We start from the raw sequence: 55,345 nt of genomic DNA on the forward strand, positions 1-55,345 counted from the left end.
GGGGCGGGGGCGGGTTTTGCGTTCTTTGCCGGACGACCTGCACGCTGGGTATCGGCCAGGGCAGGTTTCGCGGGTTCGTTCTTTTTGTATCTTGAGAACATCGGATGTGCCTCTACTCGTTATGTCACGCGGCCTTGGGGTCGGCCTGGTCCAGTTCGTAAAGCCCCTGGGCCAGCTTCTGGATTTCCTTGCGCAGGGGGTTCTTGCCGGCTGCTTCGGCAAGGGTCTGGCCGTGATCCCCCGTCTGGGCGATCTGCTTGCCGCCGTCGGGCAATTGCACGTCGATCGAGATATCCAGCGACTCGGCCAGCCGCTTGACCCGCGACTTGCCCGAAAGATCGGTGAACTTCGGTGCCCGGTTCAGCACGTAGCGCAGTTTCTCAAAGGGCAGGTCTTCGGCCTGAAGCGCACGTTTCAGACGCAGCGCGTTCTGGGCCGAGCGCATGTCAATCTCGAGCGTGGCGAAATAGACATGTGCCGCGTGCAGCACGGTTTCCGACCATTGAACAAGCGTCGAAGGCATATCGACGATCACGAAGTCGAAATGCCTGCGTGCGGTTTCCAGCACCTTCTCGATGTCCTCGGGCGAGATCATGTCGAGCGGGATGATGTCGGGCGGCGCGGTCAGGACGTTGAGCTTGTCCTCATAGGATTGCAGCGCCTGGCCAAAGCTTTCGCTGTCCATGCTGTCGGTGTCCGACAAGAGTTCGAACGCGGCCTCGCGGCGCTGCAAATCGAGATAGGTCGAGACGCTGCCGAACTGCAGGTCGAGATCAAGGATGCAGACAGATGGCGCATCGTCCTTCGAGATATTGGCCAGTTCCCAGGCCAGGTTTACCGCCAGCGTGGTCGCGCCGGTGCCCCCCGCCAGTCCGTGGACTGCGATCAGCACGCCCTCGCGGGATTGCTCGCCGCTTTTGAGCGCCACCGTCTGGACTTCTTCTGCAGGCGGGGCCGTTCTGCGGTCGCGGATGCGTTGAATCACCGCCTGCAGTTCGCCCGGCGGCAAGGGGTAGGGGATAAACTCGTCCGCACCGTGGCGCAGCAGCTTGTGCAGCGAAGCCGGGGTCACGTCCTCGGCCACCAGAACTGTCGAAATCTCGCGGGATTTGGCCGCCGTGATGATCTCCATCAGGCTGTCCAGGTTTTCCTCGTCCAGATCGTCGATTGCCAGCGCAATGAATTCCAACCCGCTTGCGTCGGGCTGGTCAATGAACTGCATAATGTCGGAAAATCCGAGGTCGCCCCACTTCTCGTCAAGCGCCTCTTCCATATCGACGATCAAAAGCTCGAAATTCTCGATGTCACGGCACACCGTGCAAGCGAGAATCGGGCTCAGGTCCCCATCAGTCGTCGCGTCACTCGTCATCAGCCTCAAGTCCTTCTTTACCGGGCTGCGGGTCACGTCCGACGGGATGCGGCACATACTCGCCGCGTCGGTTCGAGACCCGCAGTGCATCCGAAATCACACCGGACGCACTTTGCCCTTTGGAAAGACTATTCAGGTCAACTTAGGCAACATTGGGGCTAAATAATCGAAATTGTGCGGAATCTGGAAGCGACGCGTCAGCTGTCGGTCCCGAAGTCGGTGCCGCTGATCCCAGAGGTTCCCTGTGCCGGAATCGCACTGTTGATGTATTCGCGATAGATCACCTCGGCATATTTGCCGTCCATGATGGTCGGGTGACGTTTCACGAAGCCCGAGACCTCGGTCACGGTGCGCCGGTTGCGGCGTTCGCGGTCCGGGGTGGCGACAACCGGTTGGGTTTCGCCGAAGGAGACCATTGCCTCTAGCCGCGAGCGGCTGATGCCGCGTGCCGCGAAGTAAGAGACCACGGCCTGCGCACGGCGCAGACCAAGGCCTTTGTTATAGGCTGCGGTCCCGACTGCGTCGGTGTGGCCGTAGACACGGAAGCGCACTTCCGGGAATTGGCGGATGAAATCGGCCTGCTGGTCGAGAATCGCCCGCGCCTCGGCGTCGATCACGGTCGAGTTGAAGGCGAAGTTGATCGTGTCGTTGACTTCGGCGTTGAAGCGTTCAGCCAGGACGATGGCGTATTCCTTTTCGCCCGTCTGAAGGGCGAGGTTGTTCATCGTCGAGGGCCCAAGCTGGGATGCGACATTGTCGGTGCCCGCTTCGACGAAGTAGGACTGGTGGCCGGCTTCATAGCCGCAGCCGCCCAAGAGCGTGGCAGCCGCCAGCGATGTCAAAAGGATTTGTTTCATGGTCATCGCCTTTCCTTAATCCATCACGTAGCCGTAAGAGCCGCTGAAGTCCTGCTTGGCCACTTCGGCTGCCGCCCCTTTGGGGGCATCCTTGGCCGAGCTTGCGACGCGACCGTAAAGGAACAGTTCGCTTTCGCTGGGCGGCCGAATCCGGTCGGTGGGCAGGGCCAGAGCCTCGCCACGGGTCGGGGTCACCAGATGCGCGGTGACGATGATGACCAGTTCCGACTGGTTGCGCTGGAAGTCGGCGCTGCGGAACAGGGCCCCGAGGACGGGGATGTCGCCGAGCCACGGCACCTGCGCGTTGTTGTCAAGGAAGTCGTCTTGCAAAAGTCCTGCAATTGCAAAGCTTTCGCCATCTCGAAGCTCAACCGTGGTCGAGGTCTCGCGGCGACGGAAGGCGTTGATGGTGAACGTCCCGTCGGAGTAGGAGTTGGCGCTGTCGATCGCCGAAACTGCTGCTTCCAGTTCCAGGTTGATCAGGTCGCCATCCACCACGCGGGGGATGAAGTTCAGTTCGACACCAAACGGTTTGAATTCGATTGTCACGCTGCCCAGTTCGCCCGAAACCGGGACCGGGTATTCGCCACCGGCGAGGAATTTCGCTTCCTGGCCGGACAGTGCGGTCAGGTTCGGCTCGGCCAGGGTGCGGACGATGCCTTTTTCTTCCAGCGCCTCAAGGATGATGCCCAGTTCAAGCGACCCCAGGCCGAATTCCAGAACCGCGGCACCGGCGGCGCCCGACGAGATGGCAACCGGGTTGCCAAGGCCGTTCGACCCTTCGAGCCAGGTGCCGGTTTCGATGGCGACACCGCCGCCCGACGCGGCAAACGAGGTGCCAAGCTGCTTCGAAACCGCACGCTGCATTTCCGAGAAGCGAACTTTCAGCATGACCTGCTGAACCCCGCCCACCGACATCAGGTTCGACACGCGTTCCGGTGCGTAGCGTTCGGCAAGATCCAGAGCGCGTTGCAGTTTTTGAGGGCTCGAGACGGTGCCCGACAGGACGATGCCGTCATTGGCGGTGCGCACCTCGATCCGCTCTTTGGGCAGGATCTGGCGCAGGCGCTCTTTGAACTCGGCGATATCCGGTGCGACGCGGACTTCGACATTCGTGATCAGTTTGCCGGCGGCATCCAGAAGGGTCAGCGTCGTTGTCCCCGGCGATTTCCCCAGCACGTAAATAGTGCGGTCCGACAGCGACGAGATGTCTGCAATCAGCGGGTTGGCGATACTGAGCTCGGCGAAGGGCTCTTCGCTTTCCACGACCACGGCGCGGTTCATCGCGACGCCCAGAGTGGAAGAAGTGCCCGATTGCACGACCTTCAGGTTTTCGGCCGAAACCGATCCGCCAATACCGGAAAAGGTGAGTGCGACCCCAACCAGTGCCGCACGGATTACATTCGAATATGTCATTGTGACCTGCCTTTCGATCACGCCTCGTTCTCGGGTCTATTGCCCGCACTTGAGCGCACTGTGCGCGAAAACCGGCTTTATTGCAACAATCAGTGGTTTTACGCTTGCTTTTTATGTGGATATCGGGCCACAGCGGGCTATTTGGCCGCAGAAAGCCAAAAAGGGCGCCGACACGCGGCGCCCCTTTTTTTCATGGGTTTCGATCAGTTCGTGCACGGGATCGGGATTTCGACCACCGTTCCCGCGCGGCGGGTGCGGATCGTGCATTCCCGCTTTTGCGGACCCTCTTGCGCGACCTCGATTTCCTCATCCGTGATCCCCAGAAGGCTTTTCTGGTCCACTTCGATCGCCTCGGCAATCGTGTCATCTTCGGCGCCGACAAGCGACAGCGACAGACGCCCGGTTGTCTGGGCCTGGGCCAGCGCCGCGACCTGTTGCGGCTTGACCGACACGGTCACGGTGCGCGCGATCGAGCCGTGTTCGACCTCGTCGCTGGCGGTCTGGTCGATCGCGATAAGGCTGACGCCCGCCTCGATCAGCTTGGTCACCTCGTCGGTGCCCAGTTCGCCGGACGAGCCGCGAACCTTGCCGGTCCAATAGACGTCGACACGGTCGCCGGGGCGCAGGAAGCCGGACACGCCGCTGGCCACGTCAACCTTGATGGCAAAGGCGCGCATACCGCGTTCCAGCCGCGACGTGATGCCCGCATCCTCACCGGGTTTGGTCACCTTGATGGCCAGGATCGGTTCGTTCTTTTCCATCGCGCGCAGAACGACGCGATGTTCACCCTCTTTCCCAGAGAACAATGCTTCTTTCTTGGTAAACAGGCCCTCGGGCATGGTGTTCTTGGGCCATTTGACCATTCGAACATCCTCGGGTTTCAGATCCTCGCCGTATTTGATGGCGCGGTTCATGACAAAAGCGTCGACGGTTTCGATCGCCGGGGCGCGCTGGGCGCGTTCCTGCTCTAGGGCGGCCTGATAGCCCTGGATATAGTTCTGTGCCATGTATACGGCAAAACCTGCCAGTCCGAGGCCGACCATGAGCACAACTGCAAAAATACTACGCATGGCAGTTCCTTTCTTGTTGGCGGCTGTCTACCGGACCTCCCGGCGCATCCGCACTTTTCCAAGGAACAGGATTGCTGAAGAAAGTGGCAAAATCAGGGAGTGCGCCGGAAGCTTCTGTGGCATTTCCCTGAAGATTGGTGTCGGCCCCGGTATTTGCTGGGCCGATGAAGGGTAAGTCAGTTCGCCGAATTGACGATGACGTTGCCGGTCGTGGTCGCAAGCGACACCGCTTCATCCTCGAACAGGCCGAAGGCAGCAACCGAAAGAACAACAACCCCGGCAACGATGACGACCCAATCCACCGTGACGGCGCCGTCTTCATCCTTGCGGAAAATATGCAGGAATAAATGCATGTCTCAATCTCCCAAGCGCCCCGGCCGGTCCTTGTGGCCTAATCGACCCGGACCGGAATTTGGCCCGGTGATCGACGTCGTCGTCCCATCCTGGCCGAAAAAAACCCAACAATTCGTTACCAACTCAGCAATCCCACCCGGGATTTTCTGAAAAAAGGGCCGCGCCAAGGATTGGCGCGGCCCCTTCTTGCGTCAGGCTAGGCCAGATTACTGGCTGGCTGCGCTTGCGTCTTGGGTAGCGATCACGCCGGCTGCGGTTGCGGCCAGAGCTTCGGTGTTGTTTTCGATTGCAGTGTAAGCTGCAACGGCCAGGCCAACGACGGCTGCGGTCAGAACAACCCAGTCAACAGTCACGGCGCCGTTTTCGTCTTTGCGGAAGTTTTTGATGAACTTGATCATTGTTAGTCCCTCCAGAGGATCAGTAGGTTTCAGTCTCAACCGCCTCGGGTCCTTGGTGGCCGCTCTCTCTCATTGGCCTGTTCCCGACTTGGTATGAGCTTATATAGCCCCTCGATTGGGGCATGATTTGGGCGCGAATGGCACGATTTTCGAGACTCGGAGTTTTTTCTGCTGAAAAGTGTTAATGTGTTGATTAATAACGAAATTACTTGGTGAGAATTTTTCTGGCCACGGATTTTTGCCGATTTCGCGTGGTGATTTTGTCGAAATCGTCAGATTTCAGCGCCACAAAACTGGTGCCAGCGGCATTTTTCTGAGACAGTTGCAGCCGAACAAAAGCGGGAAATGGGGTCAGGGCAGTGATCCGGCGCTTCATGATCGGTTTTTGCGTGGTCAGCGCGCTGATTTCGACCCCGCTGGGGGCCGAGGGGCCGAAGCCCTTTCCCGATTTCAAGGCGAAACGGGTGAAACCGCCAAAACCCGGCACCGCCAAACGCATCACCGTCCAGATCGAGCCCGCGCCTGTGGTCGCGCCCAAGCCCAAGGCAACGGCCGATGCCGGCACCACAAAGGCCAAGGACGCGCCACCGGGATCGCGCTATGCCTGGTTCTGGGAGACGATCTCGCCCGAGATGGCACAATCCGCGCCCGGACGCCTGCAAAAAGCGCTGGACCTGTTGTCGGCGCCGCCGGGGGGCGAACCCGTCGCCGCGCCGCGTCTGCAGTTCCTGGCCGAGATCGCGCGGCGCCACGGGGTCGATATCCTGAAGTCCACCGTCGGGACCGAGGTGTCGCCGGCGCTTGTCCTGGCAATGATATCGGTCGAAAGCTCGGGGCGGGTGGATGCGGTCAGCAGCGCCGGCGCGCAGGGGTTGATGCAGCTCATGCCGGCCACTGCCGCGCGTTTCGGTGTCCCGGAAGATCCCGATGCCGCGGATAATATCCGTGGCGGCGTGGCTTTCCTGAACTTCCTGATGAGCGAATTTGACCGAGACCCGATCCTTGTCCTTGCCGGCTATAATGCCGGTGAGAACGCGGTAAAGGGACATTCCGGCGTGCCGCCCTTTGCCGAAACACGCGATTACGTGCCCAAGGTGCTGGCCGCCTATGCGGTCGCGCGCGGCCTGTGCCGCACCCCGCCGGAACTGATCACGGACGGCTGTGTCTTTGCCACCAACTGACCCGGTCGCGCGGCGACAGGTTGGCGCATGGGTATTTATGACCAGAAAAAAGCGGAACGACCGGGCTTTTTACTGGTGCAAAATACCCCCGCCGGAGGCGTCCGTCCCCGAGGCGCGCGTCGCGGTCAGCAGTTGGGCACGTTGACAGCCAGCCCCCCCAGCGAGGTTTCCTTGTATTTCTCATGCATGTCGTGCCCGGTCTGGCGCATGGTCTCGATCACCGCATCCAGCGGCACGAAATGGGTGCCGTCGCCGCGCAGGGACAGGCTGGCGGCGCTGACGGCCTTGATCGCGCCAAGGCCGTTTCTTTCGATGCAGGGCACCTGAACCAGGCCCTTGACCGGGTCGCAGGTCATGCCGAGGTGGTGTTCCAGCGCGATCTCGGCGGCGTTTTCCACCTGTTCGGGCGTGCCGCCCATCACCGCGCACAGGCCCGCCGCCGCCATCGCCGAGGCGCTGCCGACCTCGGCCTGGCACCCGGCTTCGGCGCCCGAGATCGAGGCATTGTATTTCACCAGCCCGCCGATGGCGGCGGCGGTCAGCAGAAACTCGTCGATCCGCGACGCGGTTGCGCCGGGGACGTGGTCGAGCCAGTAGCGGATCACAGCGGGCACCACTCCGGCCGCGCCGTTTGTGGGGGCGGTGACGACTTGCCCTCCTGCGGCGTTTTCCTCGTTCACGGCCATGGCATAGGCGCTGATCCAGTCGTTGATCGTATGCGGCGCCGAGAGGTTCATGCCGCGTTCCGCCAGAAGCGCGTCGTGGATCGCCTTGGCGCGTCGTTTCACGTTCAGCCCGCCGGGAAGGGTGCCGTCGGTGGAAAGCCCGCGGTCGATACAGTCGTTCATCACTTCCCAGACGCGGGCGACGCCGGTGCGAAACCCCTCGACCCCATTGCGCGAGACCTCGTTGGCGCGTTTCATCTCGGCAATCGACTTGCCCGATGTCCGGGCCATGTCGAGCATTTCCTGGGCGGTCTTGAACGGGAAGGGCACAGGGGCGCCTTCGTCCGTGTCCTTGCCGGCGGCAAGTTCGGCGGCGCTCATCACGAAGCCGCCGCCGATGGAATAGAAGGTCTCCTGCAGGATGACGTCGCCCTGTGCATCGGTCGCCATCAGGATCATGCCGTTGGCATGGCCGGGCAGGGCGGGGCCGTAGTCGAACAGAAGGTCGGTATCGGGATCGAAGGTCATCGGGGGCAGGTCCTCGGGGGTGACCTGACGGGTTTCGCGGATGTGGGCCAACGTTTCTTCTGCGCGGGCGGCGTCGTAGCTGTCAGGCAGGAACCCGGCGAGGCCGAGGATGGTGGCGCGGTCGGTGGCATGGCCGACGCCGGTGAAGGCCAGCGAACCATGCAGAGACGCGCGCAGGCCATGCACGGCGAAGGGTGCCTTGCGGATCATGTCGAGGAAACGCGCGGCCGCCACCATCGGCCCCATCGTGTGGGAGGAGGACGGACCGACGCCGATCTTGAACATGTCGAACACGGAGAGAAACATCAGGTGGGGCTTCCTTCGGGGGGATTGGGAAAAGTGGGGGCGCTGAACGGGGTTGGGCCCAGCCCCTCGGCCTTGGCCACGCGGATCGCGGCGGGGCGGGTGTCAAGGCGGCGGGCAAGGGCGTGCAGGCCGGGATAGGTGTCTAGGTTGAACCAATCTGTATCGCCGCGCGGATAAAGCGCCATCCAGCGCAACGTGGCGGCCATATAGCAGTCGAGGATCGAGGGTGTGGCGGCGTTGAACCAGTTTTGGCCAGACCCGGCCAGGGTCTCGAACAGGGCAAGGCCGCGTTGCAGGATGCGGCGGGTCTGCGTGATCAGTGCCAATTGCGCGGCCGGGTCTGCGCCGACATATTGGTCTGGATAAAAGGTCTGGCGTAGGGCGCTGTGGTGGGTGTTTGACATATAAGTCAGCCACGACAGGAACGCTCCGCGTTCGGGGCTGGAGGGTGGAGGTGCCATCAACCCGGTCCGTTCGGTCAGCCACAACAGGATCGCGGCGGTCTCAAACAGGGTGCCGCCCGGGGTCTCAAGCGCCGGGATCAGTCCGGCGGGATTGATACGGCGATAGTCTTCCGTCTTTTGTTCCTGCCGGGCGCGATCGACCAGTCGGGTGTCATAGGGCAGACCCATCTCTTCCAGCGCCAGCCGGATGATCACCGAGGCGTTGTCGGGGGCATAGTAGAGACAGAGGCGCGATTCCATGGTCGCGAGATTAGGCGCCCCGCATTTCCGCGTCAGTCCCAAAGCGACATTTCTTTTGTCATTGGCGCAAACCCGACGTCGCCGTTTGGATTTCAATTGGCGCCCGGCGTGGAGCCAGGCGGCGTCAGGAGTTCCCCGCACGGCCCGGCCCCGACAACATTATTCCGCCCTCAGGCCGGGAAATCCCCCCTCGCGCCTTGGCGCGGCATTCCTTATAAGGTTTTCAACGCAATACGGAGACTCGCCCATGACCGGAGAACTGTCGCCCATTGACAAGGCCAAATTCGTCGCCGCGAAACGTGCAACCGACTTTGTCGAGGACGGGATGCGGGTCGGGCTGGGAACCGGATCGACCGCCGCCTGGCTGGTGCGCTGTCTTGGGGAAATGGTGCGCGAGCAGGGGTTGCGGATAAAAGGGGTGCCGACCTCGACCCGCACGGCGGAACTGGCGCGGGAAGTGGGGATCGAAGTGGTCAGCCTGGATGCCGCGAAGTGGCTGGATGTCACGATTGACGGTGCAGATGAATTCGACGGCCAGCTGAACCTTATCAAGGGCGGCGGCGGGGCGCTGTTGCAGGAAAAGATCGTCGCCACCGCATCGGACCAGATGGTGGTGATCGCCGATGCCGGAAAAGAGGTCGAGACGCTGGGCGCCTTCCCGCTTCCGGTCGAGGTGATCCCGTTCGGCTGGCAGACCACGCAGGCGCTGATCGAGGAAACGCTGGTGGGGATGAATGTACTGGGACGCACGTCGACCCTGCGGATGAACGGCGAGGCGCCCTTTATGACGGATGAGGGCAACCACATCCTTGACCTGCATGTGAAGCGGATCGGCGACCCCCGCCAACTGGCGCTTGTCCTGAACCAGATGCCGGGCGTGGTTGAAAACGGGCTTTTCATAGATATCTGTGATGCCGTGGTGGTCGGTCATGGCGACGGCCGGGTCGAGGTGCGCGACATCAACGCGGGCACCATCGAAGAGGCCATGCTGGACTTCGCGGAAGAGGACAACCTCTTCTCGGACATCGCGGACTAGAACAGGCCGGGGCACGAAACCGGCGCGATACGGGAAATAACCATGTCATTTGACTATGATCTTTTTGTCATCGGGGGCGGCTCCGGTGGCGTCAGGGCCGCGCGGGTCGCGGCGCAGGAAGGGGCGCATGTGGCGCTGGCGGAAGAGGACCGCTATGGCGGCACCTGCGTGATCCGGGGCTGCGTGCCCAAGAAGCTGATGGTGTTTGCTTCGGAATATTCCGGCATGGTCGAGGACGCCGCCAGCTATGGCTGGCAGATCGAACCGGGTGTGTTTGACTGGGTGGCCTTCAAGACCAAGCTGCATGCCGAGCTGGACCGGCTGGAAAATGTCTATCGCGGCATTTTGAAGAACAACAACGTGGTGACCTATGACCAGCGCGCGCGGCTGGTGGATGCGCATACGGTCGAATTGGCCGATGGTCAGCAGTTCCGCGCCAAGCATATCCTGCTGGCAACCGGCGGGCGTCCGGTCACGCCTGATTTGCCGGGGGCGGAGTTGGGGATCACCTCGAACGACATCTTCCAACTTGATGCCTTGCCGAAATCCATGCTGATCGTCGGCGGCGGCTATATCGCCTGCGAGTTTGCCGGGATCATGAACGGGCTGGGCGTCGAGACCACGCAATATTACCGCGGGGCGCAAATCCTGCGAGGCTTCGACGAAGAAGCGCGCGGACTGATTTGCGAGGAAATGTGCCAGCGCGGGGTCGATGTGCATCTGGGGACCAATGTCCTTGAGATGCGCAAAGAGGGCAACGGCATCCGGGTCAAGGCCACCAACGGGACCGAGCGGGTCTTTGACGCGGTGATGTTCGCGACGGGCCGCAAGCCCAACACCGATGGCCTTGGTCTGGAAGAGATCGGTGTCGAACTGGGGCGCAGCGGGCAGGTGGTCGTCGATGACTATAGCCAGACCGCCGTGCCGTCGGTCTATGCCGTGGGTGACGTGACCGACCGGGTGAACCTGACGCCGGTGGCGATCCGCGAGGGCATGGCCTTTGTGGAAACCGTGTTCAAGGGTAACCCGACCAAGCCCGATCACGAGCTGATCCCGACCGCGATCTTTACCCAGCCCGAGTTTGGCACCGTGGGTCTGAGCGAGGAAGAGGCGCGCGATCAAGAACCGATCGAGGTCTATGCCACCAGCTTCAAACCGATGCAGCAAAGTTTCGCGGGCCGGTCCGAACGGGTCCTGATGAAGCTGATCGTATCGAAGGCCACCCGCAAGGTTCTTGGCTGTCATATCGTTGCGCCGGGCGCGGGCGAGATGATCCAGCTGGCGGGCATTGCCGTGAAGATGGGCGCAACCAAGGAAGATTTCGACCGCACGGTTGCGGTGCATCCGACCATGTCGGAAGAAATCGTGACGATGAAGACTCCGGTGCGTTCGGGTTGAATTTTGCCGCGTAAGGCTCAATTTTGGGTCAGACGCTTATGCGACAGATGAAAGAGGGGATGATCCTTAATGGCAGGTAACAGTGGCGGCCCCTGGGGGGGCGGCGGAAACCAGGGAGGCGGCGGCAATCGCGGCGGCCGTGGCGATCAGGGGGGCGGCAACAACGGTGGCCGCAGACCTCCGGGCGACGATGGCCCGCAGATCCCGGATATCGACGAGTTGATGAAGAAGGGCCAGGATCAGCTGCGCGTCCTCATGGGCGGGCGCGGCGGTCAGGGTGGTGGCCGCAATGGTGGCACCCCCGGCGGTGGCGGCGGCGCGCCGAAGTTCACCCGCACGACTGTCGGGCTGGGCATCCTGGGTGCCGGTGTCCTGTGGGCGCTGGCCAGCTTCTATACGGTGAAGCCCGAGGAACGATCGGTCGAACTGTTCCTTGGCAAGTATTACGCGACCGGCAACCCCGGTCTGAACTTCGCCCCCTGGCCTGTGGTCAGTGCCGAGGTGATCCCGGTGACGCGCGAACAGACCGAGGATATCCCGTCCTCGGGACGAGCCGGTGACGGGCTGATGCTGACGGGTGACGAGAACATCGTCGATATCGACTTCCAGGTGGTCTGGAACATCTCGGACCCGGCGCAATACCTGTTCAACCTGCGCGATCCGCAGGAAACGATCCGCGCAGTGTCGGAATCGGCCATGCGTGAGATCATCGCGCAATCGGCGCTGGCGCCGATCCTGAACCGGGACCGGGACATCATTGCCGACCGTCTGAAGGAATTGGTCCAGGAAACGCTGGACAGCTATAACTCGGGCGTGAATGTCGTGCGGGTGAACTTTGATGGTGCCGATCCGCCCGAACCGGTGAAGGACAGCTTCCGCGAAGTGCAATCGGCGTCGCAAGAGCGTGACCGCTTGCAGAAACAGGCGGATGCCTATGCCAACCGTGTGCTTGCCGGTGCGCGGGGTGAGGCGGCGCAGGTTCTGGAAGAGGCCGAAGCCTATCGTGCGCAGGTCGTGAACGAAGCGCAGGGTGAGGCCAGCCGGTTCTCGGCCGTGCTGGACGAATACCGGAAAGCGCCCGAAGTCACGCGCAAGCGGCTCTATCTTGAAACCATGGAAGAGGTTCTGGGCGGCGTGGACAAGGTCATCATCGACGAACAGACCGGTGGTCAGGGTGTCGTGCCCTACCTGCCGCTGAACGAACTCAAGAAGAAGGAGGCCAACTGATGCGCCGCACAACCTATCTTCTGCCGATCCTCGTTCTGGCCATTGTCGGTGTACTGTCCGCGATCTTTATCGTGGATGAACGCGAAAAGGCGCTTGTCCTGCAATTCGGTCGTGTCGTGACCGTCAAGGAAGACCCGGGTCTGGCCTTCAAGATCCCGCTGATTCAGGAAGTCGTGACCTATGACGACCGTATCCTCAGCCGCGAGGTCGGCCCGCTTGAGGTGACGCCATCGGATGACCGCCGTCTGGTCGTCGATGCCTTTGCGCGTTACCGGATTTCCGATGTGGAACGCTTCCGTCAGGCCGTCGGTACCGGCGGGATCGAGCAGGGCGAACGCCGCCTTGATGCGATCCTGCGTGCCCAGACCCGCGAGGTTCTGGGTAAGGTGTCTTCAAATGACATCCTGTCGACCGACCGGGCTGCACTGATGCTGGAAATTCGCAACAACGCGATCCTCGAAGCCCGCGCGCTGGGTCTTGAGGTGATCGACGTGCGGCTGAAGCGCACCGATCTGCCGCAGGCCAACCTTGAAGCGACCTTTGCCCGGATGCGGGCGGAACGTGAACGGGAAGCCGCGGACGAGATCGCGCGCGGTGAGGAAGCCGCCCAGCGGGTCCGCGCGCAGGCCGACCGGACGGTGGTCGAGCTGGTCTCGGATGCCCGCCGCCAGTCGGAGATTGCCCGTGGTGAAGCCGATGCCGAACGCAACGCGATCTTTGCAGAAGCCTATGGCGCGGATCAGGAGTTCTTTGAATTCTACCGTTCGCTGTCGGCCTATCGCAAGTCGCTGACCGGGTCGAACTCGTCGATGGTGATCTCGCCTACATCCGATTTCTTCAACTACCTGAAGTCGGATACCGGCAAGGCGTCCGGCAGCGAATGATCGCGACGGCGCTTCTGGCCATTGGCCTGGTATTGGTTGTGGAGGGGCTGGTCTATGCACTGGCCCCTTCGCTTGTCGAGGACCTGCTGGCGGCGCTGAGGGCGCTGCCCGAAGAACAGCGGCGCATCCTTGGGCTGGCAGCATTGGGCGTCGGCGTGGCGCTGGTCTGGCTGGCGCATGCGCTGGGGGTTTGACTGCGGCAATGCCCCCTGCCGTTCGGCGCAACAGGCGGTTTCCCGCCGTGTCGGGCCCGATTTCACACCGATTTCACGCCGCCCTCACATTCAATTGTTAAATCTTTCGTTAGGTTGTGTTGCGCCCCTGCGATCCTAGATACACTGTTGGTTAACGCGTTTCGCAATAGGCTTGGCCCACAGGTCGGTTTCGAAACGCTTCAACAACGCCCCGCATGTGGGGGACAAAATGTGTATGAGGAGTACAGAGCGTTGAATGGACAAACTCTCAGTGCAGGGCATGTTGCGGATCGCGGATTGCTGGTTCAGCTGCGGGCCACGTGGCTGACCCTGCTGGCCGCGGTTCTGGTCATTGCGCAGACGATGACCGCGCAGGCCCATTCCGAAGATTTTGCGGAGCTGGCGGAAAACGTCAGTGACGCGGTTGTTAACATCACCACCTCGACCGTGGTCGCGGGGCGCACCGGGCCGCAAGGCATTGTCCCGGAAGGCTCGCCGTTTGAGGATTTCTTCCGTGAATTCCAGGACCGCCAGGGCAATGGTGACCGCCCGCGCCGGACCTCGGCGCTGGGTTCGGGCTTCGTGATTTCCGAAGATGGCTACGTGGTGACGAACAACCACGTGATCGAAGGCGCGGACGAGATCCTGATCGAGTTCTTCTCGGGTGAGGAACTGCCGGCGACTCTGGTCGGACGCGATCCCAACACCGACATCGCGCTGTTGAAGGTCGAGACCGACAAGCCGCTGAAGTTCGTGCAGTTCGGAGACAGCGACCTGGCGCGCGTCGGGGACTGGGTGATGGCGATGGGCAACCCGCTGGGACAGGGGTTCTCGGTTTCTGCCGGGATCGTGTCGGCCCGCAACCGGGCATTGTCGGGCACCTATGACGACTACATCCAGACCGATGCCGCCATCAACCGGGGCAACTCGGGTGGTCCGCTGTTCAACATGGAGGGTGAGGTGATCGGCGTGAATACCGCGATCCTGTCGCCTAATGGCGGGTCGATCGGGATTGGGTTCTCGATGGCGTCGAATGTGGTGAAACGCGTGGTCGGACAGTTGAAGGAATACGGTGAAACGCGCCGTGGCTGGCTGGGTGTGCGCATTCAGGACGTGACCGAGGACATGGTCGAGGCGATTGACGGGCTGGACCGCGTCGCCGGGGCCATGGTGACCGATGTGCCGGAAGGCCCGGCAAAAGAAGCCGGTATGCTGGCCGGTGACGTGATCCTCAGCTTCGACGGCAAGGATGTCGTCAACACGCGCGGTCTGGTCAAGATGGTCGGCAACGCGCCGGTGGGTGAAATTGTGCGCATCACCGTGCTGCGCGATGGCAAGACCCAGACGCTGAAGGTGACGCTGGGCCGCCGGGAAGAGGCCGAAGGCGCCGTGCCTGCCGCCGCCGAGAAGCCGATGGATGACGACAGCCGCAAAAGCGCCGAGATCCTGGGCCTGACCATTGCGCCGCTGACTGATGCGCTGCGCGGTGAACTGGGCCTGTCGGACGACGCCGAGGGGCTGGTCGTGCAGGATGTCGACCAGACGTCGAAAGCCTGGGAAAAGGGCCTGCGCGCCGGTGACGTGCTGACCGAGGCCAGCCAGCAGGGGCTTGCCAGCATCGAGGATCTGGAAACCCGGATCGCCGAAGCGAAGGACGCCGGGCGCAAGTCGATCCTGCTTCTGGTGCGGCGCGGCGGTGAACCCCGGTTCGTGGCCTTGGCTCTGGACGAGTAGCTAACCTGCCAGGCAGATCACAAAACGACAGTGAAGCGCCCCCGCAGATCATGCGGGGGCGTTTTTGCATTCGTGCCGTTCAGGGTATTCGCAGGATTTGGGGCATGAAATGGCAAGACATAGAATGACCCAAGGAAGGTGTCCGCCATGACACAGCCTCTAGCCCGGCCAGTTTCACTGACAAGGCGACACTTGGCGCGCGTCCCGCAAAATCGTCAGGCCGCGTGGCCGGTCAATCGCAGACCCACGCATGAAGGTCGTAGCGGGGCACCAGCGGGGCGTCTGGCAGTCGCGGCGAGGTGCGCAGGTCTGGCGGTGACGTCAGATCGGCCGGTGTCTCTGGTTGTAGACTGCGGTGATCCAGCGCGAACCGCTGGCAGGTGGAAAAATCGCTGACCGCCTGTGTGGAGGTGGTGCGCAGATCGATGAGGTGACCGTTCCTGCGGGTCATCGTGGCGCGGAATTCAAGCGGGGGATCAATGACGAAGAACCGAGTGTCGGGGCCGAACAAGGTGGATTCGTCCTGCCAAGCGGGGCCCGTTGCAAAGGCCAGCTCGTAACGGCCAGGCGGAACAAGCACGAGAAAGAATGTCCCGCCCCGGATATAGGCTGCAAAGACCGGCTGGCGGGTGTCCGGGTGATGCAGGTGCAGCAGGTAGTCGGCCCCCGCGTCGGTCATGACCTGCAGGGGCAGGGTGGCGGCAAGGCCGCTGCGGTTCCACATCAGTCCGCGCGGGCGTTCGTCGGCGGCCCCGGACTGGGCCAGCAGCCAAACCAGAAGACATGGTCCGAGAACGCGCCAGATCATCGCGGCAAACCCCCTGAATAGAATTGGCCCCCTGAATAGCATTGGAAAGCATATAGCGCGTCCGGGGGGGCGTCATCCTGTCCGCTGAAGCCGCGCTATTCCGCTCCGACCGCGACCAGCCCCAGCCATTTGGCGGCTTCGAGAGACAGGATGCCGCTGTCGAGCCCTTCTGGTTTCTGGTAGCGGCGCACGGCGGCGCGGGTGGGCTTGTCGTAGCTACTGTTGATTGCGCCGCGATAGTGGCCGCGCGCCGCCAGCGCCCGTTGCAGGGTGGCGACGAACTCGGGGGTCATGACTTCGGGACAAGGGGTCTCGAACCACGTTTCGCGCCGTTCCTTGACGATCTTCTGGCGGGTTTCGGTGCGATAGACCGCCGGGTTGACGACGGTCCCGTCGGCCAGCACTTCGGCGGGTTGAAGCACCACCTGTTCGGTCACGGTTTCGACCACGGCAGGGGTGACGTCGCGGCCCCAGCAGCTGCCCGGTGCTGCACCGGGCGGACCAGAGGTGGTGGTGGTGCGGATGATTTCGGGTTCGGTAAAGGCACCAAGGTCGGGCGGCGTGACCGAGGGCACGGACTGGCATGCGGTTACAAGCGCAGCCAGAAACCAAGGGCCAAGGGCCGGAAGAAGGGCGGTGCGGATTGTCATGCTCGGGCCTCGGGCGGTGTCGCGCTGGGTTTTGCCCCTTCTACCGCGTTTTTGTGCCTGCCAAAAGGCTCAAGCGTTGCCCGTGTCCCCAGCAGTGGCGGCGGTGGCGGGTTTCAGCAACTCGTCCAGCATTGGCGACAGGTCCTCGATCCGTTCGGCGATGATATGGGTGACGTTGTTCTCGCGCTGGATGCGGCCGGTGACGCGCAGCAGGCGGCCCGCGATCACCGCGCGGCGGAAGTGTTCGTAAAGCGAGCGCCAGACGATCACGTTCACCACGCCTGTTTCGTCTTCCAGCGTGAGGAAGATCACCCCCTTGGCGGTGCCGGGACGCTGGCGCAGGATCACCAGCCCCGCCACCGTGACCCGCGCGCCATTGGGCGGATCGTCCAGCCGCGCCGCCACCAGCGCCGCGGGCGGGCGTGGCCAGTCGTCATAGGGGGCGGGGTGCGCGGTATCCATCTTGAGAACAAATATAGAACATTTATCCAATGTCGCAAGGGAACAACCAAAGGGTCGCAAAACGGGCTGGAACGCCCTAGATGGCTTGGTTAGTAAGACTTGGTTAGCAAGGCTTGGCGAATTCAACAGGGACGGCAGGATCATGGCAAAGATCACCTATATCGAGCATAACGGCACCGCGCATACCGTGGAGGTGGCCAACGGCCTGACGGTGATGGAAGGTGCGCGCGACAACAACATTCCCGGCATCGAGGCAGATTGCGGCGGCGCCTGCGCCTGTTCGACCTGCCATGTCTATGTCGCGCCCGACTGGGTCGAGAAAATCCCCGCCAAGGACGACATGGAAGAAGACATGCTGGACTTCGCCTATGAGCCCGACCCGGCCCGGTCGCGCCTGACCTGTCAGATCAAGGTCACCGACGACCTTGACGGGCTGGTCGTCAACATGCCCGAGAAACAGATCTGATGCGGCGCGCGGCCATCCTGCTGGCCGCCTGCCTTGCCGCGCCCGCCGTGGCGCAAGAGAATGTCACGGTCACCGGTGCGGGACCGAACTGCGTCGGAAGTATTGATGCCGCGCATTATGAAGGTCCGACCACCCGCTATGCCCATGGCGTGCTGGGCGATGCCGTCGAATGGGAGCGGCTGACAGTCACAGTCGGGTCAAACGGCACCTGCGCGTGGGGGACGTCGCAGATGTCGGTCACACTTCCCGACCATCGCGTTTTCGAGGATACCGAGCCGCGTCTTGCCGATCTCGATGGCGACGGCATGAATGAGGTCATCACCGTTGAAAGCTCGGTCAAACTGGGGGCGCGGGTGACGGTCTGGGGTGTCCGTGACGGTGAATTCGGCCGGGTCGCGACGACGCCTTTCATCGGCCAGCGCAACCGCTGGCTGGCACCCGTCGGGGCCGCGGATCTGGATGGGGACGGTTATGTCGAAATCGCCTATGTGGACCGCCCGCATCTGGCCAGGACGCTGCGCGTCTGGCGCTTCCAAGGTGGCAAGCTGACCGAGGTTGCGTCGAATCCTGGACTGACCAACCATCGGATCGGTCAGGATTTCATCTCGGGCGGGATCCGCGATTGCGGGCAAGGACCCGAGATGATCACGGTGGATGGCAACTGGTCGCGGGTGGTGGCCAGCCGGTTTTCCGACGGGCGGATCGCGTCCCGCGATATCGGGCCGTTTCGCGGGCAGGGCGATCTGAAAAAGGCGCTGAGCTGCCGGTGATGCGGCGCGTCTAGCGGTGCATCTCCCAGGCGCGCAGGATCGGGGCAAAGGAGGCCGCCGGGACTTCAGGCGCTGATTGCCAGGGGTGATGCGCACGGATCACCAGTGCGCCAAGCGCCATCAGAAGAAGCATCGGCACGGCTGCGGCGGCCATGCGGTCCGTGGATACCCCGCCGACAAGCGCCGCGATCAGGACGCCCAGCCCGGTCACTGCCGACAATACGCCGACGGCCAGCATGCCCCATTTCGCGCGCCCGTATTCGCCGAGGCTGACCCGCATTTCAGGGCGGGCGGCGGCCAGCGCCTCCGAGATCCCAGCGATCAGGTCGACAAACTCCGCCAGGTCAGGGTCCGATTTGGCCCCCTGTTCGGGAATGTTGATCGCTATGCGGCGCACCGTGTCGCCGCAGATCAGGTCCAGTCGCCACATGAGCTGCCGTTCGACATGGTGATCGACAAAGACGACTCGGGTCAGATCGGGCCATGCCACCTGCCAGTCCAGCGTTCCGTCCCGGGATCGGCAGGCAAGCCCATCTTCGGTCAGGTCGAAATAGCGTCGCGTGCGCAGCAGGGCGGGCTTGATCCCAAAGCGGCGTGTTCCCGCAGGCAGCTGGGTGTAGGTCATATCTGATCGGTCCTGACGCATTGCATTTGACCGCACCCTAACATGAAGTGTCCCGGCGCATGGTCAGCGATGTGGGGCGGTCAAAGCCTGCGTGCGCGGTCTGGCCGGTCACAAGAAAACCAAGCCGCGCAAAGACGGCGTGATCCTCGACCAGTTCGATCCGGGTCTGCAATTCCAGTGCCGGCAGGCGCATCGCCCTTGCCCGGTCTTCAGCCAGCGCGATCAGGTCGCGCGCCAGTCCCTGCCCACGACAGTCCGCTGCAACCGCCAGTTTTCCAAGGTAAAGCGCGTCGGCGCGCGGGGTCAGGAAGATGCAGGCGACGGGTGGGTGACCAATCACCCAGACCTCTCCCGTTTGACACTGCGCGGCGATGCTGTCCTCGGTCAGCCGGTGCATGGACGAGGGCGGGTCGATCCGCCCTTCCATATAGGCAAAGCTTGCCCGGATCAGCGACAGCACGGCGCCAAGGTCGTCCGTTGCCGGCACAAGGCGATGGGCGGCCCGCGTCAGAGCGCGCGCCAGCCGATATCACGGCGATAGAAGCCGCCAGGCCAGTCGATGGCCTCGACCATGGCATAGGCGCGGTCGCGGGCCTCTTGCAGCGATGCCCCGCGCGCGGTCACGTTCAGGACACGGCCGCCCGTGGCCACGATCTGGCCGTCCTTTTCGCCGGTGCCGGCATGGAAAACCATGTTCTTGCTGTCCTCGGGCAGGGCATCCAGCCCTTTGATGACCGAACCCTTGTCATAGCTGCCGGGATAGCCGTTTGCCGCCATGACCACGGTAATGGCGTGATCGTCAGCCCAGTTGACCTGCGCTTCGGCCAGCCGTTCCTCGGCGGCGGCGTGCAGAAGGTCCATCGCCTGCGCGCCAAGCCGCATCATCAGCACCTGACATTCCGGGTCGCCGAAACGGACGTTGTATTCGACAAGGCGCGGTTTGCCGTCCTTGATCATCAGCCCGGCATAAAGCACGCCCTGATAGGGGGTGCCGCGTTTCGCCATCTCGTCAATCGTGGGCTGGATGATCTGATCCAGCGCCATTTGCGCGATCTCATCGGTCAAGACCGGCGCGGGGGAATAGGCGCCCATGCCGCCGGTGTTCAGCCCGGTGTCGCCCTCGCCGACGCGCTTGTGATCCTGCGCGGTGCCGATGGGCAGGGCGGTCTTGCCGTCGCAGAGGATGAAGAAGCTGGCTTCCTCGCCTTCCATGAACTCTTCGATCACCACCTCGGCGCCTGCGCCACCGAAGGCGCCGCCGAACATGTCGTCGATGGCGTCCAGCGCGGTCTGCTCATCCATCGCCACGATCACGCCCTTGCCAGCGGCCAGCCCGTCGGCCTTGACCACGATCGGCGCGCCCTGTTTGCGGATATAGGCCTTGGCCGCGTCAGCGTCGGTGAAATGGCCATAGGCCGCGGTGGGGGCCTTGGCCGCGTCGCAGATTTCCTTGGTGAAGCTTTTCGACGCTTCCAGCCGCGCGGCTGCCCCGCTGGGACCGAAGACGAGAATCCCGGCCTCGCGCAGCCGGTCGGCCACGCCCGCCGCCAAAGGGGCCTCGGGTCCGACGATCACGAAGTCGATGGCGTTTTCCTCGACGAAGTTCACCACGACGCCGCCATCCTCGATATCGATCGACGCGCAATCGGCGATCTGGGCGATTCCGGCATTGCCCGGCGCCACGATCAGCTTGTCGCATTTCGGGTTCTGGTTGACCGCCCATGCCAGCGCATGCTCGCGCCCACCGCTGCCGAGAATGAGAATGTTCATGAAAGGACTCCGATCTGCTTGGCCTCGTCTGCGCGGCGTTTTAGGGTGGCGCAGGTCCCGACGCAACGCGTCATTGCGCCGACATGTCAAAACCGGAGCCATTTTGGATGCTGCCTGACGTTCTTGGGGGCGATATGTTCGCCGACATCGCGGTTGCCACCGCGACGATCGTGCTGGGTGTCTGGGTGCCGGCCTATTTCTCGCTCCGGGGGTTTCGCACCCGGCAATGGTGGGAAAAGAAAGCTGATGCCTATCAACAGGCCATTTCGGTGCTGGCGCATGAGATGCACTATTTCGACACGCTGATGGAAGATGACGTGTTGCGCCGCAATCCAACACCCGAGCAGCGTGCCACGATGACGCGCGAGTTTGACAAGGCCCGCAGCGCGCTGGACCGCTTGCGGTTTGAATCCGCCTTCCTGTTTTCCGATCAATGCCGAGAGGTACTGGACTCCCATTTCCGCTCGGTGGACGGGTTGTCCCAAGCAGATGGGAACCACGTCGATTACCTCGACAGCCGTGCGGCCCTGTCCCGCGCCGCGCTGGACCAGTTCATTGTCGCCGCCAAACGTGACCTGAAAGTATAGACCGCCATGTCCGACCTTCTCGACGATCCGATGCCGGGGCAGAACAGCCCGGAGTTCACTGTCTCCGAAATTTCGGGCGCGGTGAAAAAGACCATCGAAGGCGCCTTTGGCCGTATCCGTGTGCGCGGCGAAGTGGGGCGCGTGTTCAAGGCGCGGTCGGGGCATCTTTATTATGACGTCAAGGATGACCGGAATGTCCTCTCCTGCACCACGTGGAAGGGGCAGGTCGCGGGGCTGTCCGTGGTGCCGGAGGAAGGGCTTGAGGTTGTCGTTACCGGGCGCCTGACGGCCTTTGGTGCCCAGTCGAAATACAACATGAATGTTGATGAGGTTGCGGTCGCCGGGCAGGGCGCCCTGATGGCTCTGCTCGAAAAGCGCAAGAAACAGCTGGCCGCCGAGGGGCTGTTCGAACCGGCGCGCAAGAAACCGCTGCCCTATCTGCCCGAGATCATCGGCGTCGTGACATCCCCCTCGGGGGCGGTGATCCGCGATATCCTGCACCGGCTGCGTGACCGGTTCCCGCGCAAGGTATTGATCTGGCCCGTCGCCGTGCAGGGTGAGGCGTGTGCCCGCGAAGTCGCCCGCGCCATCGACGGATTCAACCGCCTGACGCCGGGGGGGGCGCTGCCGCGGCCGGATCTCCTGATCGTCGCCCGTGGCGGTGGTTCGATCGAGGATCTCTGGGGTTTCAACGAGGAAATCGTCGCCCGCGCCGCGGCCGCCAGCGCGATCCCGCTGATTTCGGCGGTCGGGCATGAAACCGACACGACTCTGATCGACTTTGTCTCGGACAAGCGCGCCCCGACGCCGACTGCGGCGGCGGAACTGGCAGTGCCGGTGCGCCATGAACTTCTGGCCTGGGTCGACCAGCAGGGCGCGCGGCTCAGTCGAGCCGTCAGCCACGGGTTAACCCAGCGCGGCCAGCGCCTGCGCGATCTGGCCCGCGCGCTGCCACGGGCCGAAACGCTTCTGGATACACCGCGCCAAAGGCTGGACCGCGCTGGCGACCTGCTGCCCCGCGCCCTGAGCCGTGGCATCGACAGCCGCAGGCTTGACCTGCAACGCAAGGCAGGCCCGCTGCGCCCGCAGCTGTTGCGCGTCATGATCGACCGCCGCCGCGACGCGCTGAACGCGCAGCAGAAACGCCTTGTCACGGCTGCGCCCACCCGCGAGATCCAGCGCCGCAAGGACAGGCTGGCCGATCTGGAAAAACGCCTGAAAGAGGCACATCTGCGCCGCATCGATCAACGCCGCGACAAGCTGATCGCGCTGGACAGGCTGCGTGAAACGCTGGGCTATCAGGCCACGCTGGAGCGGGGCTATGCGGTGGTCTGGGGCGATGGCAAGCTGGTCACGACGACAAAGGCGGCGCAATCGGCAAGCGAGTTGGAAATCCAGTTCGCCGATGGGCGCATGTCACCGGATGGCAAGCCCGCACAACAGAAAAAACCGAAATCCAAGCCGCCCGAGCAGGGCAGCCTGTTCTGACACCGGCTTTTTTCTGGTCACAAATACCCGCTGCGGAACCGTGCGGTCAGACACCGACTTCGGGGCCGAGGCACAGCATCTCGTCCTCGTCCGAGGCGATTTCGTAAAGCACACCCGCCGACTGCCCGTCCCGGAACTCGGCCCGCAATCCGCCGCTTTCGGAATAGAAAACCCAGCATTGCGGCACCGGGTTGTCCTCGTAGACGAAACAGATGTCACCGGCATCCTCGTACCAGACCCCTTCCTTGCATTTGCCGTCCAGAAAGGACCAGCGCACGCGGCGGTCGGGGAAATAGCGCTCGACCCCGTATCGGGTGCCGTCGGCGGCATAGAACAGGGTCTTGCCCCGGGTATAGCGGTCAAACTCCTCCGCGCTCATCGGTGATTGCGCCAGGGCGGGTGACGCCAGAAGGACAAGAAGGGCAAACAAGCGCATCATGGGGGCATGCTGCCAGAGCGGGGCAGTCTAATCCAGTGTTTCGGGTGGGTTGGGCAAACTCCCGCCCAGCCGGTCAAGGCGGCGGTTCATGGTGCGTTTCCATAAGGGGGGCAGCATGGCCATGGCGCCCATCACGGGCAGGCTTCGGGGCAGGACGGGCATGGTGGCGGGGTCGAGTTCAAGCGACGGGTAGGACCGGGATGGCCGAATGTGGTGGTCGGAATGGCGCGGCGCGTTCAGCATCAGCGCGCTGGACCAGAAATGCGGCGTATTCCAGCTGTGCCCCGGCCCGACCGGCTCGGGCTTGCCATCTTCCCCGGTTTCCCGGCGCAGCCCGTAATGCTGGACATAATCCGACAACATCAGCTGCATCTGTGCATAGATCGCCAGCGCCAAAAGCGCCGCGATGCCGCCTGTCCCTGCAATGGCATAGGCCGCAAAAACGGTCAGCGCCGCGCCTCCGACATAGGCGACATAGGGGTGGCCAAGCGTGGATTTCGACGTGCTGGCCCGCGATCGGAGCGCGGTTTCGGCCCGCAATCCGGCGGTGAAAGACCCGATCCAGGCGCGCGGCCAGAAGTGATAGAACCCTTCGCCACGCCTTGCGCTGTTGGGGTCCTTGTCGGTGGCGACATGCACGTGATGCACCCGCACGTGGGCGCTGGCGTGATGGCCGAACAACAGGGTGATATAGACCAGTTTGCCCAGACGCCGGGGCCATTTCGCGCTGCGGTGGATCAGCTCATGCGCGTTCGAGTTCGAGACCTGCCCGAAGAACAGGCCAAACCCGAGGAACAGCGCGATGTTTTCCGTCAGCCCGCGTGTGCCATGCCCCAAGGCCGCCACCGCCAGCGCCAAGAGGACGGGATGCGCCAGTCCCAGCAGGACGGACAGGGTATGGCCCGAGGGAAATTCTCCATCCGCGCCGCTGCGCGCGGCCGCGCCCTTTGCAAGCCGGTCCATCAGATAGGTGAAGGCGGTCATATAGATCAGGGCGGCAAGGCTCCACCCCCCGCCAAGAAGCCCGGCGAGGGTCAGCAGGATCACCGGGGCAAGGGTGGCAAGCGTGAACCAGATCATGTCGCCTGACTTACATCGGCGGCAAGGACGAAACAACGTTTCCAATCGGCGCACCCGCGTTCCTTTTGCAAGCGCATCCGCCGCCTTACATGTCGCTTTTGACCTCGCGCCGGGGCGGGCCAAGCGTCTAGTGTGGCGGCAATCCCGCAAGGGTCAGGGAAAGGGCGAAGACGTTGAACGACACCAAGGGTATCTGGAAATCCGGTCGCGGCAAGGGGCGCAAGACGCCCAAGGGCCGTCAGTTGGATGACACGGCACTGGCAGAGGTGCAGGCGCTTTTGGGCGAAACCCCGCGCCGCCGCGACCTGCTGATCGAGTTTCTGCACCGGATTCAGGATGCTCATGGCCACCTGTCCGCGGCCCATATCCGCGCGCTGGCCGAAGAGTTGCGGCTTTCGCAGGCCGAGGTTTATGAGGTTGCCAGTTTCTATGCCCATTTCGACGTGGTGCGAGAGGGTGAGACCCCGCCGCCGGCGCTGACCATCCGGGTCTGCGATTCGCTTTCGTGCGAACTGGCCGGGGCCGAGACGCTGAAATCTGCACTGGAGAGCGGGTTGGACACGGCGCAGGTGCGTGTCTTGCGCGCGCCCTGCATGGGGCGTTGCGACACTGCGCCGGTGCTTGAGATCGGCTACAACCATATCGACCATGCCACCCCGGAGAAGGTCATGGCGGCAATCGCGGCGGGCGATACGCATGTTCATGTTCCGGCCTATGAAACGCTGGCGGATTACCGCGCCAAAGGCGGCTATGATGCGCTGCTTGCGTTGCGCGACAGTGGCGACTGGGAAGCGGTGCAGGACAAGCTGCTGGAAGCAGGTCTGCGCGGGCTTGGCGGGGCCGGTTTTCCGTCCGGCAAGAAATGGGGATTCGTGCGCGCCAATCCCGGCCCGCGCTACCTGGCGGTGAATGGCGACGAGGGCGAACCGGGCACGTTCAAGGATCGCTACTACCTTGAGCGTATGCCGCATCTGATGCTGGAAGGCATGCTGATCGCGGCCTGGGCGGTCGAGGCGCAGACCTGTTTCATCTACATGCGCGACGAATACCCCGCCGTGCTAGACATCCTGCGCCGCGAGATCGCCGCGCTGGAGCAGGCCGGGATCGTGGCGCCGGGTTTCATCGACCTGCGGCGCGGGGCCGGGGCCTATATCTGTGGCGAGGAATCGGCGATGATCGAGTCGATCGAGGGCAAGCGCGGGCTGCCCCGCCATCGCCCGCCCTTTGTCGCGCAGGTCGGCATCTTCGACCGTCCGACGCTGGTCCACAATGTTGAAACCCTGCTCTGGATCGCGCGCATCTGCCGCGAAGGGCCGGAGGTTTTGAACCAGACCGAAAAGAACGGGCGCACCGGATTGCGGTCCTATTCGGTTTCTGGCCGGGTGGCGAAACCGGGTGTCTATCTTCTGCCCGCCGGGTCGACCATCACCGATATCATCGCCGCTGCCGGGGGCATGGCCGAGGGGCATGTCTTCAAGGCCTATCAGCCGGGTGGCCCGTCTTCGGGACTGTTGCCCGCGTCGATGGATGAGATCCCGCTGGACTTCGACACGCTGCAACCGCACGAGTCCTTTATCGGCTCGGCGGCGGTGGTGGTCCTGTCCGACAGCGACTCGGCCCGCGCGGCCGCGCTGAACATGCTGCGTTTCTTCGAGGATGAAAGCTGCGGCCAATGCACGCCCTGCCGGGTGGGGTGCGAAAAAGCGGTCAAGCTGATGCAGGCCGACCGCTGGGATCAGCCCCTGCTTGAGGAACTGTGCCAGGCCATGGGCGATGCTTCGATCTGCGGGCTGGGGCAGGCCGCGCCGAATCCGATCCGCCTGACGATGAAACACTTCCCGGACGAGGTCTGAGACTGCCCCCGCGACACGGCTGACAAGGGGGTGCCCCTGGCCTATGGTCGCCGAAACAGGGCAGGAGTCGACAATGAGTTTCATGGAAGAGATCGCATTGCGCCAGTCGATCCGGCTGGGGCTGATCGGGGTCGGGGTGATTGCGGCGCTGATCTATGCCGTGGTCTTCTGCTACCGCAAAGAAAGCTGGCCCAAGACGATCTGCAAGGCGATCCCGCTGCCTGCCTTCGGTGCCGCGGTGTGGGTGGCTTTTGGCTATCCCCTTGTTGTGGCATCGCTTTTCCTGTCAGCGCTGGGGGATATTGCACTGTCGCGCAAGGGCGATCGCGCCTTTCTGGTGGGGTTGATCGGCTTTGCAGCCGCGCATCTGGCCTATATCTGGCATTTCTGGACCCTGGCCGGTGGCCTCCCGACGGGCCCACTGTGGGCGATTGCGCTTTTGGTGCTGTTCGCCCTTTCGACCGAGGTCTGGCTGTCGCCCCATACTGGGGGGCTGCGCTGGCCGGTTCGTATCTATGTGGTGCTGATCACGCTGATGGGGATCACCGCGCTGGGGCTTGAGGGGCGCGAGATCGCGGTCTGGGGCGCGTTTGCCTTTGTCGCCTCGGACACGCTTCTTGCGGTCCAGCTGTTCCGCATGCCTGATACCTCACCTGGGCAGCGCCCCGCCGCCGTTGCGCTGTGGCTGCTTTATGCGGGAGGCCAGCTTGCCATCCTTGCCGGGGCGGGCTTTGCCCAGCCGCTCTTCCATCTTTGAAAAACAAGGGTTAGGTGAAAGGGACAGATACCCCGGAGACCCGACATGGCGTTTTTCTCGAAACTCAAGGAACGGCTGTTCAAATCCTCGTCCAAGCTGGAAGAGGGGCTGGACGCGATTATCGAGGATGGTGGGGTCGAGGAAACACCCGAGGAAATCCCGGCCGAGGTGCCGGTAGAAGCGCCCGCAGACGCACCGCAGGAATCCCCCGCGCCGGAACCGGAACAGCCTGTAGACATACCTGTCGAAGTGCCCGTCGAAGTTCCCGTGGCACCGCAGCCTGCCAGCCCTGATCCCGCTCCGGTAGAAGTGCCGCTCGCACCTGTACCTGAACCCGTGCCAGTTCCGGCACCGGAGCCGACTGAAGTCCCGGAACCCGCGCCGACCCCTGCCGAGCCGGAAGAACCCACTCAGAAACATGGGCTTTTCAGCCGTCTGACAGGGCGCAGCCCGGCGAAACCGGTGGTGCGCCGGGTGCTGGATGACGACATGCTGGAGCAGCTCGAAGAATTGCTGATCGCTTCGGACATGGGGGTCGATACAGCCCTGCGCGTCACCGCCAATATCGCCGAAGGGCGGTTCGGCAAGCGGCTGTCGACGCAGGAAATCAAGGACCTTCTGGCCGCCGAGATCGCCCGCATCATGGAAACCGTGGCCAAGCCGATGCCGCTCTACCCCCATACGCCGCAAGTGGTGCTGGTGGTGGGTGTGAACGGGTCCGGCAAGACCACCACGATCGGCAAGCTGGCCAGCCAGTTCAAGGCCGCCGGCAAGAAGGTGGTGATCGCGGCGGGCGACACGTTCCGCGCCGCCGCCGTGGAACAGCTTCAGGTCTGGGGCGACCGCGCCGGGGTGCCGGTCCTGACCGCGCCCGAGGGCAGCGACCCGGCGTCGCTGGCCTTCGATGCGATGACCAAAGCCCAGGCCGAGGGCGCAGACCTTCTGATGATCGACACGGCGGGGCGGTTGCAGAACCGCGCTGATCTTATGGAGGAACTGGCCAAGATCGTCCGCGTGATCCGCAAAAAGGACGAGACCGCGCCGCACAATACGCTTCTGGTTCTGGACGCGACCACGGGTCAGAACGCGATCAATCAGGTCGAGACGTTCCAGAAACTGGCCGATGTGTCGGGGCTGGTGATGACCAAGCTCGACGGCACGGCCAAGGGCGGCATCTTGGTGTCGCTGGCCGACAAGTTCGGGCTGCCGATCCATGCGATTGGCGTGGGCGAGAAGATCGACGACCTTGCCCCGTTCGACCCGGAAGAATTTGCAGATGCGCTGACAGGGCGCGGCGCCGGGGAATGAGACCCGCGCGCCTCTTCCTCTTGCCAGAAATACCTCGGGGGAAGCGTGGAAATGTCTGCATTTCCATGCGCGGGGGCGGCGCCCCCGTCCCGGGCCGACAGGGTTGCCACCGGGCATGAGCAGCTGGATCACATCAATCGAAGGCACCGCTGCCGGAGAACAGGCCGCGCTGGTGCTCGCCCTGATCGCGGCCTTCCTGCACGCGGTCTTTGGCGCGCTGCAGAAGGGCAAGCATGATCCGTGGCTCAGTCGCGGGGCGATTGATTTCTCGCTTCTGGTGATCTCAGCCCCTATCGCGCTGTTCCTTGTGCCCTGGCCCGAAGGTAATGTGTGGTTCCTGCTTCTGGGCGCGCTGGCGATCCATTTCGTTTACAAGATCGGCATGGCGCTGGCTTTTTCGCGCGGTGCCTTCACCGTGGTTTACCCGGTGGTGCGCGGGACCGGGCCGCTGTTCACGGTGATCGGGGCCTGGATCATTTTCGGCGAGAGCTTTTCCGGCGTTCAGTGGCTGGGTGTTCTGGTTCTGCTGGGTGGGATTTTCGGTCTGGCGATCTATAACCTGATCCATATCGACACCCAGCGCGAGACGCTGGTTCCCGCCCTATGGCTTGCGGTCGGGACCGGGGCGCTGGTGGCGGTCTACACGACCTATGACGCCTATGGCATCCGCGCCACCCCCGACCCGTTCACCTTCCTGGCGTGGTTCTTTTTCATCACGGCGCTCGATTTTCCGATCATCGCCGCGCTCAGATACCGCAACATGACCCACCGCCCGCCGCTGCGCCCGCTGCTGACGCGCGGGTTGATCGGGGCGTTCGTGGCCTATGGGTCATTTGGTTCGGTCATGCTGGCGACGCGGCTGGGCAAGGTCGGAGAGGCGGCTGTGTTGCGCGAGACCTCGCCCGTGTTCGCCGCGATCATCGGCTGGCTGGTGCTGAAGGAAACCGTCGGCCCACGCCGGATCGCATTGATGACATTGATTGCCGCGGGCGCTGTGATAGTTGAGATGGGCGGCAGATAGGAAAGACGCATGGCAGGCAAGAAAATCAACCCGACCCTGAAGATGGTGCTGGAGTTCGGCCCGATCGTGGCCTTCTTCGCGGCCTATCTGAAACTGCGTGACCAGACAGTGGCCATTGCCGGAACCGAGTATGACGGGTTCATTGTCGCCACGGCGGGTTTCGTGCCGCTGATTATTCTGACCACGGCGATCCTGTGGAAACTGACAGGACATATCAGCCGGATGCAGATTGCCACCGTGGTTCTGGTGGTGATCTTTGGCGGGTTGTCGGTCTGGCTGAACGACGACCGGTTCTTCAAGATGAAGCCGACGATGATCTATCTGTTGTTCGGCGGCATCCTCGGCGTAGGGCTGCTGCGCGGGCGATCCTACCTCAAGCTGGTCATGGAAGAGGTGATGCCGCTTGAAGATCAGGGCTGGATGATCCTGACCCGCCGCCTGACGGCGTTTTTCCTGGGGCTGGCGGTGCTGAACGAGGTGATCTGGCGGTTCTTCTCAACCGACACTTGGGTCTATTTCAAGACCTTCGGTCTGACGGCGGCGATCTTTGTCTTCTTCATTTTTCAGGGGAAGGTTTTTTCGGACTACGGGATCGAGGAAGAGGACGAGGAAGAGGAGCAGGCTTAGGCCGCGTTGATGTTTCGCGGGGCGTGCCAACGGGCCGGGCGGTCTGTTACTGCGATTGCGATGCAGGCGGCATTGGCGCCGCGTCGATAAATGCAGGCACCTCCTGACACGCCTTTTCCACCGCGACGATCCGGGGCAGGTCGCCAAAGTCGACCTCCCACCGCCGTGCATTGTAGAGCTGGGGGATCAGGCAGAGATCGGGGAGCATCGGTGCATCCCCGCAACAGAACGGCGACTGAGTGAACCCGGCAAGAAGCACCTCGAATGCCTCAAGGCCCGGACGAATAAAGCGCTGCATCCATGCCCTCATCGTGGTGTCGCGATCCCCTGTCAGACTGGCGGCATAGGCGACGGTGCCGAGGTTGCACACAGGATGCACATCCACCGCCAGCGCATGGGCCAGTGCGCGCACATGTGCCGCCTGAACCGGGTCGCTGGGCACCCAACCCATACCGCGCGTGGTGTCGAGATATTCCAGGATGGCCAGCGACTGGGTGAACCGCTGCCCGTCGATTTCCAATACAGGCACCAGTCCTTGCGGGTTGCGGGCCATGTGTTCGGCGCCCTTCTGTGCCCCTGCGACCAGATCCACCGGGACCGAGCGCCACGGCACCCCGGCGAGGTTCAGCGCAATCCGCACCCGGTAGCTGGCGGACGAACGCCAGTAGTCGAACAGGAGTGCCTCAGACACTTTTGAGTTCTTTGGCATGCATCCAGTCGGCATGACGCGGGGCCTTTTTGGTGCGCGACCATTCTTCCAGCATGTCCCATTTCACGTCGTTGAGCCGCGCCAGCATCGCATCTTCCGCCGGGTCGGGGCAGGCCAGTTCGATGCGGTGGCCGTTGGGATCGAAGAAATAGATCGAGTGGAAGATCGAGTGATCGGTGACGCCCAGAACCTCAACCCCGTTGGCCTCGAGATGGTCGCGGTAGGCAATCAGCTCGTCCCGGTCACGGACCTTGAAGGCGATGTGCTGAACCCAGACCGGCGTGTTCGGGTCGCGGCCCATTTCGGGCTTGGTCGGCAGTTCGAAGAACGCCAGCACGTTGCCGTTTCCGGCATCGAGGAACACATGCATGTAGGGATCGGGTTCATGGGTCGAGGGCACGTGATCCTCGGCAATGGCAAGGATGAAGTCCATCTTCAGCATTTTGCCATACCATTCGACGGTCTCCTTGGCGTCCTTGCAGCGATAGGCGACGTGGTGAATCTGTTCGATCTTCATGGCGCGTCTCCTGTCAGGCGTGCGGCCTCGACCGCATCCGCCAGCACCGCGTTGTCGCCGATATGGTTCGCCAGAACCAGGATCAGCCGCGCGTTCAGAGCATCGCTTTCTGCCTTGGTCAAGCCGTCATGGGCAGCCAGCCAGCCGGCATAGAAATCGTCGGGCTTGGCAAGGTTGGGGGTCAGGATCAGGTCGGACATCGGATCACTCCTTTCCCGTGGCGCGGCGGATCGCGGCACGCATCAGGTGGTCGTCATAGCTGGGGCGGCGGGCGGCGACGTGCTGATCGGGGCGGATCAGGTAGACCGCGCTGTCATTGTCGCCCAGATAGCGCTCTTTCAGCGCCATGGTCGGGTCATCCTTCACCGACAGCGCGAGCCGGGTGACTGTTATGCCGTCTTCCTCGATGCTTTCGGGCGCGTCGGCGTCGATGGTCAGAAGGGTGAAGCCGATGCCCAGCTGATCCAGCAGGAACCCGTCGCCCAGAGCCACGTCGGGGCAGGGCGATCCGGGGCGGCTGCGGGCAGGACCGTCCAGCGCATCGGCCGAATTCAGCGGCGAGCCGTCATAGGTGCAGGGCACACTCAGGCGGCCCGAATTCACCAGCGGGCGCGCAAAATCATACTGTTCGGACAGATCCAGCACCGCGTCACGCATGATCCGGCTGATTTCGGATTTCGGTGTGATGAAATCGGTCGAGCGGGTCGAGTTCATGATGTTCTCTTCCGCGCCGTGGATGCGTTCGACATCGTAGCTGTCCAAAAGGCTTTCGGGCGCGTTGCCATCGAGGACCAGTTTCAGCTTCCAGATCAGGTTGTCGGTATCCTGCAACCCGCTGTTGGCGCCGCGCGCGCCAAAAGGCGACACCTGATGCGCCGAGTCCCCGGCAAACAACACCCGGCCATAGCGGAATTTCTCCATCCGGCGGCACTGGAACGTGTAGATCGACACCCATTCCAGTTCGAAATCCACGTCATCCCCCAGCATCGCCTTGAGGCGCGGAATGACGTTCTCGGGGCGTTTTTCCTTTTCCTTGTCGATGTCCCAGCCCAGTTGCAGGTCAATGCGCCAGACATTGTCGGGCTGCTTGTGCAACAGCGCCGACTGCCCCTTGTTGAAGGGCGGGTCGAACCAGAACCAGCGCTCGGACGGGAAATCGGCCTCCATCACCACGTCGGCGATCAGGAAATTGTCCTCGAACACACGACCCACGAAATCCAGCCCCAGCATCGACCGTGTCGGCGAGGTCGCGCCGTCACAGGCAATCAGCCAGTCCGCTTCGAGGTTATAGGAGCCTTCGGGCGTGTCGATCTCAAGCGTGACGTGATCGGGATGGGTGCCGATCGCCGAGACCTTGTTGCGGCCCCGGATTTCGATCATGGCGCCCTCGACCTGCAAATCACGGACCCGTTCGACGAGGAATTGTTCAAGGTAATATTGCTGGAGGTTGATGAAAGCGGGGCGGCGGTGGCCCTTTTCGGCCAGCAATTCGAACTTGTAGACCTCACGCGTGTCGAAAAACACCTTGCCGACATCCCATTCGACGCCCTTGTCGACCATCTTCTGACCGCAGCCCAGACGGTCGAGGATTTCCAGCGGCCGCTTGGCGAAACAGATGGCGCGGCTGCCAAAGCTGACGCGGTCATTGTCATCCAGAACCACCACCTCGATCCCCTGCTGGGCCAGGTCGATGGCAGCGGCCAGGCCAACCGGACCGGCCCCGATCACGACCACCTTGCGGCGGGCCGGGGTGGTCTGATCCTGGTCCTCGCTGCGCTCGTACGGGTAAAGCGGTATCTCGAAAATCTTGGTCATGGTCTCCTCCCGGGCAGGCGTGCAGGCCTAGAATGCCACCAAGCGCGGGTGACGTGTTTGATGTAGGTCATCGGTCAGTTGGGCTGACCTTTCGCCTAGCCCTGCAACGCCTCCCACATTTCCAGATCGCGCTGGGCGGTCCAGATGCGGGGGGTGTCAATCCCGCGGGCCTCGTCATAGGCGCGGGCGACGTTGAAGGGCAGGCAGTGTTCATAGATCGCGTAATCGGCGAATTTCGGGTCACATTCGGCGCGGACCGCATCCCATGCTTCCTTGAGCGACCCGCCCCGTGCCGCAACCCTCGCCACCGGACGATAGGTGCTTTCCACGAAATCGCGGGTGTTCTCGATGGCGGCATTGACCATGTCCTTGCCCACGAGTGCATCGCCGCGCCCCGGTGCGATGGCATCGACGTCGAACCATTTGATCGCGTCCAGCGTGTCGCCCCAATCGTTGAAATGCCCGTCGCCGCAGTAGCAGGCCGAGTGGTACTCGACGATGTCTCCGGTGAACATGACGTTCTGGTCGGGGACATGGATCACGATGTCACCAGCGGTATGCGCCCGGCCGAGATGCATCAGGTCAACCCGGCGATTGCCGAGGTAAACGGTCATCGAGTCGCTGAAGGTCGTCGTCGGCCAAGTCAGGCCGGGGATCGATTCATGACCTTCGAACAGGCGCGGGAAACGCTGGAACTCACTGTCCCAGTCCTCTTGTCCACGCTCGACCACCATGGCGCGGGCCATGTCCGACATCAGGATCTGGTCAGCACCATAGGCAGATGCCCCCAGCACCCGCACGGCATGATAATGGGTCAGCGCGACATGGGTGATCGGCTTGTCCGTCACCTCGCGCACTTTCTCGATCACCTTGTTGGCAAGGCGCGGGGTGGCCTGCGCCTCGACGATCATCACGCTGTCGTCGCCGACAATGACGCCCGAGTTCGGGTCGCCCTCGGCAGTAAAGGCCCACAGGCCCTCGCCCACCTCTTCGAAGGTGATGGTCTTTTCGGTCATGTCGCCTTGTGATGCGAATGCTTTGGCCATGATGGGTTTCCTCAGCGTTTGTAGGGGGCGTCAAGTGCGGGCAGCACGGTGCCCGCGCAGCTGCCGAAGCCGATGGTGAAGCCGTCGCCGCGCGCCGCGCCGGTCAGGGTCACGGTGTCGCCGTCTTCGATAAAGCTGCGGGTCTCGCCCGTGTCCAGCGTCAGCGGTTCCTTCCCGCCCCAACTCAGTTCCAGAAGGCTGCCGCGCTCTGGCTTGGTCGGGCCCGAGATCGTGCCCGATCCCAGAAGATCGCCCACCCGCATCGGGCAGCCGGCGGTGCTGTGATGGGCCAGCTGCTGGGCGGCCGAGTAATACATCTCGCGGTAATTCGTGCGCGCGATGGTGGTGGCGGGTTTGCCTTTGGGCGCAAGGGCCACGGCAAGGTCGATGTCATAGAGCATCGGACCTCGGTCCTTGAGGTGGTCCAGCAGTTCGAACTCGCGCTCGGGCGTGTCGCAGCGGAACGGCTCCAGCGCGGCGCGGGTCACGATCCACGGGCTGATCGTGGTCGCCGTCGCCTTGGCCTGGAACGGGCCAAGCGGCTGGTATTCCCAGGCCTGGATGTCGCGGGCCGACCAGTCGTTCAGCAACACATAGCCGAAGATATTGTCAAACGCCTCATCGACCGAGATCGGACCGTCCGAGGCGGTGCCGACAATTGCGCCCATCTCAAGCTCAAGGTCAAACCGGCGCGACGGCAGGAAGGCGGGCAAGTCGTGGTCTGGCGATTTCAATTGCCCCCACGGACGCCGCACATCCGTCCCTGACACCACGACGGACGACGCCCGGCCATTATAGCCAATCGGGATGTGCAACCAGTTCGGCGGCAAGGCGTTCGCAGGGTCGCGGAACATCGAGCCGACATTGAAAGCGTGATGGCGTCCGGCATAGAAATCGGTGAATTCACTGACCCGGAACGGCATATGCATCACCGCATCAGCCATTGGAACCGAATAGGTGATGCACAAATCACGGGTCGTCTCGTCCGCGCCCTCGCCCAGTAAGGCCTGCAACGCGTCTCGGAACCGCGCCCAGACCGCCGGTCCCAATTCCATGAAATCGTTCCAGAAAGGCGCGTCCAGCACATCGGCGTCCGCGTCGGCGCGCAGGATGCCCGCGGCCTCAAGCCCGGTCACGTCCAGTATCCGGTCACCAATTGCCACGCCACAGCGCAGATCGCCATCACCAACTGAAAACACGCCGTAAGGCAGGTTGTTCAGTGGAAACGCCCCTTCAGGGTCATTCGCCGTCTCGATCCAGGACCGCATCAATCCCATATCATGTCTCCATCCTCTTGCCCGAAATACCTCGGGGGGAGCGTCACAAGCCCCGCTTGTGACCGGGGGGCAGCGCCCCCCTTGCCGTCATTTCTTGCCGGGTGTGCCGTCAAACTTCTTCTCAAGATCGGCCCAGCAGTCGATGTAATCATCCTGCAACGGCGCGTCCTTGGCTGCAAATGCGGTCAGGTGCTGCGGGAAGCGGGTCTCGAACATGAAGCACATGGTGTTGTCCAGCTTCTCCGGTCCCAGATCGGCATTGGACGCACCTTCAAAGGCGTTCCGGTCCGGCCCGTGCGGGATCATCATGTTGTGCAGGGACAACCCGCCGGGGATGAACCCTTTTGGCTTGGCGTCATACTGGCCATAGATGTTGCCCATCAGTTCCGACATGATGTTCTTGTGATACCACGGCGGGCGGAACGTGTCCTCGGCCACCATCCAGCGTTCGCGGAACAGGACAAAGTCGATATTGGCGGTGCCGGGTTGACCCGAGGGCGCCGTCAGCACGGTAAAGATCGACGGGTCCGGGTGATCGAACAGGATCGCGCCCACAGGACAATAGGTGCGCAGGTCGTATTTCACCGGCGCGTAGTTGCCGTGCCACGCTACCACGTCCAGCGGCGAATGGCCGATTTCGGTCTTGTGGAACTGGCCGCACCATTTGACGGTCACGGTCGAGGGCACCTCGCGATCTTCAAAGGCGGCGACGGGAGATTTGAAATCCCGCCGGTTCGCCATGCAGTTCGCCCCGATGGGGCCACGGCCCGGAAGCTCGAATTTCTGGCCGTAATTCTCGCAGACAAATCCGCGCGCGGGGCCTTCCAGAACCTCGACGCGATAGACAAGGCCGCGCGGGATGATGGCGATTTCCTTCGGCTCGATGTCGATGACACCCAACTCGGTGGAAAAGCGCAGAACGCCTTCCTGCGGCACGACCAGAAGTTCGGAATCGGCCGAGAAGAAATAGTCGTCCTCCATCGATTGGGTCACGAGGTAGATGTGGCTGGCCATGCCAACCTGCGTGTTCACATCCCCCGCCGTGGTCATGGTGCGCATACCTGTCAGCCATGTCAGTTTGTCCCCAGTATGCGGCACCGGGTCCCAGCGGTACTGACCCAGCGAGATCACGTCCGGGTCGACATTCGGCGCGGATTTCCACAGCGGCAGGTCGATCTTTTCGAAACGGTGCGTGTGTTTCACCGACGGGCGAATGCGATAGCACCATGTCCGTTCGTTCTGATGGCTGGGTGCGGTGAAGGCGGTGCCCGAGAGCTGTTCTCCATAAAGACCGTAGTTGCATTTCTGCGGGCTGTTCATGCCCTGCGGCAGGGCGCCGGGCAGGGCCTCGGTTTCGAAATCATTGCCAAAGCCGGGCATGTAACCCTGATGCGGGCCGGGCAAAGAGGGGGCGATGGTCATCCGGCTGGGATGTTTCTGGTCGGTCATCGGGCGCTCTCCTGTCGAATTTGGTTGCTTTGGTAATAGTTGGTTTTGTAACTAACAAGCCGGGAGAGCAAAAAAATGACTCAAATCGACATCTTTGATCTGCGCGGCTTTCTGCCCTACCTGCTGGCGCAGGCGGCGGAAGAGGCAAGTCTGGGGTTTGCCCAAGTATACAAGGAAAAATACGGATTGCTGAGGACGGAATGGCGGGTGCTGTTCCACCTTGGAATCTATGGTGAAATGACGGCCACGGGGATCGGGGCGAAGGCCAAGCTGCACAAGACCAAGATCAGCCGCGCCGTGCAACGGCTGGTCGAGCGGCGATTCGTCACCCGAGAAAGGCTGGACAGCGACCGGCGGCAGGAAATCCTGCGGCTGACGCCCGCGGGGATGCGGGCCTATCGCGACCTGAACGCGGTGGCGCAGCAATACGAACAGAAGCTTTTGGCCGGGTTCAGCGACGGAGAAATCGATGTGCTGCGTTCTACTCTGAAACGGCTTGCCAACCTTGGCTGATGGCAGCCGGTCGCATTCAGAAAAGGAGTGGCAGTATGCGGGCGCAACAAAATTGGGACGGGCTGTCGCGGATCAATCATTGGGTCCTTGCGGTGATGATGATCGGGATGCTGGTTTTCGGCGTCTATCTGCACGAGTTCATGCCGCGCGGACCGGAAAAGGCAGCGCTGATCGGTGTCCACAAGGCGGTTGGGGTACTGATCTTTTTCCTCGCGCTCTGGCGGGTCGGGTATCGGCTGGTCCGGGGTTTTCTGCCGGATGCCGCGCCGATGGCACGCTGGCAATCCGTGTCGGCAAAGCTGGCGCATTGGGGGCTTCTGGCCTCGGTGGTTCTGATGCCGTTGACGGGAATGCTGGGGTCTTATTTCGGGGCGCGTCCCGTGGATGTGTTTGGCATGTTCACCATGCCTGCGGTCGAGATCGCCAATGCCGACCCTGCCGGGATGTTCATGGGGCTGCACGGGGGTTTTGCCAAGCTGACGATCTTCCTGTTGCTGCTGCATCTGGCTGGTGCGCTGAAACACCACCTGGTTGACCGGGACGCAACGTTGAAGCGGATGCTCGGTCGCGCCTGACCGGCAGGGGCTTTACATGACCCTGCGGAAAGGCGACTGGTTGGCCCGTCGCCTTTTTGCAATGCCGGAGACCGCCAATGAATGACCATCCCACTGAGACCGGGCTTGACCCGCAGGACTGGGAGGCGTTCAGGGCGCGGGCGCATGAGATGCTGGACCGCGCAATGGACCACATGATGGGCGCGGGCGAGGGCCCGGTCTGGCGCGCGCCGACCGAGGACCTGGCAAGCCGGTTTTCGCGGCCGGTGCCGCAGGACGGGCAGGGCGGTGATGCGGTGATGGCGGATATCGCGGCGCTGATGCCCTTTGGCGTGGGCAATGCCCATCCCCGGTTCCTTGGCTGGGTACATGGGGCCGGCACGCCGTCCGGGGTTATCCCGGAACTGGCAGCAGTGGCGATGAATGCCAACCTTGGCGGGCGGCACCACGGTGCGGCGCTGGTTGAAAAACAGGTCGTGAACTGGTGCAAGTCGCTGTTTGGCTTTCCCGAGGAGGCCAGCGGGCTGATTGTCACCGGCACGTCGATGGCGACGATCATCGCGCTGAAGGCGGCGCGGGACCGGGTGCTGGGGTTTGTAAACCGGGCCGAGGGCAATGGCGGCGGCGGGCTGGTCGGCTATGCATCCGCCGAGGCCCATGCATGTATCGCCCGTGCCTTTGATCTGCTGGGGCTGGGCTCGGACGCGCTGCGCAAGGTGCCCGTGACGGATGCGTTCGAGATGGATATCGACGCGCTGCGCCAGCGGATCGACTGGGACAGGGCGCGGGGGCTGACTCCTTTTGTGGTGATCGGCACAGCGGGCAGCGTCAATACCGGCGCGATTGACGATCTGGACGCACTGGCCGATATCGCGGCAGAGCATGGGATGTGGTTCCATGTTGATGGTGCGTTCGGCGCGCTGGGCCTGTTGTCGCCCGAGATCGCGCCGCGCCTATCGGGGATCGGGCGGGCAGAGTCGCTGGCTTTCGATTTCCACAAATGGATGCAGGTCACCTATGACGCGGGCTGTGTGCTGATCCGGGACGAGGAGGCCCATCGCCGCGCCTTTTCCGACCGGCCGGATTACCTCAGCCCCGCCACGCGCGGGTTGTCGGCGGGCAATCCCTGGCCGGTGGAATACGGGCCGGAATTGTCGCGCGGTTTCCGGGCGTTGAAGGTGTGGGCGCAGATTGCTGAACACGGGGTCGCAAAACTGGGGCAGGTGGTGATGCAGAATTGCGCGCAGGCGCGCTATCTGGCCAATCGCATCGCACAGGAACCCATGCTGCAACCGCTGGCCCCGGTGTCACTGAATATCTGCTGTTTCCGCTTCGTGGCGCAGGGACTGGACGGAGACGCGCTGGACCGGCTGAACGACGAGATCGTGATCCGGCTGCAGGAAAGCGGCATCGCCGCGCCTTCGACCACGCGGCTGGGTGGCGAGCTGGCGATCCGGGTGAACATCACAAACCACCGCACCCGGCTGGCGGACATGGACATACTTGCCGATGCGGTGATCAAGACCGGGCAGGCGGTGGTGGACGAGATTTAGAAGTCGATCTCGACCCCCGGCAGGTTCAGCGCCTTCATCAGGTCACGCAATTCCTGCCGTGCGGCGACGTTGGAGATATTGAGCTGCTTGACGCCGATATCCTTGAGGTCCAGCAGCGTCAGGCCACGGGGGAACAGTTCGCGGAAGATCACCCGCTCGTTGAAGCCGGGGGCAACGCGGAAACCGATACGCTTGGCGAGGTTTTCCAGCGCCTTACCCATCTTCTCTTTGTTCACCATTTGCTGCGCGCCCATGCGGTTGCGCATCACGATCCAGTCGATCGGGCGCAGCCCGGCCTGCGCGCGCAGCTGTCGGGCGTTCCAGACCATTTCGGAATAGACAGAGGGGCCGAGGATTTTCTCGCCATCGGTGTCGATCCGCGCCAGAAGGTCGAAATCGACAAAGCTGTCGTTCAGCGGCGTGACCAGCGTATCGGCCAGCGAATGGGCAACCTGACTGAGACGGGTATGCGAGCCCGGACAGTCGATCAGGATGAAATCGCTTTCCGGTTCAAGCTCGGCCACGGCCACCGAGAGGCGCAGGTCATAGACATTCTCGCCCGGTTTCAGCGTCGCCGGGTCCACTTGCGGCAGGTCGATATACCGCGGTCCGGCCAGAGTCAGCCCCGAGGCGGCGGCGAACTTGGCGCGGTTCTCGGCGTAGCGGCCAAAGGTTTTCTGGCGCAGGTCAAGGTCCAGCGCACCAACCCGGTGTCCCATCCGCGCCAGCGCGGTTGCGATATGCATCGACAGGGTGGATTTCCCCGCGCCGCCCTTTTCGTTCCCGACGACGATAATATGTGCCATGGCCGTTGCCCTTGCCTGTCCCTTTTTGCCGGGCCATACCCGCCCGGAAGGTCCTTATGCCCACTATATGTTGGGCAAGGCAATAGGGGAAGCGCCCAGTATTGCGGGCTTTAGGGGGTGTCGGCGTCGCGCCACATGCCGGGGTCCAGCCCGTCCAGTGTCCAGTCGCCAATTGCATATCGGATCAACCGCAATGTCGGGTGTCCCACCGCCGCCGTCATGCGCCGGACCTGGCGGTTTCGGCCCTCGCTGATGATCAGTTCGATCCAGCAGTCGGGCACGGATTTGCGGAAGCGCACCGGCGGGGTGCGGGGCCACAGTCCGGGCGGTTCGTCGATCCGTCGCACTTTGGCCGGGCGGGTGGGGCCGTCCTTCAGCGCGACACCCCCTCGCAATGCGGCAAGGGCGGCATCATCCGGTAGGCCTTCGACCTGCACCCAATAGGTCTTGGGCTTCCTGAAGCGCGGGGACGAGATGCGGGCCTGCAGCTTGCCATCGCTGGTCAGCACCATCAGCCCCTCGGAATCGCGGTCAAGCCGGCCGGCGGGATAGACGCCCGGCAGGTCGATGAAATCCGAAAGCGTCTGGCGTTTTGTGCCTTCTGTGCCCCTGTCGGTGAATTGCGACAGGGTATCGAAGGGTTTGTTGAACAGGATGGTGCGAGGCGCGGGGCGGGACATGGGCATGGTCTTAGCGCAGCGCGTCTGTCAAGGCGAGGGGGCTTGCAACGCCTTCGGTTTCAGATCAGGAATGGGCGGCAAGACAGGAAGGACGCGCGCATGAATACCAAGGATATGAAACCCGCCACGCTGGCCGCGCAGGCAGGAGGGGTGATCGACCCGCAAAGCGGCGGTGTGGTTGTGCCGATCCAGCCCTCGACGACGTTCGTGCGGGGGCAGGACTATGCGCCGCTGAACTCGGCCAACACCTATGCGCGCGACCACAATGACACCGCGCGCATCGCCGAAGAGGTGCTGGCCCAGCTCGAAGGTGCGGCGGATGCGCTGTTGTTTCCGTCCGGCATGGCGGCGATTGCGGCCCTGTTCCGCACCGTGCCCAATGGCGGGGCGGTTATCGTGCAATCGGGCATCTACTGGGGCACGACGAAATGGATTCGCGATTTCTGCGCCCGGCGCGAGATCACCTGCCACGAGGTCGACGCCAGCGATGCCGACGCTCTGGATGCGCTGAGCAATGACGTCACAGCGCATATCGTCTGGATCGAGACGCCGTCGAACCCCTGGTTGAAAACCGTCGACATTGCCCGCGCCGCATCCGCTGCAAAAAAGGCGGGCGCTCTGCTGGCGGTGGACAATACCGCCGCGACGCCTGTTCTGAGCCAGCCTTTGGCGCTGGGGGCCGATATCGTCATGCATTCGGCAACCAAGGCCATCAACGGACATTCCGACGTGCTGGCAGGTGTGCTTTGCACGAAGGCACAGGACAAGGTCTGGGAAATGATCGCCGAGGATCGCGCCACTGCGGGCGCGGTGATCGGGCCGTTCGAGGCGTGGCTTTTGCTGCGCGGCATGCGGACGCTGCCGCTGCGGGTGAAAGAGATGTGCCGCAACGCCGAAAAGGTCGCGGCGTATCTGGCTGACCATCCGCGCGTGACCGAGGTCTTGTATCCCGGACTTGCGTCGCATCAGGGCCACGCGGTCGCGGCGCGGCAGATGGCGGGCGGCTTCGGATTCCTGATGTCCTTCTGCGTCAAAGGCTCGCGCGAGGACGCGCTGGCGGTGGCGGGGCGGCTGAAACTGTTTCACCGCGCAACGTCGCTTGGCGGGGTGGAAAGCCTTGTCGAGCATCGCCACACGATCGAACCTCACACCGGCATTCCCGAGACCCTGTTGCGGATCTCGGTCGGGATCGAGGATGCAGGTGATTTGATCGACGATCTGGCGCAGGCGCTGGGCCAGTCTTAACGCTCCCGCCGGTTTCGGGGGCTGTCGCCCCCTGCCAACCGTTGGGCGTGGCGCCGCGCTGATGCGCGGCGGATTGGGTATTTGGAACCAGTAAAAAGTCAGAGCGCGGCGCGGGCGTCGGCGAGCCAGTTTCCAAGAAGTGCCTGGGCGAGCCGTGCCAGCCTGTCCTCATTTTCGTTAATGTCGGCGAGGAACCTGGCTTCTGCATCCGTTCCCAGTGCGGAACAGAGATCGTCACGTGCGCCGGGGCCGGACATCCAGTCGGCAAATGCGGCGCTGTCGATTTCCGGGTGGAACTGGACGGAGAGTGCCGCGCCGGAGCCGCGCATGGCCTGAACCGCGCAATTGGGGCTGGAGGCGATGGTGTGGAAGCCATCAGGAAGGGTTCTGACTTCGGCTGCGTGCCATTGGACTGCAACCGAGTCCGGCAGGGCGCCTTTCAGGGCCGGGTCGCTGAGGTCAAAGGGCAAGATACCGATTTCCGCCTGTTGTGCCAGGCCGACCGTGCCGCCCATGGCGACGGCCAGCAGCTGATGGCCAAGGCAGATGCCGAAATAGGGTTTCTGAGCGTCAATAGCTGTGCGGATGAAGGCGATTTCCGGGGCAAGCCACGGGTAGAGGTCTGACTGCCAGACCTGTGCAGCCCCGCCCAGCACCCAGAGCGCGTCGAACGTGTCGAGCGTGGGCCAGTCGGTGATGTCGGGGACGACAAGGGCGGTGGTGGAAATGCCTTCGCGGGCCAGCATCTGTCGAAACCGGCCCGCGTGTTCTGTTGCGGCGTGCTGAAGGATCAGCAGGCGCATCGGCGTCAGACGCTCATGCAGATGTATTTCATTTCGAGGTAATCCTCGGTGCCGTGGCTCGACCCCTCGCGCCCCATGCCGGACTGTTTGACCCCGCCAAACGGTGCGACCTCGGTCGAAATGAGGCCGGTGTTGACGCCGACCATGCCGTATTCCAGCGCCTCGGCGACGCGCCACACGCGGCTGACGTCCTTGGCGTAGAAATAGCTGGCAAGGCCATAGATCGTGTCATTGGCCTGTTCGATAACGTCTTCTTCGTTGTCGAACTTGAACAGCGGAGCGAAGGGGCCGAAAGTCTCGTCCTGCGCGACCAGCATGTCGCGGGTCACGTCGCTGACGATGGTGGGTTCAAAGAAGGTGCCGCCAAGCGCGTGGCGCTGGCCACCGGTCAGGACTTTGGCGCCCTTGGCCACTGCGTCGGCGAGGTGTTCCTCGACCTTTTCTACCGCGTCCTCGGTGATTAGCGGGCCGGCGACAACGCCGTCGTCGAATCCGTCACCGACCTTCATCGCCTTGACCGCGGCGGTGAATTTCTGTGCAAAGGCGTCATAGACACCGGCCTGCACGTAGATGCGGTTGGCGCAGACGCAGGTCTGGCCGTTGTTGCGGTATTTCGAGATCATCGCACCTTCGACGGCGGCGTCGAGATCGGCGTCGTCGAAGACGATGAAGGGGGCGTTACCGCCCAGTTCCATCGACACTTTTTGCACCTGATCCGCCGCCTGTTTCAGCAGGATGCGGCCCACTTCGGTCGAGCCGGTGAAAGTGATCTTCTTGACGGTCGGGTTCGACGTGAATTCCTGCCCGATGGCCGAGGAGCGCGACGAGGTGATGACCGAGAACACCCCCTTGGGCACGCCCGCGCGTTCGGCAAGCACCGCCATGGCAAGGGCCGACAGCGGGGTTTCACCTGCCGGTTTCGACACCATCGCGCACCCCACCGCCAGCGCGGGGGCGACCTTGCGCGCGATCATGGCGTTGGGGAAGTTCCACGGCGTGATCGAGGCGACGACACCGACGGGTTGTTTTATCACGACGATGCGCTTGTCGGGCTGATGGCCGGGAATGGTCTCGCCATAGGTGCGCTTGGCCTCTTCGCCGAACCACTCGATGAACGAGGCGCCATAAAGGATTTCGCCACGGGCCTCGGGCAGGGGTTTGCCCATTTCGGCGGTCAGGATCGCGGCGAGGTCGTCAGCGTTCTCGACCATTAGCTCGTACCACTTACGCAGGATGGCGGCGCGGTCCTTGCCTGTGCGTGCGGCCCAGTCCTTTTGCGCGGTCCTGGCGGCGGCGATGGCGCGGCGGGCCTCGTCCACGCCCATGTCGGGCACGGTGCAGATCACGTCGCCACGCGCGGGGTTGGTGACCTCGAAGGTGGCGCCACTGTCGGCGTCACACCAGTTGCCGCCGATGAAGGCCTGGGTCTTCAGAAGCGATGGGTCTTTCAGCTTGGCGGTCAGTTCGGTGGCGGTCATGTCGAATCCTGTCGTCAGATACTGCATTTTGGCGCAGTCTTTGTTTTTGTCAGGCCCCGGGCAAGCGCAATCGCGCAGGTCGGGAATGTTTTCGGACGGCGCAGGTGTCGCGCCGTCCGTTGGTCCGGTTCTGTTGCCGATTCAGGCGGGCAGGTGCCCTTCACGGCGCAGGTCCGCAATCACGTCCTCCATTGCCGCGCGCAAAGTGTCGACCAGTTCGTCGACTTCTGCGCGGGTGATCGTGAGTGGTGGAGACATGATGTTGAGGTTGCCAACAGGGCGCACCAGAAGGCCGCGTTTTTCGGCTGCAGCGGCGATGCGTTTGCCGATATCGACCTCATGCGGGAATTCCTCGCGGGTGTCGGTGTCGGCGACATTGACGACGCAGGCCATCAGGTTCTTGCCCCGGATATCGCCGACGGTCGGCAGGTCGCGCAGCGTGTTGAGCCGTTCCATGAAATATGGCCCGATGTCATCGGCAACGTAAGCGGGCAGATTCTCGCGCTCCATGATCTCGATGTTTTTCAGCGCGGCGGCGCAGGCGACCGGGTGGCCGGCATAGGTATAGCCATTGGTGAACCAGCGGTCGTGGCCGGCCTCGGCGATGACGTCATAGATGGCATCCGAGAAAATGGCCGCGCCCAGCGGTTGATACCCTGAAGTCAGCCCTTTGGCGCAGACGATGCCGTCGGGCTGGATGCCCATCACGTCCTTGGAGGCAAACCACGCCCCGACGCGACCAAAGGCGGTCACGACCTCGTCCGCGATATACAGGATGCCATGTTCGCGGCAGATCTCGCGGGTCTCGCGGATATAGCGGCTGGGCGGAACGACGACGCCACCGGCGCCGAGGATCGGTTCGGCGAAATGGGCGGCGATGTTTTCCGGGCCTTCCCGTTCGATGGTGGCGCGGAACTCGTCAATCAGCCATTGCTCGAAGTCTTCTTCGGCCACGCCTTCAACCGGGCGATACATGTTCGGCTCGCTCACATAGACCACCATGTCGGTGTCATAATGGAACTCGGGCATACGGTCGCCGGGTTTGCCGGTCATCGACTGGGTAATGTAGGTCGAGCCGTGGTAGGACCCGCGCCGTGTGATGATCTTCTTGCGCGATTTCTGGCCCTTGCAGCCCCAGTAGAAATGGATCAGCCGCACCATCGAGTCATTTGCTGTCGAGCCGCCGCAGGTCAGCATCACCTTGTTCAGATCGCCCGGCGCAAGTTCCGCCAGTTTCGCGGTCAACAGTGCGGCGGGGGCGTTGGTCACGTCGACAAACGGGTTGGCATAGGCCATGCGGCGGGTCTGGTCGGCGATGGCGTCGACCATCTCGTCGCGGCCATAGCCGATGTTCATGCACCACAACCCGCCGATCCCGTCGAGATAGCGTTTGCCGTGGGCGTCATAGGTATAGACCCCTTCGGCCCGGTCGAGGATCAGCGAGCCTTCTTCGCGGAAACTGTCGAAATGGGTCCAGGGATGCAGGAAATGCGCGCGGTCCTTTTGCCAGATGTCGCGCGTGGTGTCGTTTGGCAGGGTGGTGTCCATGTCCAGCCTCGTGTCATTGTCTTTTGCCCCGTCATTTGGATCGGACGTTGCACACGATACCGGCAGAACATGACAGGTGGCGCGGACCGGGGGAATATACCGGATGAGATAAGGCAGTTTCAGCAAGGCGGGCGGTTGCCTTGCCATGCCCCGCCGCTTAGGGTCGGAACATCGAAGGAGCCTCTGCGTTGAACACCCCATTGCCGCCGGAAACAATCGCCCTGATCGCAGGCGACAAGGGTGCCGCGCTGGGCGATGTCAGCGGGGCCATTGCCGGATGGTATGCCGCCGGGGACGAAGGCGCGCTGGCCAAGCGGGTCTCGGCCGATCTGGGACGGTTCACCGGGGCGAACTCGATCGTGGTGCTGGAATTCAGAACTGATCTGCAACCCCGGATGATCTTTGCCAAGGGGCGCAGCACGACCCATGATCTGGGCGGCTATATCACCGGGTTCTATGCGGTCGACCCGTTTTACGACCTGTTCGCCGTTCAACGCAGTTTCGGCGTCTTCCATGTCAATCTCGAAGGCCGGGACGAGTTTGATCTGAACGAGGTCTATCGCCGCCATATCAGCCGCTCGGTCGGGCGGGACGAGATCGGGATCCTCCTGGACATGGGGCAGGGGCAGTGCATTCATATCTCGCTTCTGTTGTCGCTGGAAAGCGACGACCAGGTGCGCGGGGCGATGGATTTCTGCAAGGCGGTTCTTGTGCCGCTGACCGAAGCGTTCCGCCAGAAGGTGGCCGGCCCCAAGGATGAACCCGCCGATCCCCGCCGCGAGGTGCATCGCATCGTGACCCGCGCCATCGAGGGCTTTGGTGCGGATATCCTGACGCCCCGCGAACAAGAGGTCGCGACCCTGCTTCTGAAAGGGCATTCGGCAAAATCCATGGCGCGCATGCTGGATATCGCGCCGGGTACGGCGGCGCTGCACCGCGCCAATGTCTATCGCAAGCTGGGGATCAACGGGCAGGGCGATCTGTTTGCCGCGTTTCTGTCCCAGTTGATGGGTACTTAGCCGCCAAACGGCCGTGAAGCGCGTGACGCTGCGTAAAAACCTCTGGATTCTTGCAACTGATAGCGCTAACAGTGCGGCCAACCGAAACACGTGACTCGGGGCGCGATTGCGCCGACACTGGTTATTGACCGGGGGAAACCCCCGCTAATGGACGGAACACGACATGGTCTCACGCGTCATTCCCGTTGAACCCTTCGACCTCGTGCTGTTTGGCGCCACCGGCGATCTGGCCTATCGCAAGATCCTGCCGGGGCTGTTTCACCGTTTCCAGGTTGAACAGATGCCCGCCGACGCCCGGGTCATAGGCGCCGCGCGTACCGAGATGACGACCGAGGGTTTCCGCGATCACGTCGCACAGGCGGTGCGGGACGCGGTGGGGGACGACACCGAGGTGCTGAAAGCGCTGCCCGCCTTTCTGGAGTGTCTGGATTACGTGCCCGTCGATGCGATGGGCGATGGCGGCTGGGACGATCTGGGGGATAAACTGCGCGACAACGTGGTGCGCGCCTTCTACCTGTCGGTGGGGCCGCGTTTCTTTGGGCCGATTGCCGGCGCGCTGGCCAAACGCGGGCTTGCGACACCCGAAAGCCGCATCGTGGTCGAGAAACCCTTTGGCCACGACCTGGCCTCGGCAAAGGCGCTGAACGCCGATTTGCGCGCAGCGTTTCGCGAGGATCAGATTTACCGGATCGACCATTACCTGGGCAAGGAAACGGTGCAGAACCTGATGGCGCTGCGCTTTGCCAACTCACTCTGGGAACCCTTGTGGAACTCGACCCATATCGACCACGTTCAGATCACCGTGGCCGAAAGCCTGGGGGTCGAGGGGCGTGGGGAATATTACGACCAGTCCGGCGCGATGCGGGACATGGTGCAGAACCACCTGATGCAACTCTTGTGCCTGACCGCGATGGAACCGCCTTCGAAGTTCGCGCCAACGGCTGTGCGCGACGAGAAGGTCAAGGTCATCCACGCGCTGGAGCCTGTGCCGCTGAGCGATATTGCCCGTGGCCAGTATCGCGCGCGTGATGGCGGCGACAGCTACACCGACCATGCCGGGGATCCGCGCTCGAATACCGAAAGCTTCATCGCGATGAAGGTCAAGGTCGGCAACTGGCGCTGGGCGGGAACGCCGTTCTATCTGCGCACGGGCAAGAAGCTCAGGAACCGGGTGAGCGAGATCGCCATCGTGTTCCGCGATCCGCCGCACATGATTTTCCCGAAGATGGAGCATCGGCGCGGGAACGCCCTTGTGATCCGGTTGCAACCGGATGAGGGCATCACTCTGCGCACCACTATCAAGGACCCCGGTCCCGGCGGCATGCGCCTGACCGAGGTGTCGCTGGACATGACATTCGCTGAGGCGCTTGGCGAAGAGGGGCGCGCGCAGGACGCCTATGAACGGCTGATCATGGATGTGATCCGGGGCAACCAGACCCTGTTCATGCGCGGAGACGAGGTCGAAGCAGCATGGGAATGGGCCGACCCGATCATCGCCGAATGGCAAAAAGAAGACGCCCGCCCGCCGTCCCCCTATGACGCCGGGGGATCAGGCCCCGAAGACAGTTTGATGCTGCTGCACCGCGATGGCCGCCGCTGGCGGGAAATCGGCGGTTGAGCCGCAAGATAGAAGGACTCGAGACATGAGCCTGAACAAGACCATCGACGCCGTCACCAACCGGATCATCGAACGCAGCCGCGCCACCCGTGATCCTTACATGGAGCGGATGCGCGCGGCGGCCGAGAAAGGCCCGGCGCGGGCGCATCTGAGCTGTTCGAACCAGGCGCATGCCTATGCGGGCGCGGGCGCGGACCAGTCGGCGCTGGCAACCGAAAAGGCGCCGAACCTTGGCATCGTGACGACCTATAACGACATGCTGTCGGCACACCAGCCGTTCGAGCGCTATCCCGACCTGATCCGCAAGGCGGCGCGGGATGCGGGCGCGACGGCGCAGGTGGCTGGTGGCGTTCCGGCCATGTGCGACGGGGTCACGCAGGGCGAGGCGGGGATGGAACTGTCGCTGTTTTCCCGCGACGTAATTGCAATGGCGGCGGGTGTGGCGCTGTCCCACAACACCTTTGATGCCGCCGTCTTCCTTGGCGTCTGTGACAAGATCGTGCCGGGTCTGGTGATCGCGGCGCAGAGCTTTGGCCACCTTCCGGCGGTTTTCCTGCCTGCGGGTCCGATGACATCCGGCCTGCCGAATGACGAAAAGGCCGAGGTGCGCAAGAAGTTTGCCGCCGGAGAGGTCGGGCGCGACGCGCTGATGGCGGCCGAGATGGCGGCCTATCACGGCCCCGGCACCTGCACCTTCTATGGCACAGCGAACACCAACCAGATGCTGATGGAGTTCATGGGCCTGCACTTGCCCGGCGCCTCTTTCGTGAACCCCAACACGCCCCTGCGTGATGCGCTGACCATTGCCGGGGCGCAGCGGGCTCTGTCGCTGACGGCGCTGGGCAATGCCTATACGCCGACCTGCGATATCCTTGATGAAAAGGCGTTTGTGAACGGCATTGTCGGGCTGAATGCCACCGGCGGGTCGACCAACCTTCTGATCCACCTTGTTGCCATGGCGCGGGCCGGGGGCATCATCCTGGACTGGGAGGATTTTGCCGAACTCAGCGACGTGACCCCGCTTCTGGCGCGGGTCTATCCCAATGGTCTGGCGGATGTGAACCATTTCCACGCTGCGGGTGGGCTGGGTTACATGATCGGCAGCCTGCTGGATGATGGCCTCTTGCATCCCGACACCAAGACCGTCGCGGGCGAGGGGCTGGCGCGGTATACACAGGAACCGAAACTGAAGGACGATGTGCTGGTCTGGGAGGACGGCGCAGGGGAGACGCTGAACGACAAGATCCTGCGCCCCGCCTCGGACCCGTTCCAATCCACGGGCGGTCTGAAACGGATGACCGGAAACCTTGGCACCTCGGTGATGAAAGTCTCTGCCGTGGCCGAGGAACACCGGATCGTCGAGGCGCCCGCACGGGTGTTCCATGACCAGAATGAAGTGAAAGAGGCCTTCAAGAACGGCGAGTTCACCGGCGACGTGGTGGTGATCGTGCGGTTCCAGGGACCAAAGGCGAACGGCATGCCGGAACTGCACAGCCTGACGCCCTTGCTGTCGATCCTGCAGGGGCGTGGGCAGAAAGTGGCGCTCGTCACGGATGGGCGGATGTCGGGCGCGTCAGGCAAGGTGCCTGCGGCGATCCATGTCAGCCCCGAGGCGCTGGACGGTGGCCCGATTGCCCGCGTGCGCGATGGCGACCTGGTGCGGGTCGATGCCGTGGCTGGCACGCTGGACGTTCCGGGTGTCGACCTTGCCACGCGAGAGAGCGCCACCGCCGACCTGTCAGCAAACGAGGCCGGAACCGGCCGAGAGCTTTTTGCCGTGTTCCGTCGGGCCGTCGGCTCGGCCGATACCGGCGCAACCGTATTCTGAACAAGGACTTGATGACATGACTCTTTCCCCCAAGGACGCCAGCACCCGCGCTTTCGAAATCTGCTCGCTGGCGCCGATTGTGCCTGTGCTGGTGGTCGAGGATGCCGCCACCGCGCGCCCCTTGGCCGAGGCGCTGGTCGCAGGTGGTCTGCCCGCGCTGGAAGTGACCCTGCGGACCCCGGCAGCTCTGGACGTGATCCGCGAGATGGCGCAGGTTGCGGGCGGCGTTGTCGGGGCGGGCACGGTTCTGACCCGCGCCGATGTGGTCGCTGCGAAAGAGGCTGGCGCGCAGTTTGCCGTTTCCCCCGGTGCGACCGAAGCGCTGATCGCGGCCTGCTGCGAGGAAGGGCTGCCTCTGTTGCCCGGGGCTGCGACCTCGTCCGAGGTCATGCGCCTTCTGGAGCATGGGTTTGACATGATGAAGTTCTTCCCGGCCGAAGCTTCGGGCGGCGCACCGGCGCTGAAGGCTATTGGCGCGCCGCTGGCCGCCGCGCGGTTCTGTCCGACTGGCGGAGTCAGCCCGAAAAACGCCATGGACTATCTGTCGCTGTCCAACGTGGTCTGCGCGGGCGGCAGCTGGGTCGCGCCGGGTGACAAGGTCAGGGCCGGCGACTGGGCCGGAATCGAGACGCTGGCACGGGACGCGGCCAAACTCGGCAGTTAACACCCAAGACATCGACAAAACCCCTGATCAAAGGCGTGCCCCGGCGCGCCTTTTTTCATTGTGGTTGCCGTTACGTCGTTTCGACCCCGGCACGGGAAACCGTGGACACGTGTTCGGCTTGGGTTAGAGTTGGATCAATCAAGGGTCGAACTGGCCGAGACAAAACAAATAGGGGAGGTGCTGTGATGGCGGATGTTCCGGCCAGAATGACAGCCGTGCTGCTGAAAGAAGGCGGCTATTCAGGGAAAAACGAAGGTCCGGCGATCAGCGATGCGTCGCTATACCTGGAAGAGGCCGAGATCGACGTGCCGACCCCCGGTCCGGGGCAGGTTCTGATCAAGCTGCGCGTGGCGTCGGTCAACCCGTCGGATTGCCATTTCATCAAGGGCGAATACGGCCAGCCGCGCCAGAAGGGAAAGCCCGCCGGGTTCGAGGGCTGCGGCGATGTCGTGGCCGCTGGCAAGGGCGCCGAAGCTCTGGTCGGTCAGCGCGTGGCCTTTGTCGCGTCGCCGGACGGGTCGGGGGCCTGGGCCGAATACGCGGTCACGAATGCGATCATGTGCATCCCGCTGCGTCCCGACGTGTCGGACGTGGATGGCGCGGCGCAAATCGTTAACCCGATGACCGCCATGGCCATGGTCGATATCGCCCAGCAGGACGGCGAGTCCTTTATCATCTCGGCAGCGACCAGTCAGCTTGGGAAGCTGATGACCGGTCTGGGCCGCGATCTGGGGCTGAAACCCATTGCCATGGTGCGCCGCGAAGAGGCTGTCGAGTCCCTGAAGGCGCTGGGCGCGGAAGAGGTGCTGGTGACCACCGATCCCGAATTCGAAGCCAAGACCGCCGCCATCAGTCGTGCGCTGAAGCCGCGCGTGTTCCTTGATGCGGTCAGTGACCAGATTTCCGAGACGGTGTTCGTGAACATGCCCAATGGCGCGCGCTGGATCAGCTATGGCAAGCTGAATCCGATCCCGCCGAAGCTGACACAGATGGGTCAGTTCATCTTCATGAACAAGCGGATCGAGGGCTTTTGGCTGACGTCCTGGATGGGATCAACCCCGCCAGCAGACCAGATGCGGGTGGTGCAGGAAGTGCAGGCGCGATTCGCCGATGGGCGTTGGAAAACCGATGTTTCGGCCAAATTGCCGCTACGTCACATCGTATCCGGCCTCGCTGATGCGCTGAAAAAACCTGACGGAAAGGTAATGATTACGCCATAGTGGACGGACGGAACGCGGTCAGGAGGAGGCCGCGCCCGTAAAAAATGACGCCGGAAAAATCGGCGCAGGGAGGAAAATTTGGAATTCTTGCAGCTCTTGATCAGCGGGCTTGCGAATGGCTGTGTCTACGGCCTGATCGCGCTGGGCTTCGTTCTGATTTACAAGGCGACCGAGGCCGTGAACTTCGCCCAGGGCGATTTTATGATGCTGGGCGCCTTTATCACCATTGGTCTGACCAATGCCGAATACATGGCGCTGCCATTCTGGATGGCGTTGCCGGTTTCGATCGGGATCATGGCGGTACTTGGCTATCTGCTGGACCGGTTTGTCATCCGGCGGATGTTCGGTGAAAGCCAGACGGCGGTCGTCATCCTGACCATCGCACTGGGGTTCGTGATCCGGTTTGTGGCCGGGCTGATCTGGGGCCACGAACCGCAGACGCTTGAGAACCCGCTGGCGGGCAAGGACATCTCGGTTGGCGGGGTGGTGCTGGGGATGGAGGATGTCGCGGTCATTATCGTGACGCTTCTGTTGACCTGGTCGCTTTATGAATTCTTCAACCGCACCAAGCTGGGACTTGCCATGCAGGGCGCCAGCCAGAACCAGCTTGCCGCCTATTACATGGGTATCCCGGTCAAACGGGTGCAGGGGTTGATCTGGGCACTGGCAGGCGCTGTGGCCGGGATCGCCGGGATCCTGTTTGCCGCCAAGGGCGCGGTGGACCCCAATACCGGGCTTCTGGGCATCAAGGCCTTTGCCGCCGCTGTGATCGGCGGGTTCGGCAGCCTGCCGGGGGCGCTGGCCGGCGGGCTGATCGTCGGCGTTATCGAGCCGTTCGCGGCCCGCTATATCGCCGCCGGGTACAGCCAGGTCGCGCCTTATGCGCTGCTGTTGGCGGTCCTAGTTTTCCGTCCGCACGGGCTGTTCAGCCAGGTGCGCGTGAAGAAGGTATAGGCCCATGCGGATCGTATTCAAAACCGACTACATGCAGGATATCCGCCCGTGGAAGGACGGCTATCAACTGTCGCTCTACCTGATCCTTCTGGCGTTCATGATCGCGGCGCCTTACCTCGTGGATGACTTCTATCTGGGCGAGATTACCAACGTTCTGGTCTGGGCGATTGCCGGGCTTGGGCTGATGGTGCTGACAGGCCATACCGGGCAGGCGAGCCTGGGTCACGCGGCGTTTCTGGCGCTGGGCTGTTATGCCAACATCATCCTGCTGGAAGCCGGGATGCCCTTCATGGTGGCCTTCCCGCTGGCCGGTCTGATCACCGGTGCGGTGGGCGTCCTGATCGCGATCCCGGCCCTGCGGATGCACGGTATCTATCTGGCGATTGCGACCATGGCGATGTCGATCCTGACCGATGACATCATCGTTTTGACCGAGCCATGGACCGGCGGCGTGGTGGGCAAGTTCGCCCCGCCGGTCAATGTCTTTGGCGTTATGATCGACCGCTGGGGCACGCCGAAAGAGTTCTATTGGCTGATCCTCGGCGTCACCGTCCTGATCACGCTGGGCTATATCAACCTGTTGCGCGCGCCGCTTGGCCGATCGTTTATCGCAGTCCGGGACTCGGAAGTGTCGGCGCAGGCCATGGGCATCGACGTCGCCCGCACCAAGGCGATCAGCTTTGGCATCTCCTGCGCGATCACGGGGCTGGGCGGGGCGTTGATGGGGCTTTATGCCACCACGTTCAACAACGAGACCTTCAGCGTCGTGATCTCGATCCAGCTGTTGATGATGATCGTGATCGGCGGTCTGGGTTCGATCCACGGGGCGTTTTTCGGCGCCATCGTGATCGGCTTCCTGCCTCAGTTCCTGTCGATCTCGAAGGAATATGTCGGCGCGGTGTTCGGTGGCGGCACGGTGGCCATTCCCGGCCTTGAATTCGGTGTTTTCGGCCTGATCCTGATCGTCTTCATCCTGTTCGAGCCGATGGGCATCTATGGCCGCTGGCTGAAGATCCGCACCTGGTTCGAGCTGTTCCCCTTCTACCGCAAGAACATGTTCAAGCGGAAGAAATCCTACCTCAAGACGGAGCGTGTCAGATGAGCCTTCTCGACTTTCAAAACGTCACGCTCAAGTTCGGTGGCCTTGTCGCGGTGAACGACCTGTCGTTTTCGGTCGAAGAGGGCGAGGTCTTTGCCATCGTCGGGCCGAATGGGGCGGGGAAATCCACCGTGTTCAACCTGATCTCGCGGTTCTATGACCCTTATGCCGGGTCGATCCAGTTCGACGGCCATGACCTGTTGCGGTCCAAGGCGTCGGGCGTGGCCACATTTGGTGTGGCGCGGACTTTCCAGAACATTGAATTGTTCGACCATGCCACGGTGTTGCAGAACCTTCTGGTCGGGCGGCACCGGCATCGGTCGACCAACCTGCTGTCGGAACTGTTCTTTACGCCCTCGGTGCGCAAGCAGGAGATCCAGAACCGCCACATGGTCGAAGAAGTGATCGATTTTCTCGACCTGCAACCCTATCGCGACAGCCTGATTGCGGGCCTGCCTTACGGGGTGCGCAAGGTGGTAGAACTGGGCCGGGCGCTGGCGACGGGGCCGAAGCTGCTCTTGCTGGACGAACCCGCCTCGGGGCTGTCGGTCGAGGAAACCACCGACATGCGCTGGTGGATTGACGATATCCGCCGCCAGATGGGGATCACCGTCTTGATGGTGGAACACGACATGGGGCTGGTATCGTCCGTCTCGGATCGCGTTCTTGCGATGGCGGATGGCGCGCGGCTGGCGCTTGGCACGCCAAAAGAGGTGCAATCCGATCCGGCCGTGATCGAAGCCTATCTGGGGCATGTGGCATGAGCGAACCAATTCTGAAAATCCGAAATATCGAGAGCTTTTACGGCCCGATCATGGCCATTCGCGGCGTGTCGCTGGATGTGCATGAGGGCAAGATCGTGTCGATCCTTGGCGCCAATGGCGCGGGCAAGACGACCTTGATGAAAACCGTGTCGGG

The 55,345-nt window shown here is 62.9% G+C and carries 59 protein-coding genes (2 of these 59 cut by a window edge); 29 read left to right on the top strand and 30 right to left on the bottom strand.

Annotated features, from left to right (window positions below; all coding sequences use genetic code 11):
* The 8 genes from JQ863_RS16065 to JQ863_RS16100 form a co-directional block, all read right to left on the bottom strand.
* Positions 1-101, bottom strand: the 5' end (the start) of a protein-coding gene (locus tag JQ863_RS16065; protein WP_204115347.1) for a TadA family conjugal transfer-associated ATPase. Its footprint begins 1,372 nt before the window's first position; 101 of the gene's 1,473 nt are visible here — the first part of the coding sequence; the start codon lies at positions 99-101; its stop codon lies off the left edge, out of view.
* A 23-nt stretch (positions 102-124) separates the two neighbouring features.
* On the bottom strand, positions 125-1,369 hold the full coding sequence (locus JQ863_RS16070; protein WP_204115348.1) for a CpaE/TadZ family protein: 1,245 nt from the start codon (positions 1,367-1,369) through the stop codon (positions 125-127).
* 197 nt (positions 1,370-1,566) lie between these two features.
* Positions 1,567-2,226 carry an OmpA family protein gene (locus tag JQ863_RS16075; RefSeq protein WP_204115523.1) on the bottom strand — a complete coding sequence of 220 codons (660 nt, stop codon included), beginning with the start codon at positions 2,224-2,226 and terminating at the stop codon, positions 1,567-1,569.
* 15 nt (positions 2,227-2,241) lie between these two features.
* On the bottom strand, positions 2,242-3,642 hold the full coding sequence (locus JQ863_RS16080; RefSeq protein ID WP_204115349.1) for a type II and III secretion system protein family protein: 1,401 nt from the start codon (positions 3,640-3,642) through the stop codon (positions 2,242-2,244).
* A 203-nt stretch (positions 3,643-3,845) separates the two neighbouring features.
* A complete protein-coding gene (gene cpaB, locus JQ863_RS16085; protein ID WP_204115350.1) occupies positions 3,846-4,712 on the bottom strand; it encodes a Flp pilus assembly protein CpaB in 867 nt (288 codons plus the stop codon).
* 176 nt (positions 4,713-4,888) lie between these two features.
* The gene (locus JQ863_RS16090; protein WP_204115351.1) at positions 4,889-5,065 is read right to left on the bottom strand and encodes a hypothetical protein; all 177 of its coding nucleotides are present in this window, start codon (positions 5,063-5,065) and stop codon (positions 4,889-4,891) included.
* 207 nt (positions 5,066-5,272) lie between these two features.
* Positions 5,273-5,464 (bottom strand): hypothetical protein, encoded by a 192-nt coding sequence (locus JQ863_RS16095; RefSeq protein WP_204115352.1) that lies wholly within the window; start codon positions 5,462-5,464, stop codon positions 5,273-5,275.
* A gap of 205 nt (positions 5,465-5,669) precedes the next feature.
* Positions 5,670-5,840: a hypothetical protein gene (locus JQ863_RS16100; protein ID WP_204115353.1), complete on the bottom strand. Its 171-nt coding sequence runs from the start codon at positions 5,838-5,840 to the stop codon at positions 5,670-5,672.
* Here JQ863_RS16100 and JQ863_RS16105 point away from each other — a divergent pair.
* Entirely contained in the window at positions 5,839-6,645 is an 807-nt protein-coding gene (locus tag JQ863_RS16105) for a lytic transglycosylase domain-containing protein (protein WP_204115354.1), read from the top strand. The genes JQ863_RS16100 and JQ863_RS16105 overlap by 2 nt on opposite strands.
* A gap of 125 nt (positions 6,646-6,770) precedes the next feature.
* Here the strand turns inward: JQ863_RS16105 and JQ863_RS16110 are convergent, their stop codons facing one another.
* Both JQ863_RS16110 and JQ863_RS16115 read right to left on the bottom strand, forming a co-directional pair.
* Positions 6,771-8,144 (bottom strand): L-serine ammonia-lyase, encoded by a 1,374-nt coding sequence (locus tag JQ863_RS16110; protein ID WP_204115355.1) that lies wholly within the window; start codon positions 8,142-8,144, stop codon positions 6,771-6,773.
* Complete coding sequence (locus JQ863_RS16115; RefSeq protein ID WP_204115356.1) at positions 8,144-8,848, bottom strand: glutathione S-transferase family protein; 705 nt, start codon at positions 8,846-8,848, stop codon at positions 8,144-8,146. Before JQ863_RS16115 ends, JQ863_RS16110 begins: the two co-directional genes overlap by 1 nt.
* Before the next feature lie 247 nt (positions 8,849-9,095).
* On the opposite strand from JQ863_RS16115, the gene rpiA reads away from it, so the two are divergent.
* The 6 genes from rpiA to JQ863_RS16145 all read left to right on the top strand — a co-directional run bounded on the left by rpiA (position 9,096) and on the right by JQ863_RS16145 (position 15,321).
* Positions 9,096-9,884 (top strand): ribose-5-phosphate isomerase RpiA, encoded by a 789-nt coding sequence (gene rpiA / locus JQ863_RS16120; RefSeq protein ID WP_204115357.1) that lies wholly within the window; start codon positions 9,096-9,098, stop codon positions 9,882-9,884.
* A 42-nt stretch (positions 9,885-9,926) separates the two neighbouring features.
* Positions 9,927-11,282 (top strand): glutathione-disulfide reductase, encoded by a 1,356-nt coding sequence (gor, locus tag JQ863_RS16125; protein WP_204115358.1) that lies wholly within the window; start codon positions 9,927-9,929, stop codon positions 11,280-11,282.
* Positions 11,283-11,351: 69 nt separating this feature from the next.
* Positions 11,352-12,509 (top strand): FtsH protease activity modulator HflK, encoded by a 1,158-nt coding sequence (gene hflK, locus JQ863_RS16130; RefSeq protein ID WP_204115359.1) that lies wholly within the window; start codon positions 11,352-11,354, stop codon positions 12,507-12,509.
* Complete coding sequence (gene hflC, locus JQ863_RS16135) at positions 12,509-13,393, top strand: protease modulator HflC (protein ID WP_204115360.1); 885 nt, start codon at positions 12,509-12,511, stop codon at positions 13,391-13,393. The genes hflK and hflC overlap by 1 nt, the downstream gene beginning before the upstream one ends.
* Entirely contained in the window at positions 13,390-13,587 is a 198-nt protein-coding gene (locus tag JQ863_RS16140) for a DUF2065 domain-containing protein (RefSeq protein WP_204115361.1), read from the top strand. The genes hflC and JQ863_RS16140 overlap by 4 nt, the downstream gene beginning before the upstream one ends.
* A 363-nt stretch (positions 13,588-13,950) precedes the next feature.
* Positions 13,951-15,321, top strand: coding sequence for a Do family serine endopeptidase (locus JQ863_RS16145; protein WP_204115524.1), 1,371 nt, complete (start codon positions 13,951-13,953; stop codon positions 15,319-15,321).
* A gap of 232 nt (positions 15,322-15,553) precedes the next feature.
* Here the strand turns inward: JQ863_RS16145 and JQ863_RS16150 are convergent, their stop codons facing one another.
* The 3 genes from JQ863_RS16150 to JQ863_RS16160 all read right to left on the bottom strand — a co-directional run bounded on the left by JQ863_RS16150 (position 15,554) and on the right by JQ863_RS16160 (position 17,241).
* On the bottom strand, positions 15,554-16,129 hold the full coding sequence (locus JQ863_RS16150) for a hypothetical protein (protein ID WP_204115362.1): 576 nt from the start codon (positions 16,127-16,129) through the stop codon (positions 15,554-15,556).
* A gap of 95 nt (positions 16,130-16,224) precedes the next feature.
* Positions 16,225-16,779: a peptidoglycan-binding domain-containing protein gene (locus tag JQ863_RS16155; protein WP_204115363.1), complete on the bottom strand. Its 555-nt coding sequence runs from the start codon at positions 16,777-16,779 to the stop codon at positions 16,225-16,227.
* 69 nt (positions 16,780-16,848) lie between these two features.
* The gene (locus JQ863_RS16160; RefSeq protein ID WP_204115364.1) at positions 16,849-17,241 is read right to left on the bottom strand and encodes an OB-fold nucleic acid binding domain-containing protein; all 393 of its coding nucleotides are present in this window, start codon (positions 17,239-17,241) and stop codon (positions 16,849-16,851) included.
* Positions 17,242-17,383: 142 nt separating this feature from the next.
* Between JQ863_RS16160 and JQ863_RS16165 the strand changes: the two genes are divergently transcribed.
* Both JQ863_RS16165 and JQ863_RS16170 read left to right on the top strand, forming a co-directional pair.
* Entirely contained in the window at positions 17,384-17,707 is a 324-nt protein-coding gene (locus tag JQ863_RS16165) for a 2Fe-2S iron-sulfur cluster-binding protein (RefSeq protein WP_204115365.1), read from the top strand.
* Positions 17,707-18,477, top strand: coding sequence for an FG-GAP repeat domain-containing protein (locus tag JQ863_RS16170; RefSeq protein WP_204115366.1), 771 nt, complete (start codon positions 17,707-17,709; stop codon positions 18,475-18,477). Before JQ863_RS16165 ends, JQ863_RS16170 begins: the two co-directional genes overlap by 1 nt.
* 10 nt (positions 18,478-18,487) lie before the next feature.
* Here JQ863_RS16170 and JQ863_RS16175 read toward each other — a convergent pair whose 3' ends face one another.
* Genes JQ863_RS16175 through purD form a run of 3 tightly spaced genes read right to left on the bottom strand, consistent with a single transcriptional unit; the run spans position 18,488 to position 20,872 of the window.
* A complete protein-coding gene (locus JQ863_RS16175; protein ID WP_204115367.1) occupies positions 18,488-19,102 on the bottom strand; it encodes a hypothetical protein in 615 nt (204 codons plus the stop codon).
* A gap of 37 nt (positions 19,103-19,139) precedes the next feature.
* Positions 19,140-19,589: a GNAT family N-acetyltransferase gene (locus tag JQ863_RS16180; protein WP_420826282.1), complete on the bottom strand. Its 450-nt coding sequence runs from the start codon at positions 19,587-19,589 to the stop codon at positions 19,140-19,142.
* A gap of 20 nt (positions 19,590-19,609) precedes the next feature.
* Entirely contained in the window at positions 19,610-20,872 is a 1,263-nt protein-coding gene (purD, locus tag JQ863_RS16185) for a phosphoribosylamine--glycine ligase (RefSeq protein WP_204115368.1), read from the bottom strand.
* A 107-nt stretch (positions 20,873-20,979) separates the two neighbouring features.
* Here purD and JQ863_RS16190 point away from each other — a divergent pair, with 107 nt between their 5' ends.
* Positions 20,980-21,459 carry a hypothetical protein gene (locus tag JQ863_RS16190; protein WP_204115369.1) on the top strand — a complete coding sequence of 160 codons (480 nt, stop codon included), beginning with the start codon at positions 20,980-20,982 and terminating at the stop codon, positions 21,457-21,459.
* Positions 21,460-21,465: 6 nt separating this feature from the next.
* The gene (gene xseA / locus JQ863_RS16195) at positions 21,466-22,947 is read left to right on the top strand and encodes an exodeoxyribonuclease VII large subunit (protein WP_204115370.1); all 1,482 of its coding nucleotides are present in this window, start codon (positions 21,466-21,468) and stop codon (positions 22,945-22,947) included.
* Between the two features lie 46 nt (positions 22,948-22,993).
* On the opposite strand, the gene JQ863_RS16200 is transcribed toward xseA, so the two are convergent.
* Both JQ863_RS16200 and JQ863_RS16205 read right to left on the bottom strand, forming a co-directional pair.
* A complete protein-coding gene (locus tag JQ863_RS16200; RefSeq protein WP_204115371.1) occupies positions 22,994-23,386 on the bottom strand; it encodes a hypothetical protein in 393 nt (130 codons plus the stop codon).
* A 27-nt stretch (positions 23,387-23,413) separates the two neighbouring features.
* The gene (locus JQ863_RS16205; RefSeq protein WP_204115372.1) at positions 23,414-24,466 is read right to left on the bottom strand and encodes an alkane 1-monooxygenase; all 1,053 of its coding nucleotides are present in this window, start codon (positions 24,464-24,466) and stop codon (positions 23,414-23,416) included.
* Positions 24,467-24,639: 173 nt separating this feature from the next.
* Here JQ863_RS16205 and JQ863_RS16210 point away from each other — a divergent pair, with 173 nt between their 5' ends.
* From JQ863_RS16210 to JQ863_RS16230, 5 genes are all read left to right on the top strand, one after another.
* A complete protein-coding gene (locus tag JQ863_RS16210) occupies positions 24,640-26,319 on the top strand; it encodes an NAD(P)H-dependent oxidoreductase subunit E (RefSeq protein WP_204115373.1) in 1,680 nt (559 codons plus the stop codon).
* Positions 26,320-26,392: 73 nt separating this feature from the next.
* Positions 26,393-27,076 (top strand): lysoplasmalogenase, encoded by a 684-nt coding sequence (locus tag JQ863_RS16215; RefSeq protein ID WP_204115374.1) that lies wholly within the window; start codon positions 26,393-26,395, stop codon positions 27,074-27,076.
* Between the two features lie 45 nt (positions 27,077-27,121).
* Positions 27,122-28,384, top strand: coding sequence for a signal recognition particle-docking protein FtsY (ftsY, locus tag JQ863_RS16220; RefSeq protein WP_204115375.1), 1,263 nt, complete (start codon positions 27,122-27,124; stop codon positions 28,382-28,384).
* A gap of 115 nt (positions 28,385-28,499) precedes the next feature.
* Positions 28,500-29,405 (top strand): DMT family transporter, encoded by a 906-nt coding sequence (locus JQ863_RS16225; RefSeq protein ID WP_204115376.1) that lies wholly within the window; start codon positions 28,500-28,502, stop codon positions 29,403-29,405.
* A gap of 9 nt (positions 29,406-29,414) precedes the next feature.
* Positions 29,415-30,032, top strand: a complete 618-nt coding sequence (locus JQ863_RS16230) for an inner membrane-spanning protein YciB (RefSeq protein WP_204115377.1) — start codon at positions 29,415-29,417, stop codon at positions 30,030-30,032.
* 46 nt (positions 30,033-30,078) lie between these two features.
* Here the strand turns inward: JQ863_RS16230 and maiA are convergent, their stop codons facing one another.
* The 7 genes from maiA to hmgA form a co-directional block, all read right to left on the bottom strand.
* Positions 30,079-30,723: a maleylacetoacetate isomerase gene (gene maiA, locus JQ863_RS16235; RefSeq protein ID WP_204115378.1), complete on the bottom strand. Its 645-nt coding sequence runs from the start codon at positions 30,721-30,723 to the stop codon at positions 30,079-30,081.
* Positions 30,716-31,258: a VOC family protein gene (locus JQ863_RS16240; protein WP_204115379.1), complete on the bottom strand. Its 543-nt coding sequence runs from the start codon at positions 31,256-31,258 to the stop codon at positions 30,716-30,718. Before JQ863_RS16240 ends, maiA begins: the two co-directional genes overlap by 8 nt.
* Complete coding sequence (locus JQ863_RS16245) at positions 31,255-31,458, bottom strand: DUF2783 domain-containing protein (protein ID WP_204115380.1); 204 nt, start codon at positions 31,456-31,458, stop codon at positions 31,255-31,257. The genes JQ863_RS16240 and JQ863_RS16245 overlap by 4 nt, the downstream gene beginning before the upstream one ends.
* A 4-nt stretch (positions 31,459-31,462) precedes the next feature.
* Positions 31,463-33,073, bottom strand: a complete 1,611-nt coding sequence (locus tag JQ863_RS16250; protein ID WP_204115381.1) for an FAD-dependent oxidoreductase — start codon at positions 33,071-33,073, stop codon at positions 31,463-31,465.
* A 95-nt stretch (positions 33,074-33,168) separates the two neighbouring features.
* Positions 33,169-34,119, bottom strand: coding sequence for an MBL fold metallo-hydrolase (locus JQ863_RS16255; RefSeq protein ID WP_204115382.1), 951 nt, complete (start codon positions 34,117-34,119; stop codon positions 33,169-33,171).
* A gap of 11 nt (positions 34,120-34,130) precedes the next feature.
* Positions 34,131-35,396: a fumarylacetoacetase gene (fahA, locus tag JQ863_RS16260; protein WP_204115383.1), complete on the bottom strand. Its 1,266-nt coding sequence runs from the start codon at positions 35,394-35,396 to the stop codon at positions 34,131-34,133.
* A gap of 87 nt (positions 35,397-35,483) precedes the next feature.
* Entirely contained in the window at positions 35,484-36,845 is a 1,362-nt protein-coding gene (gene hmgA / locus JQ863_RS16265; RefSeq protein WP_204115384.1) for a homogentisate 1,2-dioxygenase, read from the bottom strand.
* A 75-nt stretch (positions 36,846-36,920) separates the two neighbouring features.
* Here hmgA and JQ863_RS16270 point away from each other — a divergent pair, with 75 nt between their 5' ends.
* From JQ863_RS16270 to JQ863_RS16280, 3 genes are all read left to right on the top strand, one after another.
* Positions 36,921-37,358, top strand: a complete 438-nt coding sequence (locus tag JQ863_RS16270; protein ID WP_204115385.1) for a MarR family winged helix-turn-helix transcriptional regulator — start codon at positions 36,921-36,923, stop codon at positions 37,356-37,358.
* A 35-nt stretch (positions 37,359-37,393) separates the two neighbouring features.
* On the top strand, positions 37,394-37,933 hold the full coding sequence (locus tag JQ863_RS16275; protein WP_204115386.1) for a cytochrome b: 540 nt from the start codon (positions 37,394-37,396) through the stop codon (positions 37,931-37,933).
* Between the two features lie 77 nt (positions 37,934-38,010).
* Positions 38,011-39,465 (top strand): pyridoxal phosphate-dependent decarboxylase family protein, encoded by a 1,455-nt coding sequence (locus JQ863_RS16280; RefSeq protein ID WP_204115387.1) that lies wholly within the window; start codon positions 38,011-38,013, stop codon positions 39,463-39,465.
* Here the strand turns inward: JQ863_RS16280 and JQ863_RS16285 are convergent.
* On the bottom strand, positions 39,462-40,271 hold the full coding sequence (locus JQ863_RS16285) for a division plane positioning ATPase MipZ (protein WP_204115388.1): 810 nt from the start codon (positions 40,269-40,271) through the stop codon (positions 39,462-39,464). The two genes, JQ863_RS16280 and JQ863_RS16285, sit on opposite strands and share 4 nt — an antisense overlap.
* Positions 40,272-40,381: 110 nt before the next feature.
* Positions 40,382-40,957 (bottom strand): pseudouridine synthase, encoded by a 576-nt coding sequence (locus tag JQ863_RS16290; protein WP_239113502.1) that lies wholly within the window; start codon positions 40,955-40,957, stop codon positions 40,382-40,384.
* A gap of 93 nt (positions 40,958-41,050) precedes the next feature.
* On the opposite strand from JQ863_RS16290, the gene JQ863_RS16295 reads away from it, so the two are divergent.
* Positions 41,051-42,196, top strand: a complete 1,146-nt coding sequence (locus tag JQ863_RS16295) for a trans-sulfuration enzyme family protein (protein WP_204115389.1) — start codon at positions 41,051-41,053, stop codon at positions 42,194-42,196.
* A gap of 98 nt (positions 42,197-42,294) precedes the next feature.
* Here JQ863_RS16295 and JQ863_RS16300 read toward each other — a convergent pair whose 3' ends face one another.
* From JQ863_RS16300 to JQ863_RS16310, 3 genes are all read right to left on the bottom strand, one after another.
* Positions 42,295-42,999, bottom strand: coding sequence for a type 1 glutamine amidotransferase (locus tag JQ863_RS16300; RefSeq protein ID WP_204115390.1), 705 nt, complete (start codon positions 42,997-42,999; stop codon positions 42,295-42,297).
* A gap of 5 nt (positions 43,000-43,004) precedes the next feature.
* Positions 43,005-44,477: an NAD-dependent succinate-semialdehyde dehydrogenase gene (locus tag JQ863_RS16305; protein ID WP_204115391.1), complete on the bottom strand. Its 1,473-nt coding sequence runs from the start codon at positions 44,475-44,477 to the stop codon at positions 43,005-43,007.
* A 141-nt stretch (positions 44,478-44,618) separates the two neighbouring features.
* Positions 44,619-46,025: an aminotransferase gene (locus tag JQ863_RS16310; RefSeq protein WP_204115392.1), complete on the bottom strand. Its 1,407-nt coding sequence runs from the start codon at positions 46,023-46,025 to the stop codon at positions 44,619-44,621.
* A 188-nt stretch (positions 46,026-46,213) separates the two neighbouring features.
* Between JQ863_RS16310 and JQ863_RS16315 the strand changes: the two genes are divergently transcribed.
* The 9 genes from JQ863_RS16315 to JQ863_RS16355 all read left to right on the top strand — a co-directional run.
* Complete coding sequence (locus tag JQ863_RS16315) at positions 46,214-47,044, top strand: helix-turn-helix transcriptional regulator (protein WP_204115393.1); 831 nt, start codon at positions 46,214-46,216, stop codon at positions 47,042-47,044.
* Positions 47,045-47,207: 163 nt separating this feature from the next.
* Positions 47,208-48,662, top strand: a complete 1,455-nt coding sequence (gene zwf, locus JQ863_RS16320) for a glucose-6-phosphate dehydrogenase (protein WP_204115394.1) — start codon at positions 47,208-47,210, stop codon at positions 48,660-48,662.
* Between the two features lie 25 nt (positions 48,663-48,687).
* Positions 48,688-50,490: a phosphogluconate dehydratase gene (edd, locus tag JQ863_RS16325; RefSeq protein ID WP_204115395.1), complete on the top strand. Its 1,803-nt coding sequence runs from the start codon at positions 48,688-48,690 to the stop codon at positions 50,488-50,490.
* Positions 50,491-50,506: 16 nt separating this feature from the next.
* Complete coding sequence (locus JQ863_RS16330; protein WP_204115396.1) at positions 50,507-51,154, top strand: bifunctional 4-hydroxy-2-oxoglutarate aldolase/2-dehydro-3-deoxy-phosphogluconate aldolase; 648 nt, start codon at positions 50,507-50,509, stop codon at positions 51,152-51,154.
* 185 nt (positions 51,155-51,339) lie between these two features.
* Complete coding sequence (locus tag JQ863_RS16335; protein WP_204115397.1) at positions 51,340-52,374, top strand: alcohol dehydrogenase catalytic domain-containing protein; 1,035 nt, start codon at positions 51,340-51,342, stop codon at positions 52,372-52,374.
* 78 nt (positions 52,375-52,452) lie between these two features.
* Positions 52,453-53,328 (top strand): branched-chain amino acid ABC transporter permease, encoded by an 876-nt coding sequence (locus tag JQ863_RS16340; RefSeq protein WP_204115398.1) that lies wholly within the window; start codon positions 52,453-52,455, stop codon positions 53,326-53,328.
* A gap of 4 nt (positions 53,329-53,332) precedes the next feature.
* The gene (locus JQ863_RS16345; protein WP_204115399.1) at positions 53,333-54,430 is read left to right on the top strand and encodes a branched-chain amino acid ABC transporter permease; all 1,098 of its coding nucleotides are present in this window, start codon (positions 53,333-53,335) and stop codon (positions 54,428-54,430) included.
* Positions 54,427-55,191 (top strand): ABC transporter ATP-binding protein, encoded by a 765-nt coding sequence (locus JQ863_RS16350; protein ID WP_204115400.1) that lies wholly within the window; start codon positions 54,427-54,429, stop codon positions 55,189-55,191. The genes JQ863_RS16345 and JQ863_RS16350 overlap by 4 nt, the downstream gene beginning before the upstream one ends.
* Positions 55,188-55,345, top strand: partial view of an ABC transporter ATP-binding protein gene (locus JQ863_RS16355; protein ID WP_204115401.1) — the start only. It continues 616 nt past the right edge of the window; 158 of the gene's 774 nt are visible here — the first part of the coding sequence; its start codon is at positions 55,188-55,190; its stop codon lies beyond the right edge, outside the window. The genes JQ863_RS16350 and JQ863_RS16355 overlap by 4 nt, the downstream gene beginning before the upstream one ends.

The sequence above is a fragment of the Shimia biformata genome, from assembly GCF_016888515.1.
GTDB classification, from domain to species: Bacteria; Pseudomonadota; Alphaproteobacteria; order Rhodobacterales; family Rhodobacteraceae; genus Shimia_A; species Shimia_A biformata.

Bases quoted from the DNA above. Each gene is read 5' to 3' on its own strand.
- JQ863_RS16230 (WP_204115377.1), top strand. From the start codon at position 29,415: ATGGCAGGCAAGAAAATCAACCCGACCCTGAAGATGGTGCTGGAGTTC.
- JQ863_RS16240 (WP_204115379.1), bottom strand. From the start codon at position 31,258: ATGAAGATCGAACAGATTCACCACGTCGCCTATCGCTGCAAGGACGCC.
- JQ863_RS16330 (WP_204115396.1), top strand. From the start codon at position 50,507: ATGACTCTTTCCCCCAAGGACGCCAGCACCCGCGCTTTCGAAATCTGC.
- JQ863_RS16105 (WP_204115354.1), top strand. From the start codon at position 5,839: ATGATCGGTTTTTGCGTGGTCAGCGCGCTGATTTCGACCCCGCTGGGG.
- gor (WP_204115358.1), top strand. From the start codon at position 9,927: ATGTCATTTGACTATGATCTTTTTGTCATCGGGGGCGGCTCCGGTGGC.
- JQ863_RS16350 (WP_204115400.1), top strand. From the start codon at position 54,427: ATGAGCCTTCTCGACTTTCAAAACGTCACGCTCAAGTTCGGTGGCCTT.
- JQ863_RS16175 (WP_204115367.1), bottom strand. From the start codon at position 19,102: ATGACCTACACCCAGCTGCCTGCGGGAACACGCCGCTTTGGGATCAAG.
- JQ863_RS16200 (WP_204115371.1), bottom strand. From the start codon at position 23,386: ATGATGCGCTTGTTTGCCCTTCTTGTCCTTCTGGCGTCACCCGCCCTG.
- JQ863_RS16255 (WP_204115382.1), bottom strand. From the start codon at position 34,119: ATGGCCAAAGCATTCGCATCACAAGGCGACATGACCGAAAAGACCATC.
- rpiA (WP_204115357.1), top strand. From the start codon at position 9,096: ATGACCGGAGAACTGTCGCCCATTGACAAGGCCAAATTCGTCGCCGCG.
- JQ863_RS16310 (WP_204115392.1), bottom strand. From the start codon at position 46,025: ATGGACACCACCCTGCCAAACGACACCACGCGCGACATCTGGCAAAAG.
- JQ863_RS16170 (WP_204115366.1), top strand. From the start codon at position 17,707: ATGCGGCGCGCGGCCATCCTGCTGGCCGCCTGCCTTGCCGCGCCCGCC.
- hmgA (WP_204115384.1), bottom strand. From the start codon at position 36,845: ATGACCGACCAGAAACATCCCAGCCGGATGACCATCGCCCCCTCTTTG.
- JQ863_RS16110 (WP_204115355.1), bottom strand. From the start codon at position 8,144: ATGTTTCTCTCCGTGTTCGACATGTTCAAGATCGGCGTCGGTCCGTCC.
- JQ863_RS16150 (WP_204115362.1), bottom strand. From the start codon at position 16,129: ATGATCTGGCGCGTTCTCGGACCATGTCTTCTGGTTTGGCTGCTGGCC.
- fahA (WP_204115383.1), bottom strand. From the start codon at position 35,396: ATGGGATTGATGCGGTCCTGGATCGAGACGGCGAATGACCCTGAAGGG.
- JQ863_RS16275 (WP_204115386.1), top strand. From the start codon at position 37,394: ATGCGGGCGCAACAAAATTGGGACGGGCTGTCGCGGATCAATCATTGG.
- JQ863_RS16190 (WP_204115369.1), top strand. From the start codon at position 20,980: ATGCTGCCTGACGTTCTTGGGGGCGATATGTTCGCCGACATCGCGGTT.
- JQ863_RS16115 (WP_204115356.1), bottom strand. From the start codon at position 8,848: ATGGAATCGCGCCTCTGTCTCTACTATGCCCCCGACAACGCCTCGGTG.
- JQ863_RS16295 (WP_204115389.1), top strand. From the start codon at position 41,051: ATGAATACCAAGGATATGAAACCCGCCACGCTGGCCGCGCAGGCAGGA.
- purD (WP_204115368.1), bottom strand. From the start codon at position 20,872: ATGAACATTCTCATTCTCGGCAGCGGTGGGCGCGAGCATGCGCTGGCA.
- JQ863_RS16095 (WP_204115352.1), bottom strand. From the start codon at position 5,464: ATGATCAAGTTCATCAAAAACTTCCGCAAAGACGAAAACGGCGCCGTG.
- JQ863_RS16070 (WP_204115348.1), bottom strand. From the start codon at position 1,369: ATGACGAGTGACGCGACGACTGATGGGGACCTGAGCCCGATTCTCGCT.
- ftsY (WP_204115375.1), top strand. From the start codon at position 27,122: ATGGCGTTTTTCTCGAAACTCAAGGAACGGCTGTTCAAATCCTCGTCC.
- JQ863_RS16290 (WP_239113502.1), bottom strand. From the start codon at position 40,957: ATGCCCATGTCCCGCCCCGCGCCTCGCACCATCCTGTTCAACAAACCC.
- JQ863_RS16270 (WP_204115385.1), top strand. From the start codon at position 36,921: ATGACTCAAATCGACATCTTTGATCTGCGCGGCTTTCTGCCCTACCTG.
- JQ863_RS16225 (WP_204115376.1), top strand. From the start codon at position 28,500: ATGAGCAGCTGGATCACATCAATCGAAGGCACCGCTGCCGGAGAACAG.
- JQ863_RS16285 (WP_204115388.1), bottom strand. From the start codon at position 40,271: ATGGCACATATTATCGTCGTCGGGAACGAAAAGGGCGGCGCGGGGAAA.
- JQ863_RS16215 (WP_204115374.1), top strand. From the start codon at position 26,393: ATGAGTTTCATGGAAGAGATCGCATTGCGCCAGTCGATCCGGCTGGGG.
- JQ863_RS16160 (WP_204115364.1), bottom strand. From the start codon at position 17,241: ATGGATACCGCGCACCCCGCCCCCTATGACGACTGGCCACGCCCGCCC.
- zwf (WP_204115394.1), top strand. From the start codon at position 47,208: ATGGTCTCACGCGTCATTCCCGTTGAACCCTTCGACCTCGTGCTGTTT.
- JQ863_RS16205 (WP_204115372.1), bottom strand. From the start codon at position 24,466: ATGATCTGGTTCACGCTTGCCACCCTTGCCCCGGTGATCCTGCTGACC.
- JQ863_RS16140 (WP_204115361.1), top strand. From the start codon at position 13,390: ATGATCGCGACGGCGCTTCTGGCCATTGGCCTGGTATTGGTTGTGGAG.
- JQ863_RS16345 (WP_204115399.1), top strand. From the start codon at position 53,333: ATGCGGATCGTATTCAAAACCGACTACATGCAGGATATCCGCCCGTGG.
- hflK (WP_204115359.1), top strand. From the start codon at position 11,352: ATGGCAGGTAACAGTGGCGGCCCCTGGGGGGGCGGCGGAAACCAGGGA.
- edd (WP_204115395.1), top strand. From the start codon at position 48,688: ATGAGCCTGAACAAGACCATCGACGCCGTCACCAACCGGATCATCGAA.
- JQ863_RS16155 (WP_204115363.1), bottom strand. From the start codon at position 16,779: ATGACAATCCGCACCGCCCTTCTTCCGGCCCTTGGCCCTTGGTTTCTG.
- JQ863_RS16250 (WP_204115381.1), bottom strand. From the start codon at position 33,073: ATGACCAAGATTTTCGAGATACCGCTTTACCCGTACGAGCGCAGCGAG.
- JQ863_RS16100 (WP_204115353.1), bottom strand. From the start codon at position 5,840: ATGAAGCGCCGGATCACTGCCCTGACCCCATTTCCCGCTTTTGTTCGG.
- JQ863_RS16165 (WP_204115365.1), top strand. From the start codon at position 17,384: ATGGCAAAGATCACCTATATCGAGCATAACGGCACCGCGCATACCGTG.
- JQ863_RS16280 (WP_204115387.1), top strand. From the start codon at position 38,011: ATGAATGACCATCCCACTGAGACCGGGCTTGACCCGCAGGACTGGGAG.
- JQ863_RS16300 (WP_204115390.1), bottom strand. From the start codon at position 42,999: ATGCGCCTGCTGATCCTTCAGCACGCCGCAACAGAACACGCGGGCCGG.
- JQ863_RS16245 (WP_204115380.1), bottom strand. From the start codon at position 31,458: ATGTCCGACCTGATCCTGACCCCCAACCTTGCCAAGCCCGACGATTTC.
- JQ863_RS16075 (WP_204115523.1), bottom strand. From the start codon at position 2,226: ATGAAACAAATCCTTTTGACATCGCTGGCGGCTGCCACGCTCTTGGGC.
- JQ863_RS16335 (WP_204115397.1), top strand. From the start codon at position 51,340: ATGGCGGATGTTCCGGCCAGAATGACAGCCGTGCTGCTGAAAGAAGGC.
- xseA (WP_204115370.1), top strand. From the start codon at position 21,466: ATGTCCGACCTTCTCGACGATCCGATGCCGGGGCAGAACAGCCCGGAG.
- cpaB (WP_204115350.1), bottom strand. From the start codon at position 4,712: ATGCGTAGTATTTTTGCAGTTGTGCTCATGGTCGGCCTCGGACTGGCA.
- JQ863_RS16080 (WP_204115349.1), bottom strand. From the start codon at position 3,642: ATGACATATTCGAATGTAATCCGTGCGGCACTGGTTGGGGTCGCACTC.
- JQ863_RS16145 (WP_204115524.1), top strand. From the start codon at position 13,951: ATGACCGCGCAGGCCCATTCCGAAGATTTTGCGGAGCTGGCGGAAAAC.
- JQ863_RS16305 (WP_204115391.1), bottom strand. From the start codon at position 44,477: ATGACCGCCACCGAACTGACCGCCAAGCTGAAAGACCCATCGCTTCTG.
- hflC (WP_204115360.1), top strand. From the start codon at position 12,509: ATGCGCCGCACAACCTATCTTCTGCCGATCCTCGTTCTGGCCATTGTC.
- JQ863_RS16090 (WP_204115351.1), bottom strand. From the start codon at position 5,065: ATGCATTTATTCCTGCATATTTTCCGCAAGGATGAAGACGGCGCCGTC.